Source organism: Romboutsia faecis (assembly GCF_014323405.1).
Lineage (GTDB): Bacteria > Bacillota > Clostridia > Peptostreptococcales > Peptostreptococcaceae > Romboutsia_E > Romboutsia_E faecis.
In genome coordinates this window covers 1-41,355 of the sequence record NZ_JACRWE010000013.1, presented here as the reverse complement: position 1 = coordinate 41,355, position 41,355 = coordinate 1, and the positions used below count along the sequence as shown (strand labels likewise).

The window sequence follows — 41,355 nt, the reverse complement described above, 5'->3', positions numbered from 1 at the left end:
GGTTACCCACGCGTTACTCACCCGTCCGCCGCTCTTTACCGAAGTAAATCGCTCGACTTGCATGTGTTAGGCACGCCGCCAGCGTTCATCCTGAGCCAGGATCAAACTCTCAAATAAAAGTTGATGGGCTCAGATACTGTTATATATCTGGCTTTGTTTGGTTGTTTCGAATAATTCTTTATAAGAATTAATTTTATAAATTAACCTACTGTTTAATTTTCAAAGTTCATTTTCTCGACTTACTTATCTTACCAGGTTATTACCCCTCAGTCAAGACTTTCTTTCGTTTTATTTTTCGTCCGTATCTCTCGGACAAGTAATACTTTACCATCATCTTTTCTATTGGTCAATACTTTTTTAAAAGTTTTTTAATTTTCTTTTTTCTAACCATTTTATAATTTAGTTCAACGTATTCATTTATCTAGCTTTATCCTCCTTCTAATTCACCTATATAAATACTAAACAAAATCCAACTCCGAAAGTATGCTTTTATAAATAAGTATTATATAATCCTTATTTTTTGAGAGTTCCTATTTTATTTTTCATGCAAATCCCCTCTAACTACTGATACTAAAAAAATATATAGCTATGATCACAGTTAATTTTTCTATTTTTTTAAACTATTTAACTTTTACTTACTATATTTATTTTTTTCTTCTCTTAATTCTTTCAAATTTAAATTAATTAAATTTTTTATTAAGTTTCTTCTTATAGTTGCATCATCAACTTGCGCTATAATTTTTCTTCTAACCTCCCCTAAAAGATTTATGTACTCTTCGTAACTATCATCATACTGCGATTCTAAATCTTCTTTTATTTTTCTAGATAAAGATGGACTCTTTCCGCTGGTAGATACACTGATAAGTAAATCGCCTCTTTTTATGTATGATGGAACTGTATAATTAGATAGCTCTATACTATCTACTACATTTACCAACTTATTATTCAAATTACAATATTCACCTATAGCTTTATTCACATCTTTATTATTAGTAGCTGCAACTACAATAAAGCTATCTTTTATATATTCTTCTTTATATATATCCTCTATTAGTTCCACTTTATCTCTCAATCCTTGAAACTCTTTTATAAACTTTGGAGCTATCACTTTTACTTTTTTATTAAAGTCTATAAAGTTTTTACATTTTCTATAAGCAACTTCACCACCACCAATTATAACCACTTCAAATTTATCTAATTCTAAGTTTATGGAATAAAACATTCTAACATTCTCCCTTAATTAAAATTTATCAATATATATTTTATATATACTATACAGTATGTGCCATGTAAATATGAATAATGTTAAGTTTAATCCGCATTATATAAATAAAGTTATATAATTTCTATACTCTAACCTTATTAATTATAAAAAGAGTGCTTTTACATGCACCCTTTTATACAAGCTGTTCTATATTTTCTCCACTAACTACTAAAATATCTCCTTCTTCTATAGTAGTAGCTCCTTTAGGTATTATTATATCTCCCTTACGCTTAATCATCACAATTAGTATGTCATCTGGAATATCTGCACTTACAATACTTTTATTTATCCATTTACTCTCTGGAGTTACGATTATCTCTAACAACTTACTACTTATGTCTCCTGAATAGTCGTTAAATGTTTTTAGTACATAAGCATTATCATCTACTAGCTCAAGTCTTCTCGCTATATTAGGTAATAATGTTCCTTGAATTGCCACAGAGAATAAAGCTACGAAAAATACAATGTGAAATATATCATTTTGTATATGCACACCATAAGTTACTGCATATATCGCAAAAACTATAGATGCTGCTCCCCTTAATCCAACCCAAGAAATAAATAATTTTTCTTTATTAGAAAACTTAAATGGGTATAAAATTATAAATGTAGCTAAGGGTCTTGCAATAACAATCATAAAAATAGATATTGGTATTGAAATACCAATTATACTAAAAAACTTTGAAGGGAATGATAAAAGACCTAGCATGAAAAACAAGGCAATTTGCATAATCCATGAAATTCCATCAAAGAACTGATATAGAGTCTTTTTATAAGGTATTTTACTATTTCCTATAATTATTCCAGCCATATAAACACTTAAATATCCATTGCCGCCAAGCCACTCACTTAAAGCGTATGATAATATAGCTATAGCTGTTATAAAAATTGGATAAAATCCTTTTATTTCAAAATTAGCCTTTTTTACGGAATATACAGCTGCTTTTGCTAATATAGTACCTACTAATATTCCAAATACTATTTGTTTTATTAACATTGGAACTACATTTGATAGACCTCCATTATTCATCAAAGTTAAGATTGCAAGTGTTAGCATATAAGCAATAGGGTCATTACTTCCACTTTCAACTTCTAATAAAGAGGCTAGAGAACCTTCTAAATTTAGCTTTTGTGAGCGAAGTATTGCAAAAACAGATGCCGCATCCGTAGATGCCACTATCGATCCTATAAGTAATCCTTCTAATAAAGTTGTTCCTAAGATTAAACTTGCGAATAAACCGGTTAGAGCTGCTGTTATTAGTACACCAAGAGTTGACATTAATATTGAAGGGATAGCTGATGGTTTTGCCATTTCCCAATTAGTTCCGAAACCACCATAAAACATTATCATTACCAAAGCTATTGAGCATAACTCTTTAGTTAGCTCATAATCTGAAAAGTAAATCCCTACAATACCATCTGATCCAAATAACATTCCTAATATAATAAATATCAAAAGTATCGGGACTCCAAATTTATATAGCACTTTACTTGAAGTTATTGATATTAATAGTACTAAACCACTTATAATCATTAATTTCACCATAAGCTATACCCCCTTATTTATTTATATAAAAAAAAGTATCATATTGATACTTTTTAAATACTAGATTTATAAATATTCTATATTATTTAAATCTATCTCCATTACTTTTTCCCCATTAGTATCGACTTCTCCATTAAATTGAAATCCAATTTTTTTATATAGTTGAATTGCACTTACATTATCATCATAAACACTTAAATATATAGTTTTATGCGCATATTCTTTATAAAGCCTTTTTATTAAAAGCTTCATACAAGCTTTTCCATATCCCTTTCCTTGATACTTATCTCCAATCATTATCCTATCTAACCACACTCTTCCACATTCACCTTCATTTAAAAACAATCCATACATTGCAAAACCTACTGGAATCTCCCCATCATATATTGAAATTGGCCTCCATAAAGAACACTGTTTTGCTTCTTCTAGGCAATCTTCAATCGATTCTATATATCCTATTTGCTCCTTAGATACATGTAGCTTTAATACTTCGTCATAATTATTTTTATTAATTTTTTTAAATTCTAGATTCATAGCTATTTACTCCTTAATAAGACTCACTTTTTATATAAAAATAATAAACCTGTGTATATCACACAGGTCAACAATAATTTAAACTTATATGTATTATTTTTCATCTTTCTTATAATTTATATATTTAACCTCTTTGACGAGATGTATGATTATCCATAGAATTATTGTTAGTCGGAAGACCGTAATTCATTTTTTCATACATAGGCTGAGTTGGAGCTATCCAAACTATACCTTCACCTGTAAATGTATTTAAGAATCCTTCTCCATTTATCGCTGATCCAAATAAGCTTTTATCTGATTTTGTAACTGAGAAATTAACTCCACTAGTTCTAGCTATTGCAAAGTTTCCATCTACCTTTAATTCTTCACCTCTAGAAATTTTACACTCGACTATCTCTTCCTTAGGTACATTACACTCTAAAACAATTATTCCAGTTCCTGATAATTGTACTTGGAAAAAACCTTCTCCTCCTAAAAGAGTTGATGATATATTCTTTTGTGCAACACCTTTAATATTTATATCTTCAGAGCAACAATAAAACATACCTTTATCCACTATAATACTTTCATTTGATAATTCCATCATTATATAATGCTTATATGATGGTTCTAATAATATCTCTCCAGTCCCTGTATATGTTGGTTTTATAGCACTTTCATTAGTAATTGTTCCCGATACAGCTTTTTTAAACAATCCCCCAACTCCACCAATGTTACTCTTAGATTCTATCTTACCTTTGTAGTAATAAAGAGCTCCTGCTTCAGTTTTTACTGAACTATTATTTAATCTGATTCTTACTTGCTTCATTTTTAATCCAGCTTGTTCTGCAAAGAATAGCCCCATTGCAGTTTCTATACTTTGAGCACCTTCTAGGTTATTATAAGAAATCACTTCAAACTCTACGTCATCATATTTTATGTTATCTATTAATTTTATCTTTTCATCTAATGTACTCATACTTATCTCCTTTATTAAAAACAATGTAATATATGATATAACTTTACCCTCTCATTATACACCTATTCTATTTATATTTTATTAAATTTAAACATATTTTATTTACACTCTTCTTGATTGAATATAAGTTCTTTCATAAAATCTTAATAAAATAAATCTTTAAATAAAAACTACTTTTCTATTTAATAAAAAAGCAGTTCGAAATATAAATACATTATTGAAATTTTAGAATGAAGGTGGGGTTACTGCAAATATAACTTCACAGTCGCAATTCCCAACATTTTCCCACTTATGACTTGAATGTGGTGGTATTTTAACGCTATCTCCAGAATTTAGTTCAATTACACTATTCATTAAATGAAGTCGTACATCTCCTTTTATTACATAGGCAACCTCTTCTCCCTTATGACTAAATTGTTCTTTTGAAGAAGCTCCTTGTGGAGGTATTTTCATAAGCATTAATTCTATTTCTCCTTTTGAATTTGGAGTTAATAATTCATATGCAAAACTATCATCTTCAGGAAACATTATTTTTTTACGACTATCTTTCCTAACTACTAAACTTTCTGTCGGTACATCACTTATGAAAAAATTAAATAATGGTACATCTAAAACACTAGAAATTTGTTTTAACGTATTAATAGAAGGATTAGCACTTCCCTTTTCTATTTGGCTAAGTAAAGATGGAGTAACCCCTGTTAAATTAGCCAACTCTTTAATAGTCATCTTTTTTCTTTTTCTATACTCAGTAATATTTTTTGATATATCTACCTCATTCATTTACAAGCTACCTCATTATTATATATTTTTATTATTATCTAATAAATTATTATATCAATATGAATTATATTACGCAATTTTATTAAATTACATTTATTTTTTTCATTTAAAATTAAATATAATTGACTCTCTATATAAAAAATGTTAGTATTAATTAAAAATTATTTATTTTTTATATATATAATTAAATATAATTTAATTTAGAATGATATAGTTTATAATGAAAGTAGAGGTACATTTTATAATGAATATAAAATCAAGCACATGGGCTGAGATAAATTTAGAAAATATAAAATTTAATGTAGATAGTGTAAAAAAAGCTTTGGATAAAGATACTATGTTATGTTGCGTTGTAAAAGCAGATGCTTATGGCCATGGGGCTGTTGAAGTATCTAAATTTTTAGACACAGAAGAAAATGTTGATTTTTTCTCAGTAGCTAGATTAGAAGAAGGTTTAGAACTTGTAAAAGCAGGTATTAGAAAGCCTATTTTATGTATGGGGTATACAGATACAGCTAAAATACAAAGTGCAATAGATAGCAATATAAGAATTACTGTATACTCTTTAGAAATGGCTTTAAAAATAAATGAATTAGCTAAATTAAGTAATAGAAAAGCTTATATTCATATAAAGCTTGATACTGGTATGAGCAGAATAGGCTTTTTAGTCAACGAACAATCTATATCAGATATAAAGAAAATATTTACCTTAGAAAATTTAATAATAGAGGGTATTTATACTCACTTTGCAAAATCAGATGAGAAAAATAAATATTCTACTTATGAGCAAGTAAATAAATACAATATAGTTATAAATTCATTAGAAGAATCTAATTTAAATGTTCCTATAAAACACGTATCAAATAGTGCTGCAATTTTAGATTTAAGAGAATGTGATTTCAATATGGTTAGATTAGGGATATCTTTATATGGTCCTTATCCATCATATGAAGTCAGTAGAGATATAAAGCTAAAAATGGCTTTAGAATTAAAAACTATAGTTAGTAACATAAAGACTATAGATAAGGGAACTAGTATTAGTTATGCAGGAACATATACAGTAAATAAAGATACTAGAATAGCTACACTGCCTGTTGGTTATGCTGATGGTTTTCCTAGAACTCAAAAAAATCCTCAAGTATTTATAAATGGTAAGTTATTAAACATAGTAGGAAGAATATGTATGGATCAAGTTATGGTTGAAATTCCAAATAATTTTGATATAAATATGGAAGATGAAGCTATCTTGATAGGTGATATAGATGGTATAAGAATAGGTGATATATCACACAAGATGGGTACAATAGACCATGAAATACTTTGTTGCATCACTAAAAGAGTAAATAGGGTTTATATAACACAAGATAGCAAATATATAGATCGTAATCTATTATATTAATACGTTTATTACAGATTGTACAGTATATAAAAATTATATTGCATAATCATATATACAAATAATAAAGGAACAACTTTAATGTTGTTCCTTTATTATTTGTATCAAGTTCATCTAACTATATTATCGATCCTTATCTAAAATATATCTCTATCTTTATCTCTTGATATAACTATCATTTTATCTACATCATTCCATGTATTTTAAAAATAATTAGTTAATAACTATAGTAGTACCTTCGGGTACACTATTAAAAATCCACCTAGCATTATTTGTATCCAGTCTTATACATCCATGACTTATTGCTACTCCTAATCTTCCATCATATATATATGTCCCTGTTAAGTCATATAGTATTGAATGATAAAAATATTCTCCTACAATATTTGTAGCATACTTTGCAGAAACTTTACTTCCTTCTGATGTTATAGCTGGATATTTTACACCTACAGCAAATACTCCCTTTATAGTAGGCGTTGATGGTTTTCCTACAGTACAGCTCCATCTATATATCAGTACCCACATCTCACCTTCTTTTTCAAATATATAAGTAATCCTCTCTTTAATAGAAGTAACTATTAAGTAATCACTTGGGCTTTTAATATTATTATCATTTACAAATGCCGTCATATCAGTATCAAATTTAGAATAGTCTAATTGACGATTGCTTTTTATATTTCTCATATATAATTCACCTCTTTGAGTTACTCTTTAAATTTGGTAAATTTTCTAAATTGATCTAGTTTATTTATTTTATTACACTTAATATGAAATGGTGATATACCTTTGTATAAGAAATCATACCAGAACGAATCATTCCATTATAACTTCCATATTTTATTTTGTGGATACTGTATCTATTTATCACAAGAAAGATTTTTATTACTCCATGATATCATGGTTTCCATAATAGGAAGTAATTTAAGTCCAGCTTCACTTAGATAATAAGTAGATTCTACTGAATTATTAATTGCTTTCTTTTCATTTATTACAATATCATTATTTATCAATAAATCTAGCTGCTGTATAAGCATTTTTTTAGTACATCCTTCTACAGCTCTTTGTAATTCTCCAAATCTCATTCTATTCTCTTGTAATTCCCATATTATCGTAGCTACCCACTTTTTCCCTAAAATATTAGATAATGCCTCTACAGGACATTCATATATAATTTCATCTATATTATAATGCATATAGGCCTCCTCTATTTATTAATTTAGTTATAAATTATAGCACACGAAATATATAGAAAAAACCGTAGATTTCTCTACGTTTATTTATTAGAAATTATTATAAATATGATTCTACTATTTTTTAATAAATAAAACGTGTTATAAATAACCGTAACTTCATGTCGTTTTTGTAATACAAAATACTCCATAAAATAAAAAGATGCTAGAATTAATTATTCTAGCATCTTTTACCTTTATTTTAATTTAGTATATACTATATGGCTTTTGCTTCTTTAAGTGATTCTTCTATATTATTTGAGAAGTTCTTTTTAATTTCTTTAATTAAAACTATACCAGTTATAACTGCTGAAACAATATCGGCAGTTGGTTGTGCAAACCAAACTCCATTTAAACCAAAGAAATTTGGTAATATAATAACCATTGGTATTAATATTATAACTTGTCTTAATAAACCTAAAACCATAGCAACCTTTGCTTTTCCTATTGATTGTATAAAATTACTTCCAACTATAGATATACCTACTATTGGCATAGCGAATGCATATTTTTTAAGTCCCACAATAGTTATATTCATAAGCTCTTGGTCTTTATTAAACATACTTACTAAAACTTGTGGTGCTAATTGTATTACTAAAGCTCCCATTAAAAATACAACTGTAGCTGATATTAGACTAATTTTTAAAGTTTTCTTAGCTCTATCATATTTTTTAGCTCCATAGTTAAATCCTACTATAGGTTGCATTCCTTGCACAAATCCGAAAGCTGGCATTACAAATATCATATTAATTGAACTTATTGTTGCCATTGCACCTATTGATAAATCTCCACCATATGTTTTTAATGAGGTATTAAATATTACTTGTACTAAGCTGTTAGTTAGTTGCATTGCAAAAGGTGCACAACCTATTGCAAATATTGCTGATACAATTTTCATATTTAATTTTAAGTTTTTCTTATTTAATTTTACGTTTGATTTTCCTCTTAAGTAATAAGATAACCCTAACATTGATGAAGTTATTTGAGATATTATAGTAGCAAGCGCTGCTCCTTGTATACCCATATTAAACCCAAATATAAACAATGCATCTAGCACTATATTTAGACCACACCCTACAATCATTATTGTAGCTGATAATCTTGGATTTCCATCGCCTCTTATTAAATTACTAAACATCATTGACATTATACTGAATGTTGTTCCAATCAATATTACACTCATATATGATTTTGCATAAGTAATAGTACCTTCACTTGCCCCAAATGTCATAAGTATTTTATCTAATAGTAATAATCCCAGTATAGATAGTGTAACACCTATTATTGTTGCTAAACATATTGCATTTCCTATGATTTTCTCTGCTTCATCCTTATTTCCTTCTCCCAATCTTATAGATACATTAGTAGCTGATCCTACACCTACAAGACTTCCAAAAGCAATTATAATTGTCATTATTGGCATTGCTACTCCAAGTCCTGTTATAGCCATTGGACCAACACCTGGTATGTTTCCAATAAACATCCTATCTACAACATTATAAAGCGCATTTACCATCATTCCTATAATAGCTGGTAGTGAGTACTTTAATAGTAATTTTCCTATTGATTCTGTACCCAATATATTTTGTTTATTATCCATAGCTTCACCCCTTATATTTTCATATTTATATATATTTTTTCAAGTAGATCTATCAATATCTCTTCTTCTTCATTAGTTAAACTTTTACTTACTTCATTGCGTAATTGACCAATTAGATTGAATACATCATATTTAACATCCTTAGATTTTTCTGTTAAATAAATTCTATTAGTCCTTTTATCATGATTATCTTTAACTCTAGTTATAAGACCCTGTTCTTCTAAGTTTTTTAGGGTTCTTGTTGTAGCTCCTTTATCTATTTCTAATTTCTTAGAAATTTCTTCTTGGCTCTTTCCATCTTGCATATACAAATCAAGTAAAAACATAAGTTGACCTGCTTTAATATCATACTTTGCCACTTCTCTATTCATGAATGTTCTTGATTTTCTGTGTATTTGAGAAATATATTTGGCTATGTATTTATTATTTTCATTCATATTATCACCTTCTATTAGTTGACTAAACAACTATTTTAGTATACCAATATTTAGTTGCATAGTCAACTTTTTTTATAAGTAGATTTACTTGATAATTTTTACAGTAAATTATTAATATTTATAAGCTCAAACTTTAGATATAAAAAATGCTAGAGTAAGCTACTCTAGCATCTTCTTTGATTTATCTAAATTTCATAAAACTTCTATCGAATTTTCAAAACTTAACTAACTCATTATAAAATATACTACAAAACCTATAATTATGGCTGGAATAAGATTTAAAATCTTAGCCCATAAAGCTGATTTTTTATCCATTGCAATAAGTGGGAAAAGCGCATCTCCATCTTGAGATATTGAATTTGCAACTAGTGCTGCAAATGGCATAACGCCCTTTGAATATAAAGATATAAATATAACTTGAATTCCACAACCTGGAACAACACCAAGAAATGCACCTATTAACACAGTTATCATACCATTTACTAATAATATAGAATTTAATACTTCTTCTCCACCAATAAGCATTACACCTAAATCATACACTAAATACCCAATAAATATCCACGTTATAACAAAAGCTGTTTCACTTGCAGAATGTATTATCATCTCTTTAAATGATAAAATCTTACTTTCAACTTCTTCATGAGTACTATTTTTAATATATTTTTTAGATAATATTGTATAAATTATAGATAAAGTTATTCCTAGTAATGATATTATACCTTCAAATGGTAATTCCAAGCTTTCCTCATGTGAATGTATATGTGAGTGTGCATGTTCAGCGCCTCCACCATGAGATATTATTGTTACTATCAATCCTACTATAATAAGTAAATAAAATATTTTATATCCTATTGAATGAGTAAATTTATATCCTAACTTACTCATATTCCTTTTTTCATTATGATGTAGAGCATGGTCTACTTCATCATTTACTTCATGTCCTATATGTTTCCTTGTATTTAAATCTATCTTTAATCCTTTTTCAAAATCTGTCTTTTCATTATTAATACAATCACAATTATAAAGCTTGTCTTTTCTAAGTTTTAATTTTTCATCTAAATGTAGTATATCTACTATGTATCCACAAACTATAGCAATTAAAAAGCTTATTAAACTAACTCCTATATATGCTTTAATATCCGAAGAAATTAGTATAAAAGCCGCATCCCCCATACTAGATATTAATGTTGCTACTAATGCTCCAAAGCTTACTTTATTTTTTACGTATAGTGGCATTAGTATAATGCTACCACCACATCCTGGTATTATACCTAAGATAGCTCCTATTATCGGCTGTATTTTTTTATTTTTTTCTAAAATATCTACTATATTTCCGCCTGTTTTATAATCTATATATCCAAATATTAGTATGACTATTCCTAATAATACTCCTACATGTAAAAAAGATTCTTGTGCTGCATTTATTATTAGTTCTATAAATTCCATCTATTTCACTCCTAACTATATTAGTATTATAACAAATTTTAGCCATTTGTAAATGATAATTTTTATCATTTACATTTTTTGATAAAATTTAAAGTAGGATGTTTATATTTTACTACCGCCATATACTTTATAGTTCTACTTAATAAGTAAATTAATAGTTACAATTTCTGCAACATAAAAACACTAGCCTCCAAAGAAACCAGTGCTCTTTATAAAATTTATTTAATTTATACTTAGCATTTTTCTTTCTTAGTACATATATAACTTGCAACAAATACCGTTATCGGTACAGTTAAAATTATACCTATACTACCAGACAATGCTTGTATAATCTCAGTCCCTAATATATCTAAATTAAATAACTGAGCTTTGTTCATAGAAGCACTATATAATAAGATTAATGTATTTAAAGATCCTCCAGCAAAAGCTAATATAAGAGTATTGCACATAGTACCTATCATATCAGTACCTATATTCATACCACTTTTAATTAAATCTTTTACACTCAATTTATTATTTACTTCATAAAGTTCAAATATAGCAGATGTTAGAGACACTGCAACATCCATTACAGCCCCTAATGCAGCTATTATTATAGAGGCAAACATAAGACCTTGTATTCTTAGTTCACTATATTCAGCTAAATAAAACATACTATCTGCATCATTCATAGTAATTCCAGATAAGTTAGCATACCTTCCAAATAAAAATGCTATTATTGCTGATAAGATTACTCCAGATAAAGTCCCTATAACAGATACCATTGTTTTTTTGTTAAATCCACTTATTAGTGTTAAAGTAACTACTGTACTTAAAGCTACTACTAATATAGCTGCTAAAATAGGGCTTACACCTTTGAATAACATTGGAAGCATTAAATAAACTATACTTGTCCCAGTAAACAGAAGAGATATTAAAGACTTTAAACCTTTAAATTTACCTACAATTAAAGTTATTACAATAAATAAAATCGCTAGAACACCTATAATATGGCTTCTTTGGTAATTAGATATATTTATATCCTCTATTTGGCCATTTTCTTCATATATAGCCAATACCACATTCATACCTTCTTTAGCTATTATGTTGTATGCTCTACTAACATTATGATTTATCTCATGCTCTTCACCTTCAAAAGGACCTTCTAATACTTTAACTTTACACTTTTGTAGACCTATTTCTACATTATCCACATATGGGTCATCTTTTAAAGAGTTTTGTGATACAGTAACTACTTTACCCTTATAATATTCTATATTTTTGTTAAGTTTATCTTCTACAAATCCACCACTAAATACAGATTTAGAGGTAAAGATAATTCCTACACATAAAAGCATTATAACTATAACTATATAAATTTCTCTTTTTTTATCTGTCATACTAAATCTCCATTATCATCATATTTAATAAGAGTTCTTTCCTATTATAATAATAGAAAAGAACTCATTATTTTATATAGGATATTATTTACGTCTTCTGTTTAGTCTTATTAAACCTGCTGAACATCCTATTAACATTACTGAACTTAATAATATCCCTGAATCACCTGTTTTCGGTGGTTTATTTGAACTTTCATTTTTATCAGTTTCTTGATTTGGTTTATTTTCAGGCTTTGTAGTTTGATTATCATCATCGTTATCTACATCTTCATCAGTTCCTGGTTTTTGGTCTGTATCTTCGCCTGTTCCTGGATTATTATCTGTGTCTTCATCTCCATCAGTGCCTGGTTTTTGATCTGTATCTTCTCCTGGTCCTGGAACTGGTGGATTTACTTCTTCATCTTCAACAACTTTAACTTCTAGAGTATTTCTAACTCTTAATCTGTTTCCTTCTGAATCTTCTGAAGCTAAACCTATAGCACTTATCTTACTTCCAACTTCTATGTCATCACTGAACTTACCTTTTGAGTCTTCATTTATACCATCACCAATGTAACCATTTAAGTAAACCCTAGCTTCACCTGTACCATCATTTACATATACGTTACCTTTTTCTCTGTCCATTCTTGTAACAGTTCCTACTACTTCAGTTAATTTACCTTGATTTTCAACAAGCATACTATCATTAGTAGTCATCTTAGTTGGTGTTATTGGATTTATATTTGTATCGATTATTTCTAAATCATCCACTTCATTACCTATAGCCATTTGGATTTCACCTTCGTAAGCTCCAACAGTACCTTTAATCCTTACTTTTTGACCTACTTGTAATGGTGTAGCTGATACACCGAATACATTTATACCTCCAGTTTCATCTTGGATATATATACATTCGAAAAATGCATTTTTAGGCTCTACTGCTTCTGATTGAGCAGTTACAGTCCCTTCTAATATGAACTCTTGCCCCATTAAATCTGGAGTACCATCTTTATCTTCATCTTTTCTAAATTCAGCTATACTTAAAGTTTTTACTTCTTTCTTTGGTAAAGACCAGTCAAATATTTGACTTAATATTTTCATATTTGATTTTTGTTTTTGGTTTTCTCCATCTATTTCAAAATCAGATAGGAATGTGTTACCTGATACAACTACTTTAGCTCCATTAGGTAATTCTTCAGCAGCTAAAACTACTACTTTACCTTTTTCAACTGCTACATAATCATCATCACCATCTTGGTTTACTGATTCTGTTGTTGAATGACCTTTTACAAGGTAATCAACCCCGTCTTCACTTGCTCCATCAGCAAGAACTACAGATGCTCCACTATAGAAGCTGTATAAATCTGATTCTGTTAATCCTTTTACTAAATTGTAGTTTTTAGATTCATATGTATTAAACATTAATCTATATGGTTGACCTTCGTTGTTTTCATCATCCGTTACTTGATCATCGTTAACTCTTAATTTAGATCCTATTGTCTCTAATATTGGATTTACCTGAGCAGAGTTGCTATATTCACCCTTAGCATCTCCGTAATCCGCTCTTGTAGATACTATTATATCTCTACCTGATTCTACGTAATCTTTTATTGCAGCTAATTCTTCAGTTGAATAATTACCTTTTAAATCACTTTTACCTTCTGGGTCAGTTATTATTAATAACTCAACATTATTTAAACGTTCTTTCGTTATTGGTTCTTCATTTATTTCTGCTAAACAGTCTCTCTTAGCAAACTCTTCTATTAAACCATTTACGTTTCCAGCATAATGCCCCGTTACATATTGATTTCCTTTTGAACCGTCTATCATAACTCTGCTTATTGATGATGGATCAGCAACAGTGAACTTTATACTCTTAGTAAATACTTTTTGAGAACCATCATAATTTAATGTAGCCTTTGCCCATATTACTTGATCTCCTAACTTTTCTGGTACAAAAGTTATTTCAAATCCTTGAGCATCACCTGGTTGTATTACATCTATTTGTTCTTCTTTTATTTTGTTACTTTCAGATATTTCATTGTTGTAGAATTCTAATTTTATATCTTTTAATGTTTCTACGTTATTATTGTAGAATTCAAATTTAGCTGTTAAATCTTCACCTTTTAATGGTATTGATCTATCCACGCTAGGCTCATTAAAACCTGCATTAAATGATTCGCCTACCCAAACTGGTGATGAAACTAATATATCTTTATCTTTTTGCTCTACTTTTACATAGTAGTAAGTGTATTCTGGATCTAATTCTAAATCCCATGTTACATTGTTTGAGTTAAAGTTTTTAGTAGCAACTTCAACACCACCATTTGATATTATAGAAATTTTTTCTATAATGTCAGATGAGTCTGGATCATTTACCTTAATACTTACATTTAGTTTCTTAACATCTGAACCTAATGTAGCACCCATCATTTGATTATTAACTGTGTAATCAATAGTCATGTTTTTATCTTCTGTTGAGTATACCATTTTATCTCTCATAGATTGATATAATGCTTCTTTTGTATTTTCTGGAGCTACTATTATAGTTCTAGCATCATTTGCAGTCATCCAACCTTTTTTATGGTTATCTTGATTATTAGTTGGAGCTACATGCCATCCTTTATCTAACGCTCTTGTATAATATTCATAACTTGGGAAATGTCCACTTCCTCTTACAGGACCTTCTCCATTTCCTACTTCTATTAAGTTAACTAATTGATCTGTTATTGGACTATAGAAACCAAAATCTCCAAAATCTCCAAAAGTTTTACCAGGGTGATTTAATTGAGATACTGATTGTGGTGCTTTTTCTAAAGTTTCATAGTATGTCTTTAAATCCATGCTCTTATTTGATCTAGTTTCGAATCCTGGTGTATTGAAAGTATTTATATGACCCCATCCACCAGTAGAACCTGACCACGTCATCTCATATCCATACATAGCTGAGAATTCGTTATCTTTATTGTAACTATCAGCTACTTTTTGAGAATTTGTCCAAGCTGTACTTACAGAACCATCTAATATATTTGCACTTACATCATTATCAAACCAGTTAGAGTGATCAGTTACTGCATAATAGTCAGCTTTTCCTTTATTTTTAGCCCATTCATAAGCTTCACTTAAAGTACCTGAACCATCAGAAACATTTGTATGAGCATGAAGTTGTCCTACAAAATGTCCCATAGTTCCAACTCTAAATGTCCACTCATGAACTGTTTTTTCACCTTCTTTATTACTAACTTCTATTTTTACATTATGAGCTCCATCTTCTAAAGAAGTTTTAACTGCGTATTTTACATATTCTTCAGTTATTTCTAATCCAGATGTAATCTCTTTAGAATCTAAATACATCTTAACTGATGATATATCTATTCCTTTAGAATCACTATAATTAGCTTCTATTACCGGCTTACTACCGCTTTCTAATACTAAGTTAGATTCTGGTGAGTATTTATTTATAGAAGGTCCTTCACTTGGAGTCGGCTCTGGTTTTACCTCTGGTTCTGGCTCTGGTTCTGGCTCTGGTTCTGGAGTTGTTTCTCCTACCTTTGTAAATGTTGCCGATGAACCATAAATCTGTACAGTCTCCCTAAATCTACCCATAGTAGCTTTTACATCTACTGTATCTCCTGTTTTAACTTCTAATCCACTTGGTATAAAGTAAATATCTAAAACATCCTCACCTTGTGTTAATGTCTTCTTTTCTAAGTCTAATAATGCACCCTTTATTTCTACATAAAGTGAATCATGGTTTATTTCCTTTAATTCTTTTATTGTTTTTACTGTTGCTTCTGGCATTCCAGTTTCTTTAACTATTTCTATTTCAGTAGCTTGCACTTGAAGTAAATTGTTAAATGGCTTTAATTTACCTGTAACTTTAACTTCCATTCCATTTTTAGCGCCACTTAAATCTATCTTACTATCGTAATTAGACACAGAAATAGCCCCAGTTTTATCTTGTATATGTATTTCTTTATTTCTATCATTGAAAGAAACTACACCAGTTACTTTTACTTCAGCTCCTGTTTCTAGCTTTCTAGCTTCTTCAATAGATATATATCCTTCTGGCAGTACTTCTTTTGTAATTTTTTCATTGCTTAAATGAACCCCTAAACTATCTATATCAGATGTTTTAACTACATTCCATTCTTCATTTATATCAAAAAATTTCTTGTCTATATTTGTTTGACCTTTAGTTATTTCATTTTTTCTTCTTATTGATATTTCGCTATTTTTATCATAGAAATATTGACCTTTTTCAGTTTTTGAACCAAAAGAATCTATTATTTTATGATCTCCATTACTTTGCTCTTCTCTAAGAACTAATAAATCATCTCCATCAAAAGAAAGTACTTGGCTATCACTTATATATGCTTTTCCTTTACCTGCTAATTCTTCAATTTTAGAATTGAATTCATCATTTTGTGAATTTGATGATGCAACTACATATGTATCTCCTGCATTTATTACATGATTTTCTAGGTCTAATGTAACTACCGGTTGCTTATTTCCATTTTCATAACTAGTAATGTTATATTGTCCTAGATTGATACTCTTATTTGATGCATTGTATAATTCGATTGCCTTTGTTGATTCCCCTATATGAGCATATTCTGAAATTATAAGACTTTTTTCATCCTTTGATTTTAATCCCTCATTGTAATCTGCCCATACTACTGCATTTGGTGCAACAGTAGAAAAAATCATTGCAAGCGAAAGTACTTTACTTACCGCTTTAGATTTTGATTTATTTAACATAAACATCCTCCCTCATTAATGTCTTTGTATCCTTACCCATAATACCATAATTTTACTCTTCAACAAATACAAAATCATACATTATTTTATATTTTTCAATATTTTATTCGTATTTAGTACGTTTTCCAACCAATTATATATACATATTGTTCGTTTTATTAATATTTATTCTTAAATAAACAAAATGCTAGAACATATTGTTCTAGCATCTAATTTAATAATTATTAAATTTATTTAACTTTATATTATATATCCTTATATACCTGCAAGTTTAACCTCTTATTATTTTAGCTAAATCCTTAGCAAAGTAAGTAATTATTATATCAGCTCCAGCTCTCTTAATCGACATAACCGATTCATAAATAGCTCCTTCTGCCAATATACCATTCTTAACAGCAGATTTAAGCATAGCATACTCACCACTAACATTATAAGCAGCCAATGGTAAATCGAAATTATCCTTAACCCTTCTTATAACATCTAAATAAGAAAGAGCAGGCTTAACCATTAGAATATCTGCACCTTCTAAAACATCTAACTCCGCCTCAATAAGTGCTTCATTAGAGTTAGCTGGGTCCATTTGATAAGTCTTTCTATCTCCAAAACTCGGGGCAGAATTAGCTGCTTCTCTAAATGGTCCATAGAAAGTGGATGCGTACTTGACACTATAAGCCATTATACCAATATTATCAAATCCAGCTTCATCTAATCCTTCTCTAAGTGTAGCTATTCTTCCATCCATCATATCAGAAGGAGCAACCATATCAGCACCAGCTTTAGCATGACTTACTGCAATCTTTGTTAAGTATTCTAATGTAACATCATTTTTAACATATCCTTTTTCATTTAATATCCCACAATGACCATGACTTGTATATTCGCACATACAGACATCTGTGATTACATTCATTTCACTATCTATTTCCTTTATTTTTCTGATAGCTCTTTGAATTATTCCATTATCATTATAAGCTTCACTACCATATTCATCCTTTTCATGATCATGAGGTATACCAAATAATATTACATGCTCTATTCCTAAATCTTTTATCTCTTTTATCTCATCTTCTAGCATATCTAAAGAAAAATGATATACATCTGGTAAAGATGAAATTTCACTTTTTATTCCTTCTCCCTCTACTATAAATAAAGGGTAAATTAAATCTTCTACATTTAATTTAGTTTCTCTAACTAAATTTCTTATAGCTTTATTAGCTCTTAATCTTCTTGGTCTTCTTAACATACTTATTACCTCCAAAGTAGAATAATTCCTAACAAATGGTAATTGCTTCTACTATCTTATCTATAGTTGCTTTTTCAGCTTCTTTATAAACATTTATATTTAATTCTTCTGCAGTAGCTGAAGTTATTGGTCCTATAGATATTACTTTAGAACTATTTATTTTATCTAAGTTATCTTGTCCTATAATTTCTACAAAGTTTCTTACTGTTGAAGAACTTGCAAAAGTTATAAAGTCTAGCTCTTCTTTCTCTAATATATCTAGTATTTCACCCTTCTTACTAGTGTCTATTACACTTTCATAAGTGTGAACTTCTTTTACAGTACATATTTCACTTAACTTGTCCACTAAGTAATCTCTAGCATTTTTAGCTCTTGGGATTAATATATTATCTTCCTTAGTTAGTTTATCTTTCAACTCATCAAATAAAGATTCTGCTACAAAAGCTTTAGGAACTATATCTGCAATTATACCTCTAGATTTAATTTCCTTAGCTGTAGCACTTCCAATTGCACATACTTTTAAGTTTGCTAGGGCTCTAGTATCTAAATTCATTTCTTCTAATTTATCAAAGAATATTTCTACAGCATTCTTACTTGTAAGAACTAAATATGTATAATCTTTTATATTACTTATTTCATTTTCTAATTCAGTGTTATTTTCTATCTTCTCTATTTTTATAGTAGGTATTTCTATTGGATTTCCACCTAAATCCATTATCTTTTCTACTATTGAGCTACTTTGAGTTCTACTCCTAGTAACCATTATATTCTTTCCGAATAGTGGTTTCTTTTCAAAGAAATTAAGAGTATCTCTTAACCCTACTACACTTCCTACTGCTATTAATGTTGGTGGCTTAACATTTTCTCTTACTGCAGTTTCATAAACATCTTCTAAAGTAGAAGTTATTACTCTTTGATTATATCTAGTTGCCCAACTTATAAGAGCAACTGGAGTATCTTTTGATTTGCCTTCTTTGATTAAGTTTTCACTTATTTTCTTTAAGTTAGCTACTCCCATTAAGAATACAAGAGTGCCTCTAATATTTGCTAGTGCATTCCAGTTTATCTCAGGATTTTCTTTATCATCATCTCTTAGATGCCCTGTTACTACATGGAATGAACTTGCATGATCTCTATGAGTTATAGGTATCCCTGCATAACATAGCCCACCTATGGCAGAAGTTACCCCTGGAATTACTTCAAAGTCTATTCCTTCTTCTTTTAGAAGTTGGCCTTCTTCCCCACCTCTACCAAAAACATAAGGATCTCCTCCCTTAAGTCTTGTAACTATTTTGCCTTCTTTAGCTTTATTAGCTATTACTCTATTTATATCTTCTTGAGGTAGTGTATGATTGCTAGATGCTTTTCCAACATATATAAATTCACAGTTAGGTTTAGCTTCTTTTAGATAATTTAAATTCGCTAATCTATCATAAACTATAACATCTGCTTCTTTTATACACTCTAACCCTTTTAAAGTTAATAATTTATAATCTCCTGGCCCTGCCCCAACTAAGTATACTTTACCCTTCATAAGATTCATACTCCTTTAAGACTAATTTTGCTAATTCTATCCCTGACTCTCTTGGAGATTTTGAATTTCCTTCTATACTTTTTATTATTAGTTTTTTTCCATCTTCATCTCCAAACAATCCTGTTAGCTTAATATTATCACCTTCTATAGTACAATAAGCTCCCATAGGGATATGACAACTTCCATTAACCCCATCTAAGAATCCTCTTTCTGCTGCCACTTGAATTTCTGTTTCTTCATCTTTTAAGCAGTTTATTAGATTTTCTATTTCTAAATCATTATCTCTTATTTCTATCGCAAGGGCTCCTTGTGCTGGTGCTGGAACCATTACATCTGTTGGTATATAGTAGCTTATATGCTTACTCATACCTGCTCTTAAAATTCCTGCTGCTGCAAGCACTACTCCATCTAGATTTTCATCTTCTATTTTTCTTACTCTAGTATCTATGTTTCCTCTTATTGGAACTATTTCTAAGTCAGGTCTAGCTTTAAGTAGTTGATACTTTCTTCTTTTACTACCTGTCCCTATTTTAGCTCCTTGTGGTAAATCATCTATTGAAGTATATCCTTCTTTTAATATAAGAACATCTCTTGGATCTTCTCTTTTAGGTATCCCTGCAAATTTCAAACCAGCTGGTAAGCATGAAGGCATATCCTTCATGCTATGTACAGCTATATCTATTTCTTTATCTAATAATTGTTGCTCTATCTCTTTTACAAATAATCCTTTATCACCTATTTTATCTAAAGATAAATGTTGTACTAAATCTCCCTTAGTTTTGATTATCTTCACCTCAAAATCAACATCAGGATTATGTTTTTTTAACTCATCTATTACCCAATTAGTTTGCGTAAGAGCTAACTTACTACCTCTCGTTCCAACTACTACTTTCATGATAAATCTCCTTATGTATTAGTCTTCTAGCCTACCTTATTTTCTAACTTTCCTAATTCTTTCTTATTATCTTTGTTTACTAATATTGTTGAGAAGTAAGATATCTTTTCTTCTAAATGTACATCTCTTAAATTAGTATAAACAACTTCACCTTCTTGTGAAGAATTACTTACAAGTATAGCACTATCTATTAAGTCATATTGTTCTAACTTATTTATTATTTCTTTGAAGTTTTTGTATACTTTCATTAATACTATACAACTGTAATTTTGTAATGCATAATTGATTCTTTCTTCTTCCATTGTGCAAGGTATTACTATTAATGGCTCTCTATCCATAACTAACGGGAAGTTTTGATTAGATGCTATATTTGAGAACGAAGATATTCCTGGTATAGTTTCTACTTCTATGTCATCTATCAGTCTTTCCATTATATAAACGTAGGTACTATATATCATTGGATCTCCTAAAGTTACAAATCCAACATTCTTTCCCCCCTTAACATCAGATACTATTTCCTCTGCTATTTGATTCCAAGCAGTTATTTTTTCTCCATCATTAAAATTCATAGGGAAGTGTCTTGATTTTATTTCAAGTCCATCTGGTATGTATTTACTTACTATTGATAACGCTAAGCTATCTCCACCTTTTCTAGATTCTGGTGTATATAATATATCTAAATTTTGTATAGTTTCTACAGCTTTTACTGTTACTAACGAACTATCTCCAGGCCCTGTACCTATTCCATAAAACTTCGCCATTATATCTTCCTCCTAATTGTTTAGCATATTGCTTCTAATTCTTTTAATTGATCTATGCAGTCATGTGCATGCTTTACAAATTTATCTTGAATTTTAGAGTTTTCTCCTAATCCTTTTAAGTGTATTTTTATTTCAAATCCTTCTTCCTCTAACATACTTTTCCAAGAATCTTCTTCATCTCCTGCCATATCATTTATTGCATGATCTCCTGCAACTAACATAAGTGGCATTAAGTTAACAGTTTTTATATTATCTGCTTTTAATTTCTTTATAACATGGTCTAACTCTGGATAACCTTCTACTGTTCCTACATAAGCATTTATTCCATGATCTCTTAACATGTACTCGATAGCTGGATATGCTGAATGAGATTCATGGAAAGTTCCATGTCCCATAAACACTACAGCTTCATCATCACACATTTGTGGTATTTGAGTTTCTATAGCTTCAACAACTTCTTTGTAATCATCTATATAAGTTAATAGTGGTCTACCTAATATTAATTTTTTAAACTTAGGTTTATATTCTTCTATTTGATCTTTTAACTTATTAAATTCTTCTCCACAGATTATATGAAGTGTTTGAACTATAACTTCTTCATATCCTTCTTCATGTAATTTATCTAAAGCTTGTAATGGATTATTTATTTCTATTCCATCTCTCTTTTTTATTTTTCTTATTATCATATTTGAAGTATATGCTCTATGAAAATCATACTCACTTAATTCTGAACTTATTTTCTTTTCACATGCTTCTATTGTCTTTTTTCTAGTTTCTTCGTAACTTGTTCCGAAACTTACTACTAATACTGCCTTTTTCATTTTGCTAATCTCCCTAAATCATAATAAAATTTCTTATTTCTTTAACATCATTAATAACTTTTGGATAATCTATTGTTTCTCTTTTTATTATCACTACTGGTATGTCAAGGATATCAGCTGCATCTACTTTTTCTAAGAATCCTCCTGCTACACCACTTTCCTTAGTTATAACTAAATCTATTTTATATTGCTTATACATTTCCATATTTATTGTTTTACTAAATGGACCTTTCATAGCGATTATGTTATCTCCATTTAATCCTAAATCTTCACAATTTTTTATAACTTCACTTGTAGGTAATACTCTTGCAATTAACTTTTTATTTTTAATAAGCTCTACATACTTATCTAAGTTTTTACTACCTGTTCCTATGAAAATGTTATTACCTTTTTGATTCGCTATTTCACAAGCTTCCTCAATAGTATCAACTACATATATATTTGGGTATGTTATACCATCTATAAGTGATTTTCTTTCATATCTTATGTACTCTATATTGCTTTCTTTTGAACACTCTATAGCGTTTTTAGAAACTTCAATTGCGTACGGATGAGTCGCATCTATAATTTGTTTCACTTTATTTTCTTTTATAAATTTCTTCATATCATCCTTAGTAAGCTTACCTAAAATAACATTTCTTGCATATCCTAACGCTAAATCTCTTCCATATTCAGTGGTTACAGATAAAGTGTACTTTAGATTGAATATTTTGTTTAGTTCGCTGCATATTTCTAAGCTGTCTGAAGTTCCACCTAAAACTAATATCATATACCTTCCTCCTTATACAGTGTATCCTCTAGGAGTTATAATCTTATCACCGTCTATAAATGTAGATTTATTTCCTATAATAACCATAGTTGTCATATCTACTCTTTCAAAGTCCATAGTATCGAATGTGCATACGAATTTCTCTTCTTTTTCTCTTCCCACATCCTTAACTATTCCTACTGGAATTGAACCATCTTTGAACTCTCCCATTATTTCAAAAGCCTTGGCTAGGTGCTCACTTCTTCCCTTACTTCTTGGATTATATAAACAAACTACAAAGTCAGCTTCTGCAGCTAATCTTAGTCTTTTTTCTATAACTTCCCAAGGAGTTAATAAGTCACTTAAGCTTATATGGCAGAAGTCGTGCATTATAGGCGCACCAAGTATTGCAGCTGCACCTATACTTGCAGTAACACCTGGAACAACTTTAACAGGTACTTCTGTTTCTTCTTTGGATGTTAATTCAAGTATTAAACCTGCCATTCCATATATTCCAGCATCTCCACTACTTATAACAGCTACATTTTTACCTTCTTTAGCTATTTCAACAGCTCTTTTACATCTGTCTATTTCTTGTCTCATTCCATTTGAAACTACTTCTTTATCTCGAATAAATTCAGTTATTAAATTTATGTATGTTTTGTATCCTACTATTACATCTGCATTCTCCATAGTTTTTATAGCTTCTAGAGTCATCATATCTTTGCTACCTGGTCCAATTCCTACTACATATATCATATTTTTAATCTCCCTACTGAAAATGTAATTCCTTTGTATTTGTTTTTTTCTATTATCAAATTTCCATCACTTAGTAGATGAGCTACTGGTTCAGCTACAGAATATACTCCTACACTTTTTTTCACCCATTCCGATTTTTCAAACAAATAATCTACTTGTGATATTTCTTCTATAGATAATACTTTAAAAGGCACATTTAGATTTTCACTTAAATCTATAATTGCTTTTTCATCTTTTTTTACTTCTATACTTCCAATCTCTTTGATTGAGTTTATGTCTATATTATTTTTAATTAAAAAGTCTTCTAGAGAGTCTTGTAAAAGGTGACTTTCTGTATCTCTTCTACATCCTATTCCAATTACTATATCTCTCGGTGTTACTTTAATAATTTTATATTTATCCTCGTAATACTTATCTATTCGTAAGTTCTCTTTATTACTTATCACAACGATGGTATTCAAGTTAATTTTCTTTAACTCTTCATCAGATGATATGTACGACTCTAAGCTTTTAGAATTATCTAGTACAGTAAATCCTCTAGTATCAATGTTATATTCTCCATCAATATATAAACCTACTGAGTCTCCATTAACCAACATTGCATTAACATCTAAAACATTATCTCTAAAATTAACTATATGACCATTAAGTTTTTTTGCTATCATATCTAAGGAAGATTTTTTATTTATATCAGTAGCTGTTGTTATAACTGGATTAGAGTTTATTAAATCACTTATATGTAAAGTCATCTCATTTGCTCCACCCATATGACCACTTAGTAAACTAATAATATTACTTCCTTTTTCATCAGTTACTAAAATTGCTGGATCAGAAAATTTACTAGTAATCAGTGGTGCTATTGTCCTAACTACAATTCCTGTTGCCATTATAAATAATATGTATTCATACTTATCAAATATATCTTCTACAAAAAATTTTAATCTTTTTTTAACAGTATATATTTCTATATCTTCCTCTAAAGATTTACTAATTACCTCATTATCATCTAATAAACTTTCACCCCTTTTGTTGTTTATAAAGTAAATATCTCCATAATTTAAAGACCTTTTTATTCTACAAGCTAAGCTTCGCCCATTTGTCGTGATGCAAAGTATTGCAATTTTAGAATCTATATTCATGTTTAAAATCCTTATCGTATAGCTTAGAGTTGTTATACTCCTTACCTAAGAATTCTCCTACCATTATTAAAGCTGTTTTAGTTATATTATTTTCTTTAACTTTTTCAGCTATATCTTGTAGAGTTCCTTTTACTATCTTTTCATCTGGCCAAGTAGCTTTGTAAACTACAGCTATTGGAGTAGTTTCTGGATACCCTCCATCTATTAATCTCTCAACAACCTTTTCTATTTCTTGAACTGATAAGAAAATTACCATTGAAGTTTGATGCTTAGCAAAAGACTCTATTGATTCTTTTTCTGGTACTGGAGTTCTTCCTTCCATTCTTGTTATTACTACACTTTGAGATATTTCTGGTACTGTATACTCTACCCCAAGTGCAGAAGATGCCCCTAGGAATGAACTTACTCCTGGTGTGCAATCATAATCTATATCTATTTTATTTAATTCTTCTACTTGTTCTCTTATAGAACCATATATTGAAAAGTCACCTGTTTGTAATCTAACTACAGACTTTCCTTCTTTTATTCCTTTTTCCATAACATCTGTTATTTGTTGTAAATCCATGTAAGCACTGTTGTGTATTTCACAACCTTCTTTACAGTACTCTAAAAGTGCTGGGTTAACTAATGAACCTGCGTATATTACAACGTCTGCATTACTTAAAAGCTTATATCCTTTCAGTGTTATTAATTCTTTGTCTCCTGGTCCTGCCCCTACAAAATGTACTTTATTTATCATCTTACTCTACTCCTTTTTCACAAGATATTATGTAAATTGGGTTTAAAGGTTTGAAATACTCTCCTCTTCCCAGCTTTTCTAACTTAGATACATTTAGCACAGATACATCTATGTTCGTAAATCCATACTCTCTTAACAAGTTTAATGTTTGATTAAAAGTATCTACTATTATGAAGTTAGTAACTAGCCTTCCACCTTCTATCAACAGATTTTTCGACCATATTATTATTTCTTTAAGGTTGTTGCCAGTACCTCCTAAAAATATTGCGTCTACCTTTTTATTTATTTCGACGGGTGCATATCCTTTTATTACTTCTACATTCTTTAAATTAAATTTCTCGACATTTTTATTTATTAATTCTAGAGCATCATCATTACGTTCTATTGCTGTAACCTCTAAGTTTGGATAATGATATGCCGCTTCAACAGTTACACTACCTGTTCCTGCACCTACATCTATAAATCTTTTTGCATTTACTAAATCCAATTTATTTATAGATATTGCCCTTACTTCTTCTTTAGTAATTGGAACTTTTCCTGTTATAAACTCACTATTCCTCATCTAATATCACCACAACATTCATGTCAAATTTTTCTATCTTTAATATTTCTTCTGGACTTCCTATTGTAATTTGCTCATTATCGTAAGATAAATTTTCTCCAACTACAACAATTTTCTTTACTCCTCTTTTTATTATTTCATTACTTATTTCGTGAGGTCCTATTTTACTATCTGTAACCATACATACCTTCTTATGAGATAAGATATAATCAAAATCAGGAACCTTCCCATGACTACTAGTAATATATAAATCATTCATATCCACATATATTTTTGAGAATATATATTGTAGAGAGCTTATTCCTGATACTATATTTAAATTTTTATTATCAATATTCTTAGATAAATATCTTCCTACCCCATAAATAAATGGATCTCCAGATGCAATAACAGATATTTGTTTATGTGTGTTAGTATTTATGTATTCTAAGATTTCTTTTAAATTAGACGCCATTTCAATTTTCTCACCCCTAAAGTTCTTTATAGTTTCTAGATTTCTCTTTCCACCAATTAAAACTTCAGACTGCTCTATTAATTTTTCACCTAATTTAGTTATGTAATTTTCATTTCCTGGTCCTAGTCCAATTATATTTAGCATCTAAATACCTCCATCAAAGAATATGCGTTGTCTGATTTTCCTAATAAATTTTTATCCATTGAGAACATCATTACTTCTACATCTATATCCTCATCTAATAAATATTGGTCTATTTTATACTTACATTTATTGCTTATTAAGTCATAGAAAGCAGTGTATTCACTATCATTTATAACTTCTACTGCACCTTCAGCAGTGACACAAGCTTCTATTTTCTTTAGAAAATCCAATGGAGCACCCATCATAGCTAAGTTAGCAATTAGTATTTCACTTCTTGCATCAGCTACTTTGCTGTGTGTATTAAAAATTCCAGCTGATATTTTTATATACTTTCCTATATGACCTGCCATAAGAATTTTCTTATAACCAATTCGTTGAGCTTCCTTTAACATATACCCTATAAAGTTGCTAGTTCTCACTACATACTTCATATCTAATTTTAATTTATCTTTTATAAATTCTTCTCCGTGATTACCTGGAACTAAGATTATCTTGTCTAATCCTTGAGCTTTTTTCATTTCCATTTCTACTGATAAAGATTTTTTCCAACCTTCATCACTCATTGGCTCTACTATTCCACTTGTACCAAGAATAGAGATTCCACCTACTATCCCAAGCCTAGGATTAAAAGTTTTCTTGGCTATTTCTACACCTTCTGGAGCAAATATTGTTAATTTCAGAGACTTTTCTTTCCCTATATTTCTACTAAAATCTTCTCCTATTACTTTTCTAACCTCAGTATTTATCATCCTCATAGGAACTGGATTTATAGCGGGTCTTCCTACTTCTACGCTAAGACCTTTTCTAGTAACAATTCCTACACCTATTCCACCATCAACTATTATATCTTCATCATCACTTCTATTAACAAACTCTGCTTTTGCATAGATGTGCATCTTATGTGTAGCATCTATGTCGTCTCCTCCATCTTTTTCAATAGAACAAATTACATATTCTTCATCAAGCTCAATATTATGAACATTTAATGATAGTGGTATTCCTTTTGGTGTATCTATATTTACTTTTTTTATTTTATTTTTTGTAAGTAACATATGAGTTGCTGCTTTTGATGCAGCTGTTGCACATGAACCTGTAGTATATCCTCGTCTGTATTTTTTACCATCAATATATACATACTCTTCCATAGCATTTACCTACATAGAATATAAAATAGCATTTACTATAGCTGCAGCTAAGTTACTTCCACCTTTTCTTCCTTTTGAAATTATATATGGTATATCTGTTTTTTCTAATTCATCCTTAGACTCTGCAGCTCCTACAAATCCTACTGGAACTCCTACAACTGCATCTACATCAAGATCTCCTGAATTTTTCATTTCTATAACCTTGTATAAAGCTGTTGGAGCATTTCCAAGTACAAATAATTTTCTTCCTTTTGTATTAGCTGCTACTTCTACTGCTGCCATAGAACGAGTTATTCCTTTCTCTTTAGCAAGAGATGCTACTTCTTCGTCTGCAACTAAACATTTGTATTCACAGCCTAATTCTTCTAATTTTCTTTTATTAATTCCACTTAAGGCCATGTTTGTATCTGTGAATATTGTAGCTTTATTTTTTAGTGCATCTACTATAGAGTCTACTGCCTCATCAGATATTTTTAATATATCTAAGTATTCAAAGTCTGCTGTTGTATGTATTGCACGCTTTATAATTTTCTCTTCTACTTCATTTTTGAACTCATACCCTGGTCTAGTATCATCTATTATTCCTTGTATAATTTCAAAGCTTTTACTTTCTATCATCATAGGATTTTTAACGTATTCCATCGTGTACCTCCTCTAATTCCTCCATCAATTATGTCTGATGCGTATATCTTTTTATAATACTTATGTAAATTCTCATTTTTTATTAATTCTATTAATCTTCTTTCATCCATAGTTTGATCTAGTAAGATACCTAGTACAGTCCCGCTATGGGCAACATTCACTCCATAAGCTCCATAGTTTTTAGATATTTCTATAATCTCATTTAGACCTACTTTTTTATGTATATTTTCATTAGCTAAACTACTAATAGTACAGGCTTTTCCCACTAATTTTAAATCATTTTTCCTAATTCCATCTTCTAGTAGGTAAAAAGCTTCATTTATTAAATTCTGATTTTTTAACTTAATTTCCATATAATTTAGCTTATTTCTAATTCTTTTAGTATTTAGTGTTTTATTCGGCTCAAGTATTAAAACTTTAGCATCTTTTAAATTACCTAAATACTTTATTACTTCTCCACTTAAAGGATTAAATATATTTACATTTTCCATAAAAATCGAGTCAGTTGCTTCTATTCCTGCTGCTAATTTAGAAATTTGTTCACTATTCATTTCTTTGCCTATCAATGATAATGTAGCTTTTATTGTTGCACCTATATCAGCTGTGGAGCTTGCCATACCTTTACCTGTAGGTATTTGACTATTTATATTCAAAGAAATATTCTTACTTTCTTGAATTGGTATATTGAAATTTTCAAAAACCATCTCAATTGCTTTTCTCGATTTATGTGGTCCTAAAATTATATTTTCTAATTTTTCTTCCACAACAGCTGTTGAATACAAATCTATAGTATAAGAGCATAAATACTCTTCTTTATTCATAAAACCTTGAACAAATTCACCACAAGATGCTGGGCATATTCCATAAGATTTCATTTTAATCTCCTAAAACTTTCTTTATTTCTCTTAAGAAAATTTCATTTTCATTGTGAGATTTAATTGCGATTCTTATATAACTATTATCTAACCCTATAAAATTAGATGCATTTCTTATAAGTATGTCACTTTCTACAAATAACTTTTCTTTTATATCATTAGCTGTATCTTCATTTAATTTTATTAATATAAAATTTGTGTCAGTGTCATATACATCAATTGAACAGATTTTTCTTAATTCATTAAGCATATAGCTTCTTTCGTTTTTGTAGAATTCTTTGCTTTCTTTTATATATATGTCATTTTTAAATATGTAATTAGATAAGTTATCAGCAAATGAGTTTATCGTCCAAGGCTCTTTGTAGTGATATATTTTTTCTATTATATCTTTATTACTTGTGACTCCATATCCTAATCTAAGACCAGGCAGTCCAAAGAATTTAGTTACAGCTTTTAAAATAAATATATTTTCGTATTTATCTATATATTTAACTAAAGAATACTGCTCCTCATTTTCTACAAATTCCATAAAGGTTTCATCAATTATTAGCAACTTATTATTTTCTATGATAAGTTCTAATATTTTTTCTAAGTTCTTAACCTTTCCATTTGGATTATTTGGGTTGCATATAAATAAACTATCAAAATTATTAATATTTGCTTGTACTATATCTACATCTATTTCAAAGTTATTATTTTTATCTAAGTCTAAATGTAGTATTTCTAAGTTATTTAATTCTGCACCTCTTTTATATTCTGAGAAGGTTGGGTTAAATATTGCCAACCTCTTATTTATACTTTTCATTAGTAAATATATAATCTCAGTAGCTCCATTACCAGGTATTATAAATTTTGAATTTACTCCTATATAATCTGAGATATTTTTTCTCAAATTTGTATAGTTTATATCTGGATAACTAGTGCATTCCTTTAAACCTTCTAAAATATATTTTTCTAAGTTAGGTATCAATTTAGGATTTATATTTGAACTAAAATCTAATATATCCTTTGGATTTTTATTATGCTGACTAGCCATTATCTCAACATTAGCTCCATGACCTAAGTCTTTCATCTACATCACCTCACACATAATACATATATTAATGTAAATACTATCATTGAAGCTATCGATGTAGCATACATTATCCTGTTTGTTTTTACTATATCATCACTTTCTATTTCTCTATCTTTCTCTCCAATAGTTGGCTTATACACCTCTTGTCCAAAATATATATTAGTTCCACCTAATTGAATTCCTAATGCTCCTGCCACTGCACCTTCTGAAAATGCACAGTTAGGGCTTTTGTGATTTTTTCTATCTCTGATTGCTATCTTTACAGCATTTTTATAGTTATATCCTAACACTAGACTACCTATAGACATTAATAATACTGATATTCTTGCTGGTATATAGTTTGCAATATCATCTATTTTTGCAGATGCAAAACCTATATGTATATATTTTTCATTCTTATATCCAACAGTAGAATCTAATGTATTTACCGCTTTATATGCCATAGCAAGAGGTGCTCCTCCTATAAAAGCATAAAACATAGGTGCGATAATTCCATCTACAGTATTTTCAGAAACAGTTTCTACGGTAGCTCTTATTATTTCTTTCTCACTTAAATGTTCTGTATCTCTACCAACTATATAAGATAGTTGTATTCTAGATTGTTCTAAGTCTCCAGTTTTAAGTACCCTATATATTTTTACTGCCTCATCTTTTAAACACTTTGTTGCCAATGTTGTATATATAATAAATGCATTTACAAATACATATACATATGTATTAAAGCTACTAAGCTTAATTATTAGATAAGTAATTAAATAAGTTGGTATTACAGTGAAAAACCATAATACAAATCCACCTATCTTTAAACCCTTATCAGTATTTGCTACTTTCCTCACTTTCTTTTCTACATACCGTATAAGTTTTCCTATATATCTTACTGGATGTGGAAAAGAGTATGGGTCTCCTACAATCAAATCTGTTATATATCCAATATAAATAGATAATATATTCATACTACTTACTTCCTCTTATTAAAAAGTTTTCTATACATTGTAAGTTATTATAAAAATGTGTATGTAGATATGTAGCTAAAGTATTTCCTTTGCTATATCCACCTTCCCATTCATCAATAACCTTTCCTGCTCTTTCTTTTCTCATTATATAAGCACATGGTTCATTACTTTCAAATATAGAATGATGGAACTCATGACCTTTTATAATCTGATCTTTTCTTGATAAAACTGTATCTTCCTTTGCTTCTCCATAACAATAACCAAATCTTTTTAAAGAAGCTGTCATTTTGCTAGTACCTTTAAATATTCCTACCATTTCGTACTCTTTATTGTCTTTATCTAGTAGACGCTCTCCTAAGTACATCAATCCACCACATTCTGCATATATCGGAATATTATTTTTATGAGCTTTTTTTATTGAAAGCCTCATTGATTCATTTTTATCTAATTCTTCTCCAAATATTTCTGGGAAACCTCCTCCGATATAAATGTAATCAGCTACTGGAACTTCTTTATCTTCTATTGGACTAAAGTACTTTATTTCTAATCCTAGCTTATCTAATAATTCTACATTTTCTCTATAATAAAAATTAAAAGCTTTATCATATGCAATTGCTATTGATTTATTTTCTATTCTATTTTTATTTATAAAATTATCTAAATTAAAATTACTTTCTAGTTCTTGCATGTCTGATATTTCTAGTATTTTATCTATATCTATGTACTTCTCTATTTCATCTGCAAGATTATTAAATTTAGATTTTAAAGAATCTATTTCTACACTAGGTACTAGTCCTAAATGTCTTGATTCTAGTGAAAATTCACTATTTGGAGGAAAATAACCTAATACTTCAACCTTACAATATGTATTTATTGCTTGTTTAAGTATTTCATAGTGACTTTTAGATTTTACATTATTTAATATAACGCCTCCTATATTGACATCTTTATCTAACTCTTTATATCCAAGAACCATTGCTGCTGCAGATGCTGCCATTGCCTTAGCATTTATAACTAAAATTACTGGAGCTTTTAAAAGCTTTGACACATAAGAACTTGTACAGCTATTTAAGTCTATTCCAAGCCCATCATATAATCCCATAACACCTTCAACAACTGATATATCTGCATCCTTTGAAGCTTCATTTACTATATATTTAATCTTTTCATCATCTAGCATATATGAATCTAGGTTTCTCGAATATCTTCCTGTTATAAAAGTGTGATAAGATGGATCAATATAATCAGGACCTACCTTATAAGGTTGCACCTTCATGTTTCTTTTTGTAAGTGCTTGCATTATTCCCAGGGAAATTGTAGTTTTTCCTACACCGCTATTTGTTCCTGCAATTAATATTTTTTTCATATATCTCACCTAACTGTATTGTATTTTCTAATCATTCATAATTTCGTATATTTTATCTATATCTAAGTGTTCTCTTAAGAAATCTGCTAATTTGTCATATTCATTTTCCTTAAATTCTTTAAATGAACCTACCTTACTTTCTATACTTTCTAAGCCTTTACTTTGTCTTATATTATTTAGTAAAGCTCTAGTAAATTCTATTTCATCGAAAATTCCATGGATATATGTTCCAAATACATTTCCTTCATTGTTTACGCTACCTTCAGTATAATTAACTTCTTCACCTAACTTTTCAGTTATAGCATCTAAATTCCTTATATTATTACCTATGTTAGTAACCCCCATATGTATTTCATATCCACGTATTTCTTTTCCTGATAAGCATTCAAGGTATCCACTTAATCCTTCACATATAATTGCCTTTACTTGAGTAGTTGTTTTTTCTTCCTCAAATATAGTTTCTGTATCTAATAGGCCTATTCCATCATACTCTTCTACTTCACCTTCTACATGATAAGGGTCTTTTAACTTTTTACCTAACATCTGATACCCTCCACAGATACCAACTATTAACTTACCTTTTTTATGTAAAGATTTTATTTGATCTTCTAATCCATTTTCTCGAATAAATTTAAGGTCATCTATTGTACTTTTGCTTCCAGGTATAATTACTACATCTGGATTTCCTAAATATTCTCCATAATCAACATACCTTACACTTACATCTTCTTGAGTTTCAAATATATGAAAATCAGTAAAATTAGACATATGAGGAGTTCTTATTATTTCTATATGTACATCCTTTACTCCAATAACCTTTTTAAATCTTGTAGTTACACTGTCTTCGTCTTCTATTTTTATATCGTTATAAGGAAGTACTCCTAGTACAGGAACATTTATAATTTCTTCTAGCATCTTAATGCCATCTTCTAAAAGTTCTTTTCTTCCTCTAAACTTATTTATAATTACACCTTTAACTCTTTTTCTTTCTTCTTCATTTAATAAAAGCATTGTACCTGCTAAAGAAGCAAATACTCCACCTCTATCTATATCTCCAACTATTATTACTGGAGAATCTGCAATATCTGCCATTCCCATGTTCGAAATATCTCTTGCTTTTAAATTAATTTCAGCACAGCTTCCTGCACCTTCCATAACTGTAATGTCGTATTTACTATTTAATTCATCAAAAGTTTCTTTTAATACATCCATTAATTGAAGCTTATAGTCATGATATTCTACTGATGACATATTTCCTACAACCTTACCTCTGACTATAACTTGACTTTTATTATTTCCTGATGGTTTTAGCAGTATTGGGTTCATATCTGCTATTGGCTCTAAACCAGAAGCTTCTGCTTGAGAAACTTGAGCTCTTCCCATCTCTAGACCTTCCTTTGTTATAAAAGAATTTAAAGCCATATTTTGTGATTTAAATGGTACAACAGTAAATCCATCTTGTTTAAATATTCTACATAATCCTGTTACTATAGTACTTTTTCCAACATTTGAAGCCGTACCTTGTAGCATTATTTTTTTGCCCATTATCTCACTTCCTTTTTTCTTATAATTTAAAATAGGGTGGTAAGAAATTTAATTTTTATAATATTAAAAAAAGTCCGAATTTTTCAGTTTTCGGACTTTTTTATTTCATAATATATCAAATAAAAGCTTCACCCCGAAGACTCTATTATAAAATTAATATAGGCAGGTCTCCTGGCTTAACTTCACTCTAATCCTATACCTTCCCATCGTAATCGACAGTGGTTTATAATAGTTTCGTCTGTTTCACAGTAGCGGGGGCTGCAAAGGTATCTCACCTTTTTCCCTTTTAATCCTTGAGCTTATTAGGAACCTATTTAATCTTATATTCAATTTTTTAAAAAACTTGTGTTATTCATACTACTTACTACAGTGAATCCATTATCTACTTCTAAAATAGTAACTGAACAGTTATCTATCTTAAAGTTCCAATGATATTCATAAGAGTTTGATATTAGATAAGTAATGATATTTCTAATAGTTCCTCCATGAGAACAAATAAGAATCGTTTTGTTATCATTATCATCTATTATTTCTTTTATCTCTTTTGACACTCTGTTGTAAGAATCTATTAAACTTTCTCCATTTGGATATCTATATTCATATCCTTTATCTATCATTTTTTGAAATTCCTCTGGATATTTAACTTTAATTTCATTGAAATCAAGTCCTTCAAAATCCCCAAAGCTTATTTCTTTTAAACAATCTTTTTCTGTTATATCTATATTTCTTTGTTTTGCTATATACTCTACAGTATGCTTTGTCCTCGATGATGTGGTAGTATATATTTTGTCTATACTTTGAGATTGTAAAAATTCTGTAAGCTCTATAATCTGATTTTTACCTTCTTCACTTAACACACTATCTATATGACCTGATAATTTTTTACTTTTGTTGTCTTCTGTAATTGCATGTCTTACCAATATTAATTTTATCATAATATCTCCTTTTTTAAGGCTAAACTATAAATATTAATGATATGTATATATAAATTAAATATATAATTTCTGATAATTCTATGCTACAACCTAATATATCTCCAGTTATTCCATCTATTTTCTTATAAACATGATTTTTAAATATAACATTAAATAAGAAAACTACTGGTGTAGAAATTAGTACACTTATTAATACTGCATTTGTTGACGCGAATATAAATTTAGAAATTAATCCTATGATTACTAGTGAATACGATGTAGCAGTTAAAAACATTCCTAATGAACATTTTCCTATGAATAAGTTTCCTAATCCATTTTTTCTAGGTGTTACTGTTTTATAAGTTAAAACTAAAACACCAAGTCTTCCTAAAATAGGCATAAACATTACAAGCCATAATAGTCCTTTATTTATGATACTATATATAAATCCTATTTTAAATAATAATACAAACATTACTGCTAAAAGTGAATTTGTTCCTAATCTAGAATCTTTCATTATTTCTAACATTTTTTCTTTATCTCTGTAACTATATAATGCATCAAATGTATCTCCTAATCCATCTATATGAAGTCCTCCTGTAAGCACAACTGCACTTAAAGCAATTACCAATGAGGTTATAAATGGATCAAATATCATAAGGGATATTTTACCAATCAAAAATTCCAGTACCCCAATTACTAAACCTACTAACGGAAAATAAGATAAAGTTTTATGAAATTCTTCATCAAATCCAACATTTATATTTATGGGAATTCTAGTCATGAATTGTAATATTGAAATGAACCTTTTCATAACTATCCTTTTATCTTTATAGGTATACCACTTACAACAAAATGAACTTCATCACTTTTAGATGCAATAAGTTGGTTAGTCCTACCTACAATATCAGAGTATATTCTACTAAGTTTGTTTCCTGGAACAATTCCCATACCTAGTTCATTGGTAACAAATACAAAGTATAATTCTGTTGATTTTACTTCTTCTAATAATTTATTGATCTGATCTTTGATATATAGCTCTAGGTCATTTATCTCATCTGGTTTTGCATTATCTATATCAATATCATAAGTAAACATTAAGTTATTAACTAACAAAGTAACACAGTCTAATATAACTGTTTCATGATTATTGCTTATTTCTTTAATTATAGAATATATATCCTTATAAATTTCATAAGTCTTCCATTCTGAAGGTCTACTGTTTTGATGTTTCTTTACTCTATCTTTCATTTCATCATCAAAAGGTATTGATGTTGCTATATATGCTGTTTTATTATTTCTATCCTTACATAGTGATTCTGCAAAATTGCTTTTACCAGACCTTGCTCCACCAGTGACTAGAATAATTTTACTCATATTACTTCTCCTTATCAAGCTTTATCTCCCTAACATATCTATTTCATCATATGTTACCATATTTTTATATGTAAAGTTGCAAGCTTCTATTATATTAAATGCTAGTGCAGCTCCACTACCTTCACCTAATCTCATATCCATATTTAAAACTGGGCTTAATTTTATTATTTCTAGAGCCTTTTGAGTTCCAGGCTCTGCTGATAAGTGTGAACCTATCATATAATCTCTACTTGTTGGATTAATAGTATATGCAAGTAATGCTGCTGCATAAGATATGAATCCATCTATTACAACCGGTGTTTTATTAGCACTACATCCTAAAATTACACCTGCCATAGCTCCTATTTCAAATCCACCAACCTTAGCTAGTATATCTATGCCATCTTTTGGATTAGGTTTGTTTAGTTCTATTGCACTTCTTATTACGTCAACTTTATGCTTTAATCTTTCTTTTTTAAGACCTGCACCTATTCCTGTTATTTCTTTAGGATCACATCCACCTATTACAGATATTATTGCTGTACTTGGAGTAGTATTGCAAATTCCCATTTCGCCAATTCCTACAACAGTATATCCTTTTTGTATATAAGTTTCAGACATTTCTATTCCTATTTCTAAACACCTTACTGCTTCTTCTCTAGTCATAGCAGGACCCTTTGCCATATTTGAAGTACATTTTCTTATTTTATAATCTAAAACACCTTCCATTTTTTCATCAGTATTAATACCGACATCTACAGCAACTACATCTGCTCCAACAAACTTCGCTATAGTTCCAACGCCACATGTTCCATTTGCAAAGTTAGGAAATTGAAGTTTAGTTATCTCTTGTGGATCTGGGGCTACTCCTTCTTCATATACACCATGGTCAGCCCCAAAAGCTATAACTACTTTTTTGCCTGTATCAAAAAATTTACTTCTATAGATACCTGCTAATTGAGCACATATGTCCTCCATTTTACCTAAACTACCTTGAGGCTTTGCTTGTCTATCTAATCTATGTCTTGCTGCTTCTATAGAAGCTTCATCAAGTGGCTCTATATTATTTAAAGTTGTTTCTAACATTGATGTATTTTCTAATATATTCATCTTATTGTTCACTCCTTATATACTATTTTTCACAAAATTTAACCTAGCCGAAAGGCTAGGTTTTTAATAACTTTATTTTGCCTAGTCTGATTTCAACATAAGATGATATTTTTCTCATAAAATACTTTAACTTAAATAAATATTCTACATTTTTATCTTATATCCTCTTATATATCTATTAAAACTGGCCTAAAGTTCTATTTTATTTTGTATCTTTTAATCTCCTATAAGTTGTGTGCTGCCTTTAATGCTTCATAGTTAGCATTTATTGTATTCTCTATATCTTCATCTGTATGTGCATTTGATAAGAACATAGCTTCATATTGGCTAGGTCCAACAAGTATGCCTCTCCCTAATAATTCTTTGAAATATAAGTTGAACTTATCTATATCACATTTTTTAGCATCATCATAACTTTCAACAGGGCCTTTTGTAAAGAATAAACATACTAAAGAACCAGCTCTATTTACTGTATAATCTAAACCTAATTTTTCTAAGTTAGATTTTATACCCTCTTCTAACTTTATAGCTTTTCTCTCTAACTCAGTATAAATTTGAGGATTATCTCTTAATATCTCTAAATTCCTTTTACCCATATGCATTGCTAGTGGATTACCTGATAAAGTACCTGCTTGATATACAGGACCTACAGGAGATACAACATCCATTATTTCTTTCTTACCACCGTAAGCACCAACTGGAAGACCCGCTCCTATTATTTTTCCGAAGCAAACCATATCTGGATTTATTCCGAAGTATTTTGGCGAACTATTATAACTTATTCTGAATCCAGTTATTACTTCATCAAATATTAAAACAACTCCATATTCTGTACATAAATCTCTTAAAAGTTGAATAAATTCTTGTTTACCTTTAACTAATCCCATGTTTCCTGATATTGTTTCTACTATTACAGCCGCTATATCATTACCTTGCTCTCTAAAAATTCTTCTCACATCTTCTAAATCATTATATTTAGCTACTAAAGTATGTTTTACTACATCATCAGGCACACCTGGGCTTGTAGGCACTCCATATGTTAGAGTTCCAGAACCAGATTGAACCAACAATGCATCTGAATGTCCATGATAACATCCCTCAAACTTTAATATTTTATTCTTTCCTGTATATCCTCTAGCTACCCTTAAAGCACTCATTGTTGCCTCAGTTCCAGAGTTGACCATACGAACTTGATCTATTGCTGGATATGCATCAACTATTATCTTTGCCATTTCCACTTCTATTTCTGTAGGAACCCCAAAACTAGTTCCTCTTTTAATAACATCTTCTATACCTTCAGTTAATTCCTTAGGAGAATGACCTAACATAAGTGGCCCCCAGGAACAAATATAATCAATATATTCATTTCCATCTACATCATATATCTTACTTCCATGGGCATGATCTACAAATATAGGACTTAGTCCTACTGATTTAAATGCTCTAACAGGGCTATTGACTCCTCCAGGTATATATTTTACTGCTTCTTCATATACTTTGACTGATTTTTCATGCTTCATCTGCATATCCTCCTGAGATTAAATTTCAAATAATTCCTCTATTAATTTTATATATTCTTCCCTTTTTCCTTTGTCTTTTACTTGTTTCAAGTTAAGTATTGGTTCTCTGACAAGTCTTTTTAGTGCTGATCCAATCATTTTATCTATAATTCTTTGATCTTTAGAATCAAGATCAACTTTTCTAAAAATATAGTCTAAAGTATCTTGTCTTATCTCAAAACATTTTTCATTCAATGACTGAATAGTGGGATCTATATCTGCAACATCTAGCCATTCTATAAACTCCTCTACTTTAGAATGTATAGTTTGGCGTCCAATCATTGCTAGTTCATTTCTCTTACTATCATTTTCATCATGTATCTTCTTTAAATCATCTATATCATAAACCTCTATATTTTCAAATTCGTTAATTTTAGAATCTATATCTCTAGGCAAAGCAATATCCATCATAAATATTTTATGATCTAGTTTCGGAATTTCTTCAGCTTTTAATACTGTATGTGGTGATGCAGTTGCACTCACAACTATATCTACATTTTTAAGGGTTTCATACCTACTATTATAGTCTATTGGGATAACATTTCTAAAATCATCACCTATATCTTCATACTTTCCATGACTTCGATTAGCTAAATATATCGTATTTACTTTTTCTTCTTTTAAATGATTCATAGTTAGTTTACTCATTTTACCAAAACCAACTACTAGAGCATTTTTATTTTCTAAACTACCTAATTTATCTTTTAATAGCTTAATACCTATGTAACTTATTGATAATGGTTGCTGAGATATTTTGGTTGTACTCTTTATTTCTTTTGATGTTGTTACTGCTTCTCTAAATAGTTTATTAAAAACTTTTTTGCTGGCACCTAACTTCATAGAAAACTCATGTGCATCTTTTACTTGACCCAATATTTGGTCTTCACCTAATACTATTGAGTCTAATCCTGCAGTAACTTCAAAGAGATGATCTATAGCTTGCTTTCCTGATTTTGAAAACAAATATGGTTTTATATTTTTTTCATTAAAATATTCTTCATAAAAATCTTCTACAATTTTAATTCTATCCTCTATATTATTCGATCTAATATATATTTCACTTCTGTTACATGTAGATAATATCACAATTTCGCTAATATCTTTATCCAATAAGGAGTTTATAGCTTCTATCTTTCTAGTATCTGTAAATGACACCTTTTCTCTAACACTTATTGGAGCTAAATTATGGTTTACCCCTATAACTCCTATATCCATAGCAACCTCCATATGATTTCTTAATTTCTATCCCCATTTATAGTATACATTATATCAATTTCATTTGTAAATTTTAACATAATTTTATAATAAAAATAAAACTTAGTGTACTCGCTATAGTATTTTTATATTACAGCTAGTGTACTAAGTTTATATAATAAAAAAAGATTACGTGGCTACGTCTTACTCTCCCAGGAGGTTGCCCCCCAAGTACCATCAGCGCTAAAGAGCTTAACTTCTGTGTTCGGAATGGGAACAGGTGTATCCTCTTTGCTATAGTAACCACATAATCTTTCGATTAACTTATATTAAGTTATTCAGAGTTAATACTCTAAAAACTGCATATCATTTATGATTTAATCATTTAAGTTTGGTCAAGTCCTCGACCTATTAGTATCGGTAAGCTACATACATTACTGCACTTCCACCTCCGACCTATCAACCAGGTAGTCTTCCTGGGGTCTTACCCTTACGGTGGGAAATCTTATC

At 29.4% G+C, this 41,355-nt stretch carries 37 protein-coding genes, 3 rRNA genes and 1 riboswitch; of the genes, 1 reads left to right on the top strand and 39 read right to left on the bottom strand.

The annotated features are described in order from the left end of the window. The 6 genes from H8923_RS16205 to H8923_RS16180 all read right to left on the bottom strand — a co-directional run. Nucleotides 1-117 (bottom strand): 16S ribosomal RNA (locus H8923_RS16205); the annotation flags it as partial. A 514-nt stretch (nucleotides 118-631) separates the two neighbouring features. Then, nucleotides 632-1,222, bottom strand: coding sequence for a precorrin-2 dehydrogenase/sirohydrochlorin ferrochelatase family protein (locus H8923_RS16200; protein WP_153972902.1), 591 nt, complete (start codon nucleotides 1,220-1,222; stop codon nucleotides 632-634). Nucleotides 1,223-1,397: 175 nt separating this feature from the next. Beyond that, nucleotides 1,398-2,810 carry a potassium/proton antiporter gene (locus H8923_RS16195; RefSeq protein ID WP_153972903.1) on the bottom strand — a complete coding sequence of 471 codons (1,413 nt, stop codon included), beginning with the start codon at nucleotides 2,808-2,810 and terminating at the stop codon, nucleotides 1,398-1,400. Nucleotides 2,811-2,876: 66 nt separating this feature from the next. After that, nucleotides 2,877-3,344: a GNAT family N-acetyltransferase gene (locus tag H8923_RS16190; RefSeq protein ID WP_153972904.1), complete on the bottom strand. Its 468-nt coding sequence runs from the start codon at nucleotides 3,342-3,344 to the stop codon at nucleotides 2,877-2,879. 124 nt (nucleotides 3,345-3,468) lie between these two features. Then, a complete protein-coding gene (locus H8923_RS16185) occupies nucleotides 3,469-4,302 on the bottom strand; it encodes an AIM24 family protein (RefSeq protein ID WP_153972905.1) in 834 nt (277 codons plus the stop codon). 225 nt (nucleotides 4,303-4,527) lie between these two features. After that, nucleotides 4,528-5,082, bottom strand: a complete 555-nt coding sequence (locus H8923_RS16180) for a helix-turn-helix domain-containing protein (RefSeq protein ID WP_153972906.1) — start codon at nucleotides 5,080-5,082, stop codon at nucleotides 4,528-4,530. Nucleotides 5,083-5,326: 244 nt separating this feature from the next. Here H8923_RS16180 and alr point away from each other — a divergent pair, with 244 nt between their 5' ends. Then, nucleotides 5,327-6,481, top strand: a complete 1,155-nt coding sequence (gene alr / locus H8923_RS16175; protein WP_153972907.1) for an alanine racemase — start codon at nucleotides 5,327-5,329, stop codon at nucleotides 6,479-6,481. A gap of 210 nt (nucleotides 6,482-6,691) precedes the next feature. Here the strand turns inward: alr and H8923_RS16170 are convergent, their stop codons facing one another. The 33 genes from H8923_RS16170 to H8923_RS16015 all read right to left on the bottom strand — a co-directional run. Beyond that, nucleotides 6,692-7,162 (bottom strand): L,D-transpeptidase, encoded by a 471-nt coding sequence (locus H8923_RS16170; RefSeq protein WP_153972908.1) that lies wholly within the window; start codon nucleotides 7,160-7,162, stop codon nucleotides 6,692-6,694. A gap of 173 nt (nucleotides 7,163-7,335) precedes the next feature. Next, nucleotides 7,336-7,671 carry a winged helix-turn-helix transcriptional regulator gene (locus tag H8923_RS16165; protein ID WP_153972909.1) on the bottom strand — a complete coding sequence of 112 codons (336 nt, stop codon included), beginning with the start codon at nucleotides 7,669-7,671 and terminating at the stop codon, nucleotides 7,336-7,338. A 253-nt stretch (nucleotides 7,672-7,924) separates the two neighbouring features. After that, nucleotides 7,925-9,307 carry an MATE family efflux transporter gene (locus H8923_RS16160; protein ID WP_153972910.1) on the bottom strand — a complete coding sequence of 461 codons (1,383 nt, stop codon included), beginning with the start codon at nucleotides 9,305-9,307 and terminating at the stop codon, nucleotides 7,925-7,927. Between the two features lie 11 nt (nucleotides 9,308-9,318). Further along, entirely contained in the window at nucleotides 9,319-9,744 is a 426-nt protein-coding gene (locus tag H8923_RS16155) for a MarR family winged helix-turn-helix transcriptional regulator (RefSeq protein ID WP_153972911.1), read from the bottom strand. Between the two features lie 225 nt (nucleotides 9,745-9,969). Then, the gene (locus H8923_RS16150) at nucleotides 9,970-11,193 is read right to left on the bottom strand and encodes a putative manganese transporter (RefSeq protein WP_153972912.1); all 1,224 of its coding nucleotides are present in this window, start codon (nucleotides 11,191-11,193) and stop codon (nucleotides 9,970-9,972) included. A gap of 233 nt (nucleotides 11,194-11,426) precedes the next feature. After that, a complete protein-coding gene (locus tag H8923_RS16145; RefSeq protein WP_153972913.1) occupies nucleotides 11,427-12,572 on the bottom strand; it encodes a YibE/F family protein in 1,146 nt (381 codons plus the stop codon). 84 nt (nucleotides 12,573-12,656) lie between these two features. Then, on the bottom strand, nucleotides 12,657-17,312 hold the full coding sequence (locus tag H8923_RS16140; protein WP_172976752.1) for a CehA/McbA family metallohydrolase: 4,656 nt from the start codon (nucleotides 17,310-17,312) through the stop codon (nucleotides 12,657-12,659). A 271-nt stretch (nucleotides 17,313-17,583) separates the two neighbouring features. Beyond that, a complete protein-coding gene (gene hemB, locus H8923_RS16135; protein ID WP_153972915.1) occupies nucleotides 17,584-18,555 on the bottom strand; it encodes a porphobilinogen synthase in 972 nt (323 codons plus the stop codon). A 28-nt stretch (nucleotides 18,556-18,583) separates the two neighbouring features. Continuing rightward, on the bottom strand, nucleotides 18,584-20,089 hold the full coding sequence (gene cobA, locus H8923_RS16130; protein WP_153972916.1) for a uroporphyrinogen-III C-methyltransferase: 1,506 nt from the start codon (nucleotides 20,087-20,089) through the stop codon (nucleotides 18,584-18,586). Further along, on the bottom strand, nucleotides 20,079-20,984 hold the full coding sequence (gene hemC, locus H8923_RS16125; RefSeq protein ID WP_153972917.1) for a hydroxymethylbilane synthase: 906 nt from the start codon (nucleotides 20,982-20,984) through the stop codon (nucleotides 20,079-20,081). Before hemC ends, cobA begins: the two co-directional genes overlap by 11 nt. A 26-nt stretch (nucleotides 20,985-21,010) precedes the next feature. Beyond that, on the bottom strand, nucleotides 21,011-21,745 hold the full coding sequence (locus H8923_RS17195; RefSeq protein WP_207707767.1) for a cobalt-factor II C(20)-methyltransferase: 735 nt from the start codon (nucleotides 21,743-21,745) through the stop codon (nucleotides 21,011-21,013). A 20-nt stretch (nucleotides 21,746-21,765) separates the two neighbouring features. Further along, nucleotides 21,766-22,566: a sirohydrochlorin cobaltochelatase gene (locus tag H8923_RS17190; protein WP_207707768.1), complete on the bottom strand. Its 801-nt coding sequence runs from the start codon at nucleotides 22,564-22,566 to the stop codon at nucleotides 21,766-21,768. A gap of 13 nt (nucleotides 22,567-22,579) precedes the next feature. After that, on the bottom strand, nucleotides 22,580-23,335 hold the full coding sequence (locus H8923_RS16115; RefSeq protein WP_153972918.1) for a cobalt-precorrin-6A reductase: 756 nt from the start codon (nucleotides 23,333-23,335) through the stop codon (nucleotides 22,580-22,582). 12 nt (nucleotides 23,336-23,347) lie between these two features. Beyond that, the gene (gene cobJ / locus H8923_RS16110; RefSeq protein WP_153972919.1) at nucleotides 23,348-24,073 is read right to left on the bottom strand and encodes a precorrin-3B C(17)-methyltransferase; all 726 of its coding nucleotides are present in this window, start codon (nucleotides 24,071-24,073) and stop codon (nucleotides 23,348-23,350) included. Next, entirely contained in the window at nucleotides 24,070-25,212 is a 1,143-nt protein-coding gene (gene cbiG, locus H8923_RS16105) for a cobalt-precorrin 5A hydrolase (protein ID WP_153972920.1), read from the bottom strand. Before cbiG ends, cobJ begins: the two co-directional genes overlap by 4 nt. Beyond that, entirely contained in the window at nucleotides 25,196-25,951 is a 756-nt protein-coding gene (locus H8923_RS16100; protein ID WP_153972921.1) for a cobalt-precorrin-4 methyltransferase, read from the bottom strand. The genes cbiG and H8923_RS16100 overlap by 17 nt, the downstream gene beginning before the upstream one ends. Nucleotide 25,952: 1 nt before the next feature. Further along, entirely contained in the window at nucleotides 25,953-26,513 is a 561-nt protein-coding gene (locus tag H8923_RS16095; protein WP_153972922.1) for a decarboxylating cobalt-precorrin-6B (C(15))-methyltransferase, read from the bottom strand. After that, complete coding sequence (locus tag H8923_RS16090) at nucleotides 26,503-27,111, bottom strand: cobalt-precorrin-7 (C(5))-methyltransferase (RefSeq protein ID WP_153972923.1); 609 nt, start codon at nucleotides 27,109-27,111, stop codon at nucleotides 26,503-26,505. The genes H8923_RS16095 and H8923_RS16090 overlap by 11 nt, the downstream gene beginning before the upstream one ends. Further along, nucleotides 27,105-28,256: a cobalt-precorrin-5B (C(1))-methyltransferase CbiD gene (gene cbiD / locus H8923_RS16085; RefSeq protein ID WP_153972924.1), complete on the bottom strand. Its 1,152-nt coding sequence runs from the start codon at nucleotides 28,254-28,256 to the stop codon at nucleotides 27,105-27,107. Before cbiD ends, H8923_RS16090 begins: the two co-directional genes overlap by 7 nt. Nucleotides 28,257-28,265: 9 nt before the next feature. Beyond that, the gene (locus H8923_RS16080; protein WP_153972925.1) at nucleotides 28,266-28,898 is read right to left on the bottom strand and encodes a cobalt-precorrin-8 methylmutase; all 633 of its coding nucleotides are present in this window, start codon (nucleotides 28,896-28,898) and stop codon (nucleotides 28,266-28,268) included. Beyond that, nucleotides 28,874-29,773, bottom strand: coding sequence for a GHMP family kinase ATP-binding protein (locus H8923_RS16075; RefSeq protein WP_153972926.1), 900 nt, complete (start codon nucleotides 29,771-29,773; stop codon nucleotides 28,874-28,876). The genes H8923_RS16080 and H8923_RS16075 overlap by 25 nt, the downstream gene beginning before the upstream one ends. A gap of 1 nt (nucleotide 29,774) precedes the next feature. Next, complete coding sequence (locus H8923_RS16070; protein WP_153972927.1) at nucleotides 29,775-30,845, bottom strand: pyridoxal phosphate-dependent aminotransferase; 1,071 nt, start codon at nucleotides 30,843-30,845, stop codon at nucleotides 29,775-29,777. A 5-nt stretch (nucleotides 30,846-30,850) separates the two neighbouring features. After that, nucleotides 30,851-31,801, bottom strand: coding sequence for an adenosylcobinamide-phosphate synthase CbiB (cbiB, locus tag H8923_RS16065; RefSeq protein ID WP_153972928.1), 951 nt, complete (start codon nucleotides 31,799-31,801; stop codon nucleotides 30,851-30,853). A gap of 1 nt (nucleotide 31,802) precedes the next feature. Beyond that, entirely contained in the window at nucleotides 31,803-33,167 is a 1,365-nt protein-coding gene (locus H8923_RS16060) for a cobyrinate a,c-diamide synthase (RefSeq protein WP_153972929.1), read from the bottom strand. Nucleotides 33,168-33,194: 27 nt separating this feature from the next. After that, a complete protein-coding gene (locus H8923_RS16055) occupies nucleotides 33,195-34,712 on the bottom strand; it encodes a cobyric acid synthase (protein ID WP_153972930.1) in 1,518 nt (505 codons plus the stop codon). A 144-nt stretch (nucleotides 34,713-34,856) separates the two neighbouring features. Further along, a riboswitch (cobalamin riboswitch) is annotated at nucleotides 34,857-35,041 on the bottom strand. Then, nucleotides 35,039-35,647 (bottom strand): histidine phosphatase family protein, encoded by a 609-nt coding sequence (locus H8923_RS16050; protein ID WP_153972931.1) that lies wholly within the window; start codon nucleotides 35,645-35,647, stop codon nucleotides 35,039-35,041. Its footprint overlaps the riboswitch before it by 3 nt. A 19-nt stretch (nucleotides 35,648-35,666) precedes the next feature. Then, complete coding sequence (gene cobS / locus H8923_RS16045; protein WP_153972932.1) at nucleotides 35,667-36,440, bottom strand: adenosylcobinamide-GDP ribazoletransferase; 774 nt, start codon at nucleotides 36,438-36,440, stop codon at nucleotides 35,667-35,669. A 2-nt stretch (nucleotides 36,441-36,442) separates the two neighbouring features. Next, nucleotides 36,443-37,003: a bifunctional adenosylcobinamide kinase/adenosylcobinamide-phosphate guanylyltransferase gene (cobU, locus tag H8923_RS16040; RefSeq protein ID WP_153972933.1), complete on the bottom strand. Its 561-nt coding sequence runs from the start codon at nucleotides 37,001-37,003 to the stop codon at nucleotides 36,443-36,445. A 21-nt stretch (nucleotides 37,004-37,024) separates the two neighbouring features. Then, nucleotides 37,025-38,092: a nicotinate-nucleotide--dimethylbenzimidazole phosphoribosyltransferase gene (gene cobT, locus H8923_RS16035; protein WP_153972934.1), complete on the bottom strand. Its 1,068-nt coding sequence runs from the start codon at nucleotides 38,090-38,092 to the stop codon at nucleotides 37,025-37,027. Between the two features lie 224 nt (nucleotides 38,093-38,316). After that, on the bottom strand, nucleotides 38,317-39,612 hold the full coding sequence (gene hemL, locus H8923_RS16030) for a glutamate-1-semialdehyde 2,1-aminomutase (RefSeq protein WP_153972935.1): 1,296 nt from the start codon (nucleotides 39,610-39,612) through the stop codon (nucleotides 38,317-38,319). 18 nt (nucleotides 39,613-39,630) lie between these two features. Further along, the gene (gene hemA, locus H8923_RS16025; protein WP_153972936.1) at nucleotides 39,631-40,866 is read right to left on the bottom strand and encodes a glutamyl-tRNA reductase; all 1,236 of its coding nucleotides are present in this window, start codon (nucleotides 40,864-40,866) and stop codon (nucleotides 39,631-39,633) included. A 170-nt stretch (nucleotides 40,867-41,036) separates the two neighbouring features. Then, a 5S ribosomal RNA gene (gene rrf, locus H8923_RS16020) occupies nucleotides 41,037-41,153 on the bottom strand. Between the two features lie 83 nt (nucleotides 41,154-41,236). Beyond that, nucleotides 41,237-41,355, bottom strand: a 23S ribosomal RNA gene (locus H8923_RS16015); the annotation flags it as partial.

What these genes read in the sequence shown, in the direction of transcription:
- cbiD (WP_153972924.1), bottom strand. Translation starts at nt 28,256, where the DNA reads ATGGAAGAGTATGTATATATTGATGGTAAAAAATACAGACGAGGATAT.
- H8923_RS16095 (WP_153972922.1), bottom strand. Translation starts at nt 26,513, where the DNA reads ATGAGGAATAGTGAGTTTATAACAGGAAAAGTTCCAATTACTAAAGAA.
- H8923_RS16180 (WP_153972906.1), bottom strand. Translation starts at nt 5,082, where the DNA reads ATGAATGAGGTAGATATATCAAAAAATATTACTGAGTATAGAAAAAGA.
- H8923_RS16150 (WP_153972912.1), bottom strand. Translation starts at nt 11,193, where the DNA reads ATGGAATTTATAGAACTAATAATAAATGCAGCACAAGAATCTTTTTTA.
- H8923_RS16075 (WP_153972926.1), bottom strand. Translation starts at nt 29,773, where the DNA reads ATGAAATCTTATGGAATATGCCCAGCATCTTGTGGTGAATTTGTTCAA.
- cbiG (WP_153972920.1), bottom strand. Translation starts at nt 25,212, where the DNA reads ATGAATATAGATTCTAAAATTGCAATACTTTGCATCACGACAAATGGG.
- H8923_RS16170 (WP_153972908.1), bottom strand. Translation starts at nt 7,162, where the DNA reads ATGAGAAATATAAAAAGCAATCGTCAATTAGACTATTCTAAATTTGAT.
- H8923_RS16070 (WP_153972927.1), bottom strand. Translation starts at nt 30,845, where the DNA reads ATGAAAGACTTAGGTCATGGAGCTAATGTTGAGATAATGGCTAGTCAG.
- H8923_RS16080 (WP_153972925.1), bottom strand. Translation starts at nt 28,898, where the DNA reads ATGGAATACGTTAAAAATCCTATGATGATAGAAAGTAAAAGCTTTGAA.
- H8923_RS17195 (WP_207707767.1), bottom strand. Translation starts at nt 21,745, where the DNA reads ATGGCGAAGTTTTATGGAATAGGTACAGGGCCTGGAGATAGTTCGTTA.
- cobA (WP_153972916.1), bottom strand. Translation starts at nt 20,089, where the DNA reads ATGAAGGGTAAAGTATACTTAGTTGGGGCAGGGCCAGGAGATTATAAA.
- H8923_RS16200 (WP_153972902.1), bottom strand. Translation starts at nt 1,222, where the DNA reads ATGTTTTATTCCATAAACTTAGAATTAGATAAATTTGAAGTGGTTATA.
- cobJ (WP_153972919.1), bottom strand. Translation starts at nt 24,073, where the DNA reads ATGATATATGTAGTAGGAATTGGACCAGGTAGCAAAGATATGATGACT.
- H8923_RS16145 (WP_153972913.1), bottom strand. Translation starts at nt 12,572, where the DNA reads ATGACAGATAAAAAAAGAGAAATTTATATAGTTATAGTTATAATGCTT.
- cobT (WP_153972934.1), bottom strand. Translation starts at nt 38,092, where the DNA reads ATGAATATATTAGAAAATACATCAATGTTAGAAACAACTTTAAATAAT.
- H8923_RS17190 (WP_207707768.1), bottom strand. Translation starts at nt 22,566, where the DNA reads ATGAAAAAGGCAGTATTAGTAGTAAGTTTCGGAACAAGTTACGAAGAA.
- hemA (WP_153972936.1), bottom strand. Translation starts at nt 40,866, where the DNA reads ATGGATATAGGAGTTATAGGGGTAAACCATAATTTAGCTCCAATAAGT.
- H8923_RS16050 (WP_153972931.1), bottom strand. Translation starts at nt 35,647, where the DNA reads ATGATAAAATTAATATTGGTAAGACATGCAATTACAGAAGACAACAAA.
- H8923_RS16115 (WP_153972918.1), bottom strand. Translation starts at nt 23,335, where the DNA reads ATGATATTAGTTTTAGGTGGAACTTCAGACAGCTTAGAAATATGCAGC.
- cobU (WP_153972933.1), bottom strand. Translation starts at nt 37,003, where the DNA reads ATGAGTAAAATTATTCTAGTCACTGGTGGAGCAAGGTCTGGTAAAAGC.
- hemL (WP_153972935.1), bottom strand. Translation starts at nt 39,612, where the DNA reads ATGAAGCATGAAAAATCAGTCAAAGTATATGAAGAAGCAGTAAAATAT.
- H8923_RS16100 (WP_153972921.1), bottom strand. Translation starts at nt 25,951, where the DNA reads ATGATAAATAAAGTACATTTTGTAGGGGCAGGACCAGGAGACAAAGAA.
- H8923_RS16055 (WP_153972930.1), bottom strand. Translation starts at nt 34,712, where the DNA reads ATGGGCAAAAAAATAATGCTACAAGGTACGGCTTCAAATGTTGGAAAA.
- cbiB (WP_153972928.1), bottom strand. Translation starts at nt 31,801, where the DNA reads ATGAATATATTATCTATTTATATTGGATATATAACAGATTTGATTGTA.
- H8923_RS16190 (WP_153972904.1), bottom strand. Translation starts at nt 3,344, where the DNA reads ATGAATCTAGAATTTAAAAAAATTAATAAAAATAATTATGACGAAGTA.
- hemB (WP_153972915.1), bottom strand. Translation starts at nt 18,555, where the DNA reads ATGTTAAGAAGACCAAGAAGATTAAGAGCTAATAAAGCTATAAGAAAT.
- H8923_RS16090 (WP_153972923.1), bottom strand. Translation starts at nt 27,111, where the DNA reads ATGCTAAATATAATTGGACTAGGACCAGGAAATGAAAATTACATAACT.
- H8923_RS16185 (WP_153972905.1), bottom strand. Translation starts at nt 4,302, where the DNA reads ATGAGTACATTAGATGAAAAGATAAAATTAATAGATAACATAAAATAT.
- H8923_RS16140 (WP_172976752.1), bottom strand. Translation starts at nt 17,312, where the DNA reads ATGTTAAATAAATCAAAATCTAAAGCGGTAAGTAAAGTACTTTCGCTT.
- H8923_RS16165 (WP_153972909.1), bottom strand. Translation starts at nt 7,671, where the DNA reads ATGCATTATAATATAGATGAAATTATATATGAATGTCCTGTAGAGGCA.
- hemC (WP_153972917.1), bottom strand. Translation starts at nt 20,984, where the DNA reads ATGAAAGTAGTAGTTGGAACGAGAGGTAGTAAGTTAGCTCTTACGCAA.
- H8923_RS16160 (WP_153972910.1), bottom strand. Translation starts at nt 9,307, where the DNA reads ATGGATAATAAACAAAATATATTGGGTACAGAATCAATAGGAAAATTA.
- H8923_RS16060 (WP_153972929.1), bottom strand. Translation starts at nt 33,167, where the DNA reads ATGAAAAAAATATTAATTGCAGGAACAAATAGCGGTGTAGGAAAAACT.
- alr (WP_153972907.1), top strand. Translation starts at nt 5,327, where the DNA reads ATGAATATAAAATCAAGCACATGGGCTGAGATAAATTTAGAAAATATA.
- H8923_RS16155 (WP_153972911.1), bottom strand. Translation starts at nt 9,744, where the DNA reads ATGAATGAAAATAATAAATACATAGCCAAATATATTTCTCAAATACAC.
- cobS (WP_153972932.1), bottom strand. Translation starts at nt 36,440, where the DNA reads ATGAAAAGGTTCATTTCAATATTACAATTCATGACTAGAATTCCCATA.
- H8923_RS16195 (WP_153972903.1), bottom strand. Translation starts at nt 2,810, where the DNA reads ATGGTGAAATTAATGATTATAAGTGGTTTAGTACTATTAATATCAATA.